The sequence below is a fragment of the Castellaniella hirudinis genome, from assembly GCF_042651965.1.
Taxonomy (GTDB): domain Bacteria; phylum Pseudomonadota; class Gammaproteobacteria; order Burkholderiales; family Burkholderiaceae_B; genus Castellaniella; species Castellaniella hirudinis.
Genome location: NZ_JBHSDY010000010.1, coordinates 560604 through 618274, shown reverse-complemented (window position 1 = coordinate 618274; position 57671 = coordinate 560604). Strand labels below are relative to the sequence as shown.

General features: G+C 67.3%; 47 protein-coding genes (2 of these 47 cut by a window edge). 17 read left to right on the top strand and 30 right to left on the bottom strand.

All coding sequences use genetic code 11. The features are described from left to right. The 17 genes from ACFO0J_RS16495 to metE all read right to left on the bottom strand — a co-directional run. Positions 1-24, bottom strand: the 5' portion of a protein-coding gene (locus ACFO0J_RS16495) for an ATPase, T2SS/T4P/T4SS family (protein ID WP_376814187.1). The gene continues 1749 nt to the left of window position 1, outside the view; only the first 24 of its 1773 coding nucleotides appear in the window; the start codon lies at positions 22-24; the stop codon falls past the left edge of the window. A gap of 134 nt (positions 25-158) precedes the next feature. Further along, positions 159-1574 (bottom strand): type II and III secretion system protein family protein, encoded by a 1416-nt coding sequence (locus ACFO0J_RS16490; protein WP_376814149.1) that lies wholly within the window; start codon positions 1572-1574, stop codon positions 159-161. After that, on the bottom strand, positions 1571-2563 hold the full coding sequence (gene cpaB, locus ACFO0J_RS16485; protein ID WP_376814148.1) for a Flp pilus assembly protein CpaB: 993 nt from the start codon (positions 2561-2563) through the stop codon (positions 1571-1573). The genes ACFO0J_RS16490 and cpaB overlap by 4 nt, the downstream gene beginning before the upstream one ends. After that, complete coding sequence (locus tag ACFO0J_RS16480) at positions 2560-3324, bottom strand: hypothetical protein (protein ID WP_376814147.1); 765 nt, start codon at positions 3322-3324, stop codon at positions 2560-2562. Before ACFO0J_RS16480 ends, cpaB begins: the two co-directional genes overlap by 4 nt. Then, entirely contained in the window at positions 3321-4040 is a 720-nt protein-coding gene (locus ACFO0J_RS16475) for a TadE family protein (protein WP_376814146.1), read from the bottom strand. The genes ACFO0J_RS16480 and ACFO0J_RS16475 overlap by 4 nt, the downstream gene beginning before the upstream one ends. A 1-nt stretch (position 4041) precedes the next feature. Beyond that, positions 4042-5349 (bottom strand): hypothetical protein, encoded by a 1308-nt coding sequence (locus ACFO0J_RS16470; protein WP_376814145.1) that lies wholly within the window; start codon positions 5347-5349, stop codon positions 4042-4044. Between the two features lies 1 nt (position 5350). Beyond that, positions 5351-5581 (bottom strand): hypothetical protein, encoded by a 231-nt coding sequence (locus tag ACFO0J_RS16465; RefSeq protein ID WP_376814186.1) that lies wholly within the window; start codon positions 5579-5581, stop codon positions 5351-5353. 345 nt (positions 5582-5926) lie between these two features. Further along, a complete protein-coding gene (locus ACFO0J_RS16460; protein ID WP_376814144.1) occupies positions 5927-6625 on the bottom strand; it encodes a fumarylacetoacetate hydrolase family protein in 699 nt (232 codons plus the stop codon). Between the two features lie 6 nt (positions 6626-6631). After that, positions 6632-7168, bottom strand: coding sequence for an inorganic diphosphatase (gene ppa / locus ACFO0J_RS16455; RefSeq protein WP_376814143.1), 537 nt, complete (start codon positions 7166-7168; stop codon positions 6632-6634). A 47-nt stretch (positions 7169-7215) separates the two neighbouring features. Then, the gene (locus ACFO0J_RS16450; protein ID WP_376814142.1) at positions 7216-8709 is read right to left on the bottom strand and encodes a heme biosynthesis HemY N-terminal domain-containing protein; all 1494 of its coding nucleotides are present in this window, start codon (positions 8707-8709) and stop codon (positions 7216-7218) included. A 10-nt stretch (positions 8710-8719) separates the two neighbouring features. Next, positions 8720-9973, bottom strand: coding sequence for a uroporphyrinogen-III C-methyltransferase (locus tag ACFO0J_RS16445; protein ID WP_376814141.1), 1254 nt, complete (start codon positions 9971-9973; stop codon positions 8720-8722). 18 nt (positions 9974-9991) lie between these two features. Further along, positions 9992-10735, bottom strand: a complete 744-nt coding sequence (locus ACFO0J_RS16440) for a uroporphyrinogen-III synthase (protein WP_376814140.1) — start codon at positions 10733-10735, stop codon at positions 9992-9994. Positions 10736-10767: 32 nt separating this feature from the next. Further along, positions 10768-11718: a hydroxymethylbilane synthase gene (gene hemC / locus ACFO0J_RS16435; protein WP_376814139.1), complete on the bottom strand. Its 951-nt coding sequence runs from the start codon at positions 11716-11718 to the stop codon at positions 10768-10770. Between the two features lie 196 nt (positions 11719-11914). Continuing rightward, a complete protein-coding gene (gene sucD, locus ACFO0J_RS16430; RefSeq protein WP_376814138.1) occupies positions 11915-12796 on the bottom strand; it encodes a succinate--CoA ligase subunit alpha in 882 nt (293 codons plus the stop codon). 19 nt (positions 12797-12815) lie between these two features. Next, positions 12816-13976, bottom strand: a complete 1161-nt coding sequence (gene sucC, locus ACFO0J_RS16425; RefSeq protein ID WP_376814137.1) for an ADP-forming succinate--CoA ligase subunit beta — start codon at positions 13974-13976, stop codon at positions 12816-12818. Between the two features lie 259 nt (positions 13977-14235). Further along, positions 14236-14820 carry a DUF2889 domain-containing protein gene (locus ACFO0J_RS16420; protein ID WP_376814136.1) on the bottom strand — a complete coding sequence of 195 codons (585 nt, stop codon included), beginning with the start codon at positions 14818-14820 and terminating at the stop codon, positions 14236-14238. A gap of 184 nt (positions 14821-15004) precedes the next feature. Then, entirely contained in the window at positions 15005-17302 is a 2298-nt protein-coding gene (metE, locus tag ACFO0J_RS16415) for a 5-methyltetrahydropteroyltriglutamate--homocysteine S-methyltransferase (RefSeq protein ID WP_376814135.1), read from the bottom strand. A gap of 102 nt (positions 17303-17404) precedes the next feature. On the opposite strand from metE, the gene ACFO0J_RS16410 reads away from it, so the two are divergent. Next, complete coding sequence (locus ACFO0J_RS16410) at positions 17405-18319, top strand: LysR family transcriptional regulator (protein ID WP_376814134.1); 915 nt, start codon at positions 17405-17407, stop codon at positions 18317-18319. Positions 18320-18346: 27 nt separating this feature from the next. Here the strand turns inward: ACFO0J_RS16410 and recX are convergent, their stop codons facing one another. Together recX and recA are read right to left on the bottom strand one after the other, a co-directional pair. Next, positions 18347-18898, bottom strand: coding sequence for a recombination regulator RecX (gene recX, locus ACFO0J_RS16405; protein WP_376814133.1), 552 nt, complete (start codon positions 18896-18898; stop codon positions 18347-18349). 22 nt (positions 18899-18920) lie between these two features. Beyond that, positions 18921-19982 (bottom strand): recombinase RecA, encoded by a 1062-nt coding sequence (gene recA, locus ACFO0J_RS16400; protein ID WP_376814132.1) that lies wholly within the window; start codon positions 19980-19982, stop codon positions 18921-18923. Positions 19983-20265: 283 nt separating this feature from the next. Here recA and ACFO0J_RS16395 point away from each other — a divergent pair, with 283 nt between their 5' ends. Genes ACFO0J_RS16395 through ACFO0J_RS16385 form a run of 3 tightly spaced genes read left to right on the top strand, consistent with a single transcriptional unit; the run spans position 20266 to position 24110 of the window. Next, positions 20266-20967 (top strand): response regulator, encoded by a 702-nt coding sequence (locus ACFO0J_RS16395; protein ID WP_376814131.1) that lies wholly within the window; start codon positions 20266-20268, stop codon positions 20965-20967. 12 nt (positions 20968-20979) lie between these two features. Further along, the gene (locus ACFO0J_RS16390) at positions 20980-22431 is read left to right on the top strand and encodes a sensor histidine kinase (protein WP_376814130.1); all 1452 of its coding nucleotides are present in this window, start codon (positions 20980-20982) and stop codon (positions 22429-22431) included. Between the two features lie 50 nt (positions 22432-22481). Beyond that, on the top strand, positions 22482-24110 hold the full coding sequence (locus ACFO0J_RS16385) for an MFS transporter (protein WP_376814185.1): 1629 nt from the start codon (positions 22482-22484) through the stop codon (positions 24108-24110). A gap of 50 nt (positions 24111-24160) precedes the next feature. Here ACFO0J_RS16385 and ACFO0J_RS16380 read toward each other — a convergent pair whose 3' ends face one another. Beyond that, a complete protein-coding gene (locus tag ACFO0J_RS16380; protein ID WP_376814129.1) occupies positions 24161-24760 on the bottom strand; it encodes a TetR/AcrR family transcriptional regulator in 600 nt (199 codons plus the stop codon). A gap of 145 nt (positions 24761-24905) precedes the next feature. Here ACFO0J_RS16380 and ACFO0J_RS16375 point away from each other — a divergent pair, with 145 nt between their 5' ends. Then, positions 24906-26138 carry an MFS transporter gene (locus ACFO0J_RS16375; protein ID WP_376814128.1) on the top strand — a complete coding sequence of 411 codons (1233 nt, stop codon included), beginning with the start codon at positions 24906-24908 and terminating at the stop codon, positions 26136-26138. A gap of 42 nt (positions 26139-26180) precedes the next feature. Here ACFO0J_RS16375 and asnB read toward each other — a convergent pair whose 3' ends face one another. Further along, on the bottom strand, positions 26181-28181 hold the full coding sequence (gene asnB, locus ACFO0J_RS16370; protein WP_376814127.1) for an asparagine synthase (glutamine-hydrolyzing): 2001 nt from the start codon (positions 28179-28181) through the stop codon (positions 26181-26183). Between the two features lie 142 nt (positions 28182-28323). On the opposite strand from asnB, the gene ACFO0J_RS16365 reads away from it, so the two are divergent. The 9 genes from ACFO0J_RS16365 (at position 28324) to ACFO0J_RS16325 (ending at position 39017) form a co-directional block, all read left to right on the top strand. Further along, complete coding sequence (locus ACFO0J_RS16365) at positions 28324-29640, top strand: hypothetical protein (RefSeq protein ID WP_376814126.1); 1317 nt, start codon at positions 28324-28326, stop codon at positions 29638-29640. Next, positions 29633-30376: a hypothetical protein gene (locus tag ACFO0J_RS16360; protein ID WP_376814125.1), complete on the top strand. Its 744-nt coding sequence runs from the start codon at positions 29633-29635 to the stop codon at positions 30374-30376. The genes ACFO0J_RS16365 and ACFO0J_RS16360 overlap by 8 nt, the downstream gene beginning before the upstream one ends. Then, positions 30376-33189, top strand: a complete 2814-nt coding sequence (locus ACFO0J_RS16355) for an ATP-binding protein (protein ID WP_376814124.1) — start codon at positions 30376-30378, stop codon at positions 33187-33189. The genes ACFO0J_RS16360 and ACFO0J_RS16355 overlap by 1 nt, the downstream gene beginning before the upstream one ends. Positions 33190-33328: 139 nt before the next feature. Beyond that, positions 33329-34207 (top strand): glucose-1-phosphate thymidylyltransferase RfbA, encoded by an 879-nt coding sequence (gene rfbA / locus ACFO0J_RS16350; protein ID WP_376814123.1) that lies wholly within the window; start codon positions 33329-33331, stop codon positions 34205-34207. Further along, complete coding sequence (gene rfbC / locus ACFO0J_RS16345; protein ID WP_376814122.1) at positions 34204-34752, top strand: dTDP-4-dehydrorhamnose 3,5-epimerase; 549 nt, start codon at positions 34204-34206, stop codon at positions 34750-34752. The genes rfbA and rfbC overlap by 4 nt, the downstream gene beginning before the upstream one ends. 60 nt (positions 34753-34812) lie before the next feature. After that, positions 34813-35715, top strand: coding sequence for a recombination-associated protein RdgC (locus ACFO0J_RS16340; protein WP_376814121.1), 903 nt, complete (start codon positions 34813-34815; stop codon positions 35713-35715). 207 nt (positions 35716-35922) lie between these two features. Continuing rightward, entirely contained in the window at positions 35923-36816 is an 894-nt protein-coding gene (locus ACFO0J_RS16335; RefSeq protein WP_376814120.1) for a ChaN family lipoprotein, read from the top strand. Between the two features lie 43 nt (positions 36817-36859). Beyond that, positions 36860-38062: a YncE family protein gene (locus ACFO0J_RS16330; RefSeq protein WP_376814119.1), complete on the top strand. Its 1203-nt coding sequence runs from the start codon at positions 36860-36862 to the stop codon at positions 38060-38062. A gap of 73 nt (positions 38063-38135) precedes the next feature. Then, positions 38136-39017: a LysR substrate-binding domain-containing protein gene (locus tag ACFO0J_RS16325; protein WP_376814118.1), complete on the top strand. Its 882-nt coding sequence runs from the start codon at positions 38136-38138 to the stop codon at positions 39015-39017. Here the strand turns inward: ACFO0J_RS16325 and ACFO0J_RS16320 are convergent. From ACFO0J_RS16320 to ACFO0J_RS16280, 9 genes are all read right to left on the bottom strand, one after another. Next, positions 38959-40221 carry an aspartate aminotransferase family protein gene (locus tag ACFO0J_RS16320; protein ID WP_376814117.1) on the bottom strand — a complete coding sequence of 421 codons (1263 nt, stop codon included), beginning with the start codon at positions 40219-40221 and terminating at the stop codon, positions 38959-38961. The genes ACFO0J_RS16325 and ACFO0J_RS16320 overlap by 59 nt on opposite strands. A gap of 36 nt (positions 40222-40257) precedes the next feature. After that, positions 40258-41544, bottom strand: coding sequence for a TRAP transporter large permease (locus ACFO0J_RS16315; protein WP_376814116.1), 1287 nt, complete (start codon positions 41542-41544; stop codon positions 40258-40260). Continuing rightward, on the bottom strand, positions 41541-42044 hold the full coding sequence (locus ACFO0J_RS16310) for a TRAP transporter small permease (protein ID WP_376814115.1): 504 nt from the start codon (positions 42042-42044) through the stop codon (positions 41541-41543). Before ACFO0J_RS16310 ends, ACFO0J_RS16315 begins: the two co-directional genes overlap by 4 nt. Positions 42045-42058: 14 nt before the next feature. Then, positions 42059-43054 (bottom strand): TRAP transporter substrate-binding protein, encoded by a 996-nt coding sequence (locus ACFO0J_RS16305; RefSeq protein ID WP_376814114.1) that lies wholly within the window; start codon positions 43052-43054, stop codon positions 42059-42061. Between the two features lie 220 nt (positions 43055-43274). After that, positions 43275-44567, bottom strand: a complete 1293-nt coding sequence (locus ACFO0J_RS16300; protein WP_376814113.1) for an aspartate carbamoyltransferase — start codon at positions 44565-44567, stop codon at positions 43275-43277. A gap of 154 nt (positions 44568-44721) precedes the next feature. Continuing rightward, positions 44722-45282 carry a hypothetical protein gene (locus ACFO0J_RS16295; RefSeq protein WP_376814112.1) on the bottom strand — a complete coding sequence of 187 codons (561 nt, stop codon included), beginning with the start codon at positions 45280-45282 and terminating at the stop codon, positions 44722-44724. Between the two features lie 88 nt (positions 45283-45370). Further along, positions 45371-47782 (bottom strand): penicillin-binding protein 1C, encoded by a 2412-nt coding sequence (pbpC, locus tag ACFO0J_RS16290; protein ID WP_376814111.1) that lies wholly within the window; start codon positions 47780-47782, stop codon positions 45371-45373. Further along, positions 47782-52167, bottom strand: coding sequence for an alpha-2-macroglobulin family protein (locus tag ACFO0J_RS16285; RefSeq protein WP_376814184.1), 4386 nt, complete (start codon positions 52165-52167; stop codon positions 47782-47784). The genes pbpC and ACFO0J_RS16285 overlap by 1 nt, the downstream gene beginning before the upstream one ends. Positions 52168-53861: 1694 nt before the next feature. After that, the gene (locus ACFO0J_RS16280) at positions 53862-54563 is read right to left on the bottom strand and encodes a GntR family transcriptional regulator (RefSeq protein WP_376814110.1); all 702 of its coding nucleotides are present in this window, start codon (positions 54561-54563) and stop codon (positions 53862-53864) included. A 364-nt stretch (positions 54564-54927) separates the two neighbouring features. Here ACFO0J_RS16280 and ACFO0J_RS16275 point away from each other — a divergent pair, with 364 nt between their 5' ends. The 3 genes in view from ACFO0J_RS16275 to ACFO0J_RS16265 are tightly spaced (each overlapping or abutting the next) and all read left to right on the top strand, a layout consistent with a single transcriptional unit that may run on beyond the window. Further along, positions 54928-55944, top strand: a complete 1017-nt coding sequence (locus ACFO0J_RS16275) for a TRAP transporter substrate-binding protein (RefSeq protein WP_376814109.1) — start codon at positions 54928-54930, stop codon at positions 55942-55944. Next, positions 55941-56495, top strand: a complete 555-nt coding sequence (locus ACFO0J_RS16270; protein WP_376814108.1) for a TRAP transporter small permease — start codon at positions 55941-55943, stop codon at positions 56493-56495. Before ACFO0J_RS16275 ends, ACFO0J_RS16270 begins: the two co-directional genes overlap by 4 nt. Continuing rightward, on the top strand, positions 56492-57671 hold the 5' portion of the coding sequence (locus tag ACFO0J_RS16265; protein WP_376814107.1) for a TRAP transporter large permease. 101 nt of this gene lie beyond the right edge of the window; the window shows 1180 of its 1281 coding nt (coding positions 1-1180); it begins with the start codon at positions 56492-56494; the stop codon falls past the right edge of the window. The genes ACFO0J_RS16270 and ACFO0J_RS16265 overlap by 4 nt, the downstream gene beginning before the upstream one ends.

Below are 57671 nucleotides of genomic sequence, written 5' to 3'. Positions count from 1 at the left end.
ATCCCGTCCGATCAGCAGCGGCAGGACGCAGCGTTCACGCCGGCGCCGGCCGTCCTCGAAACAGAGGTCGAGTTCGACGGCGTGGGCCGGATCGATGGGACGCGGCCTATGCAAGAGATCATGAGCGTGAACAGGACCGTCCGCCTGCCGCGATGCATTCATGGTCTGGCTCCCCCAACGGTATGCTGCGGTTCGACGGCGGCTCCTTGCCATTGGGAACCGGGGCCGACGGCGCGCGGGTTCCATGCCGTCCGAGGCGTCTGGACGGAAGCCGGCGGCAAGGCCCGGATGGGGGCCAGCAGCGAGGGCTCGGCCGGAAATGCCCGGTCCAGGATCGCATCCGCGCGCTGGACACGGCGGCGCAGATCGGGATGGTCCGCCGTCACCAGGTGCGGCGTCACCAGAATGGCCAATTCCGTTTCATTGCGCTGAAAGCGCGTGGAGCGGAACAACGCCCCCAGAATCGGCAGGTCGCCCAGGCCCGGCAGACGGTCCACGTTGCGGGCCGCGTCACGCGACAGAAATCCGGCCAGCACCAGGGTCTGGCCCGAGCGCACATTGAACTCGGTGGCTGTGCGCCGGGTCTTCAGGGACGGCCCGCTCGGCACCGACAAGGCGGGATCGATGGCGCTGACCTCGACCTCCAGGCGCGACCGCACGGCGCCGCTGCGTTCGATGGACGGCGTGATGCGCAGCGACACCCCATAGGGCTTGAAAGCCGTTTGGGTATTGCCGTTGCCGTCCACGGTGCTGTAGGGCACTTCGCCCCCCGCCAGGAATTCAGCGGTCGCGCCGCTGCGGGCCAGCAGTTGGGGCTGGGCCAGCACCACGGCCCGTCCGTCCTGGGCCAGCAGGTCGATGCGCGCCGACAGCAGCGCATTGATGCCGAAGTAGCCGGCCGCCTGCGGTGACGGGAAGACGAGAGGCAGCACGGTTTCCCCCGGCCGGTCGGCGTAGCGGCGTGATCCCCCGTCCCAGCCCAGGCCGGCATTCACGCCCCCGGCGCCTTCGCTGCCCCAGCGCAGGCCGACTTCGCGCAGCAGAGAGCGAGGCACTTCGACCACGCGCACGTCCAGCAGCACCATCTGGTCCCAGCCGACCGTGCCGGTGAAATCCAGCAATTGCGGATAGCGGCGTCCCAGTTCCGTCAAACGCTGGCGGTCACCGTCGGACAGTTCGTCGCCTTCGACCAGCAGTTTGTCGCCCAGGGACGTCACGCGCACGCCCGGGATGCGCTCCAGCAGGCCGCGCAATTCATCCTGCAACTGACGCGCGCCCTCAGGGGCGACCTCGACGGCATAGCGGTAGGCCTGCCCATCCGCCGTCCAGGCATGCAAGGTGCTGAAACCCGGCTTGCGGGCGAAGACGATGACTTCACGGTCGTCGGTGCTGACCGCATTCAGGATCTTGCCGTCGCCCACCGCGACGCGAGCCACGCCGGGAATGCCCAGCACCCGGACCTCGCCCGCCTGGAGGGCCAGGGGCGTTTCGGTGACGGGAGCCGAAACGGCCGCCGGAACAGGCATCGGCAGGGTCAGGATACAGAGCAGGCACAAGGCCGGACACACCTTCATGAAGCCTCTCCATCCGCACGCTGATCCGGCGGCTCTGCCGAACCGGAGTCATCACCCTCGTCATCGCCCGCCGACACGGCCTGTCCCGCCAGCGCACGCATCCAGGCGCTGGCCAAGGCCTGCCCCTCGGGCAGGTCGAACCAGCCGTTGCCGGGCCGTGCGGCCTGTCCTTCCGGGTTGGCCCAGGCCGGCAAGGCGCGGGCGCCCGAAGTGCCGTACAAGATGACGGCGCGCCGAGTCGGAGTGCGCGGCGGGTCGCCCACGCCCAGCAGGGACGCCAGATCGCCCCGGGCGGCCCGGCGGTCGGCGCGCGCATCGCCGGGATGACGCAGGATGGCGGTCAGCGTGCCGGCCTGACGGGCGGCGACCAGCTTCACCACGTCCTCGGGGGCGGCATCCAAGGTCACGGTGGAATAGGAGGATTCCTCGGCCCCGGCCTCGGTTGCTCGGGTCTCACGGCCCGTCGCCAGCACCAGCACGCCCTGCAGCAACGGCGCCGTCAGACGTTTGCGCTGATGATCAAAGGACACGTACAGATCGATCAGATCGCCGGGCTGCAGCAGGCCGGACAAGGCATTGACCTGATCCACGGGCAGCGTGATCGCCCGCCGCCCCGGGGCCAGGTGTTCGGAGAAAGCCGCCTGGGAACGCACGGTATGCGCGGGCACCAGCGCATCGCCGGCCCGCACGGCGGCCCCCAGGACCCGGCCTTCGAGCTCACCCAGCCGGGCCAGCGGCAAAGTATCGCCACCCACCCAGCGGGCAGGAAAGCTGCGCACCGCCAGATCGTCCGGCGTCAACCGGGTGCCGGCCGTAAGGTCCCGGGCCGCCACGATGCGTTCGACCATGTCCAGGCGGGCGCGGTCCTCGATCTGCCGCTCGCGTTCGCGGACGTGCAAGGCCAGAGCGCCCGCCGCCAGCAGACCAGCCCCCAGGGCCAACACCCCCAGCACGGCGGACCGTGGAATGCGAAGGAATGGAAAGTTCATGAGGACTCCTTGGGCCGATGCCAGAATGTCAGGGTGACGGCATCCGCCCGAGCGTAAAGATGGACCGTCAGGCGGGCGCCATCCGGCCGCGCCCACTCTCCGGCGACCGGGTCGGCCTGTCCTTTCACGGCCCCGGGAGCTGCTGCCCCCGCACCCGGAACCGCCACAGGACGCCAGTGCCGGACCCATAGGGCACGGCGCACGGCGGCAGCCACGCGCGGATACGAGCCGGGACAAAGATAGCTGGCCACCAAACCGGTAGCGCCCGCCAGGCGGCTGGACGCACGCAGCACGGGCCGCGCATCAACGGGCGCGAGTTCCGCCGGGTTGAAGCCGGCCTCGCGTCGATCCGCCGGCCCCAGGCTGGATAGCAGACCGATCGTGCCCGCACCGCCGTCATCGGCCGGCCGCAGTTGCGCCAACCAATGCTGTCCCTCGTAAACACCCGATAGGGACAGCACTGCGCCGGAAAACTGCACGCGATCGAAGCGGGACGCCCCTGCCCGTGCCAGTTGCCGCGCCGCGTCTGCCGGCGCCATCGGCGCCCGAAAGCGCCGCATCCGCAAGCGGGCCCCGGGCAGATCAACCCCCTGAGGCGCTGCCCAGGTCCAGGCCGCCAGCCCGGCAGCGCGCGCCGGATCCCACAGCGGCGGCGCTGCGACGGACGGACCGACGGACAGCAGCACGACGGCTGAAAGCATCGCGGACGGACGCGGGGACGAGAGCAGGCGCAGGAACGGGCGCAGGAAACATGACTTCATGGCTGCCTCCAGGGCTGCAGGTGCGGACGCGGTACGCTCCCCGTCCAAGGGCCGGTCCAGTCCCACTCGGGCAAGGCACGGCCCCAGGCAGCGTCCACGCCCTTCACGCGACCCAGGACCGCCTGACCCGCGGCCCGGGATGCCGAGGCCGCGGCACCCCAGGCGCGCGGACTGCCTGCCATGAGCGATTGGGCCTCGGCATCGTCCCCCGCCGCGCCATCGCCGCTCAGAATCGCGGTGTGGCGCTGCAGACTGAGCCCAAGCCGGTCGAAGTCATGCACGGCGCCGGTCGTGTCCGCCCCACCGGCGGTCTGGACCCGCGCAACGGCGCGCCAGACGGTCGGATCGCCCAGCCGCAGCTCGCGGCGCAGGTCCGCCGCCCCGGCCGCGGGATCGCCGGCTTGCAATCCAGTCATGGCGCCCAAGGATTCAATGTCCAGGCGCGCTTCGCCCGCCAGAAGATCCCGCCCCTGCCGGGTCCGCCAGCGATGCCTGGGCGCATCCAGATAGCCATCCCCGGCGCGGTCCAACGCCGCCGGAGTCAGCCCCTGGTGGGCATGGGCGAAGGCGGTGCGCCGGCTGGCATGGGCCAGTTGCAAGCCGGCATCCTGCAGGCGCCCCAGCCAGGCGATGCCCAGCCACAGACTGCCCAGGACAGTGAGCACGACCAGCGTTTCGACGAGGGCCTGGCCGCCCTGTGACGCATGAAGCGGCATCTCAGTCTCCCGAAACATCTGACACGCCCGCCGACAGACGCGCATGCCAGTAGGGGTGGAACAAGCTGGGGGTTTCATCCAGGCCGTCCGCACGCCGCCCGGACCGGGAAAACAGGCTTTCCGCCGCGCTGCGGGCGCGGATCGGACGGCCGGATGCATCCGGCAGTTCCAGGCGCACGACAAAGCCCGAGGCGGCGTCCGGCCCGGTCCCGGCCGCAATGTCCAGATAATCCCCCAGGCCGCGCGAGGCCCAGGCCTGACGATCACGCAAGGCATAGGAATTGGCCAGGGGATTGTCCCGGCCGCCCACCAGATCCCATTGCGTCGCCGCCCGCACCCAGCGCCAGAAATCCTGATCGGCAAAATCCTCCGGCGGCGCATCGACGTGGTCGGCATCCATCGCCTGACCGGCTTGCGCCGGCATCCAGGCCCAGCCCATGGCGTATTCGCGGTAGTAACAGCCAATCCAGCGGTTCGAGCGCACCGCATGAAAGGACTGGGTATCCCCCGCCTGCCAGCGGCCCGACTCGTCCAATGCCGTGCCGCCGCGCCGCCGCAATTCGTGGCGCAACTGCGGGCAGCGCGCGCTGACCGGCCAGGGATTGCGCGCGGTATGGTCGCGGGGGTCGAGAAAGGGATAGAGCCCGGCCAAACGCCGCGTCCAGTCGAACAAAGGGGCGTCCGGCGCATGACGGCGCAACAGACCGGGCCAGGCGTCATCCGTCACCATGGGCCGCAGATCGCGGTGCTCGGGATAATGCCCGGCCAGCACGGCCCGCATCGCTCCCAGGCGCGCCTGGGGCAGGTCCCTGGCCAGGACACGGGACAGGTCTGCCGAGAGCTCGTGCACGAAACGCTCGTGCGTGGCATAAGCCTGGCCCAAGGTCCCCTCGGCGCGTGCCCGGGCCTCCAGGCCGACGGCGCCGGCCGCCGCCAGATAGGCGCGGCCATGATCGGCGCCAAACAGCAGGCCGATCAGGTGGGCGGGCGGATTGCCCTGGGCCAGACGGCGCGATTCCATACCGGCGTAGTGCGCCCAACTGCCCAGCGTAACCAGGTGCGCCATGGCCACTTGATGCGCCATCCGGGCGCGATTCAGATAGGCCAGGAAATTCAGGGTCCGGGCCTGGACCAGGGCGCCGCTGTAAGCGGCGGCATCCAGGCCGTGGACCATCCGGGTCTTGGCCGCCAGCACCTGTCCGGTCGCGAAATAGCGCATCCAGGCCAGCCCCAGCACGGCAGCCAGCAGCATGCCCAGCACCAGGACCTGGCCCTGCTGCTTGCGTAGCGTAGGGTGCGGGGCGGCCATCTCACTGCCCCGCCGCCGCATTGCCGGTAAAGGATTTCAGCGATTTGGCGGCCGCCTGGGCGGCGGCGGATTCAGCCGCCGATTGGGCGACGCGGGATTGTTCCGAACCGTCCTCGCCGGCGATCTCGCGCGCCATGGCCGCCGTCTGGGCGCGGATCACCTGGCCGAACAACTGATAGACCGCGATGGCGGCGACGGCCACCAGAGCGACCACGATCACGTACTCGACCATGGCCTGACCACGCTGCCCGGCCCGGTCGCACGGACTGGATCGGGACGCCAGCAGCACCGGCACACGCGGGATACCCGACGGCGGCGGCGGCGTGCGCACAGCAAAGGACGGAGCGCCGGGCAGGACGCGGCGGATACGGCTGAACGGCTGGCGGACGCGGCGCGACAGGCGCAGAAAGGAGGTCATGGCGGGCTCCGGGAACGGGATGGAGCCCAGTGTGCCCTGCCCCTTCAAGCCCGCCTATTCGCACTTCCCGCCTTGGCTGAAAATGTCCAGCCTGCTGCGGCATGCAGCATTCGGGTCCCCTGAGCGCGACTGGATGCTGCGCCCAGGAGGCCCGAAAAATCAGCCGATGCGCACGCGCAAGGTGCCCAGCCCTTCAACGGCGCCTTCGAGCAGATCGCCGGCCACGACGGCGCCGACCCCGGCCGGGGTCCCGGTGTAGATCAGGTCGCCGGCCCGCAGTTCGAACAGGGTGGACAGGTAGGCGATGGCTTCCGGCACTGACCAGATCATGTCCGACAGATCGCCTGATTGGCGCGGCTGGCCGTTGACCGACAGGGTGATCGCACCCTTCGCCATTGCACCGGCGGACGCGGCCGGATGCAGCGGCCCGATGGGCGCGCTATGGTCGAAGGCCTTGCCGGTTTCCCAGGGGCGGCCGGCCTTTTTGGCAGCGCCTTGCAGATCGCGGCGCGTCATGTCCAGGCCGATGGCATAGCCCCAGATGCAGGCGGCCGCCTGCTCGGGCGTCAGGTCGCGGCCGCCCGAACCCAGCGCGGCGACGAGTTCGACCTCGTGGTGCAGATCCTGGGTCAGCGGCGGATACGGCAGCACGCCTTCGGCGCCCTCGGCAACGTTCAGGACGGCATCGGCGGGTTTGGCGAAGAAGAACGGCGGTTCGCGTCCCGAATCACCCATTTCCCGCGCGTGTTCCGCATAGTTGCGGCCGACGCAGTAGATGCGCCGCACGGGAAAGCGGGCCGTCGTGCCCTGGACGGCGACAGTCGCCGCCTCGGGGCGGGGAATCACGGTTTCCGTCATGACGTCTCAGCCTTTGGTCTGCTCGTAGCGTTCAACGGAAGAGCGGATCTCCTGCTTGGCGGCATCCAGGCCCGACCAGCCCTGGACCTTGACCCACTTGCCCTTTTCCAGATCCTTGTAGTGCTCGAAGAAATGCTGGATGCGCTGCAGTTCTTCGGCCGGCAGATCCGCCGTCGAGTCGATGTGGCGGTACGGCGGGTAGAGCTTGTCGACCGGGCGGGCCAGCAGCTTGGCGTCCTTGCCGGCTTCGTCTTCCATGTTCATCACGCCCAGGGCGCGGCAGCGGATAACCGAGCCGACCTGCACCGGGAACGGCGCGATCACCAGCACGTCCACCGGATCACCGTCTTCCGACAGGGTCTGGGGGATGTAGCCGTAGTTGCAGGGGTAGTGCATGGCGGTCAGCATGAAGCGGTCCACGAACACGGCGCCGCTGGCCTTGTCGACTTCGTACTTGACCGGATCCGCGTTCATCGGGATCTCGATCACAACGTTGAATTCCTCGGGCAGCTTATCGCCGGCCGGCACTCGATCTAGGCTCATGAAGGTCCTTGGTAGGTTCGGATTGGATGGTTCAGACAGAAAAATAGCTACTTGCGCGCGCTGCCGTCCGAGGTCTGGGACATGTCCACCCCGGGAATCGGCGCCGTGTCGAAGTATTCGTCCTCGGCAGAGAGGGGCTCGGGCACGGCAGCGGCCGCCGGCGCTCGAGGCGGCGGCGCGGAGATCGGCATTGCGTCGAGGCCGGTTTCGTCCTGGACGTAGACGCCGCTGGCGGCATACGAAGTCGCCAGCGGCTGTTCGTCCGGTGCCGGGTCAGCCGCAGCGGTCGTTTCTTCAAAACGCGGATCGCCGCGCGTGTCGGCTGCCGGCAGCAGGCGGGCGATGACGGGCATCTCGTCGTCCGCCGCCTGGCAGGCCAGGCGCCAGTTGCGCAAGGCCTGCTCGGGATGGCCCAGCGCGTCATGCAGATTGCCCAGCAGTGCATGGATATGGGTGTCGGCGCGCAGCGCCAGGCTGCGCTCCAGGTAATGCTCGCCCTGCCCCCAGAGCTGGGCCGCCAGGCAAAGCTGCCCCAGCGCCGCCAGCAGGCCGGGATGGTCGGGATTGGACTTCAGCCACAGTTCGGCATGCCCGAGACGCTGGCCAGCCTGGGTCGCATCGCAATGGGCGTAGAGCCGCAGCAGGCGATCATCCATCCGGCGGCCCAGCGCCGCCTCCAGGATGCGGGCCGATTCGGCCGGATGGCCCAGGCGTATCTGGACCTGGGCGCCGGCCAGGGCCACGTCGGAATCCAGCCGCTCGTCGGCGCTCAAGTCGCCCCAGACGGCGCTCCAGCCGGATTCCTCGACCTTGGACAGGCGCTGCACCGTCGATTCACGGATGAACTGGCGCGCCTGGGTTTCGTCGATGGCGCCCCGGCGCAGCAACAGGCGCGTGAGTTGATACACGCGGTCCGCGTGGCCCAATTGACGATGGGCGCGCAGCAGCAGGCGCGTGCCGTGCAAAAAACGCGACGAGGCATCCTGCAAAGGTTCGAGCAGAACCAGGGCCTCTTCGGCGCGATTCTGGTCCAGATACATTTCCGCCGTCACCGTGTCCACGGCCTGGCGCAGGCGGGAATCCTGGCCGGCGCCCTCCTGGGCCAGCTTCAGCACCTGATCACGCCGCGCAGTTTCGCCCAGCAGATGCAGGGCGCGCGCCGCGCTCAGCCCGGCCAGCACCTTGCGGTCGGCCGATCGGGTGCGCGTCAGCAGATTGGACAGGTCTTTTTCGGCCTGGACGTAACGGCCTTCCAGTACATTGATCCAGCCGCGTTCAAGCAGTTCGACGTCGCGCTTCTGGGCACGACGCCCACGCCAGGCGCGCAGCCGGCCGGGGCTGGTGCTCAGCCAGTTCAGCGCGCGCAGCAGCCAGTGCAGCGCCAGAAAGGCCACCAGCGCAAGCACGACGGCCAGCGACAGGGACAGTTCGATACGCCACGGCTGGGCGACGATGAGGACGTTGCCGCCGTGTTCGCGCAGCACCAGGGCCAGGGCCACGGCGGCCGCGAACAGAATCAGGGTCCAGATCCAGGATCGCATCGCGCGCTCCTCAGACCGCGCCGGCGCCGACGGGCGCTCCGGCAGGCGACGGCTCTGCCGGAACGGCTTCGCCCGGGCTGGCATCGTCGGGCGCGCTGCCGTCCTGCTCGTCTTCCTCGACGGCGTCCCGGGCGGCGGCGATCGCGGCCAGGCTGTTGTCCACCGTCGGCAGCTTGATCTCGATCGCAGTGTCGCGCAGCTCGCGGGCGATCTTGAGGGCCTCGCGCGCGGATTCATCGCGCATGTCGTAGCGCTGGTCGATCGCCGTGGAAAGCTGATCGAGTTCGGCCTGCCAGATGCGCGACTGATGCATCATCAGGGCCAGTTGGGCGGTGACCGCCCGCTGCTTCAACACTTCGCGAAAGCGCAGCGCCTGATCGGGCGACATCAGCAAGGCAGCGGCATCGTCCACCCGGCGCACGTCGAACAGGCTGCGCAAGTCCTGCGACACCAGGCCGGCCGCGTCACGCGTCCAGTGCCAGGCATTGGCAGCCATGGCGCGCCAGCCCTCGGGGGCCGGTTCGTCAGGCGTCCGGGGTGCGGCGGAGGCCTCAGGCGTCGGCGCCGAAGCGGCCAGATCCGCCGGATGTGCAGCCGCGTCGGGCACCAGCAGGGGCGCAGTCCCGACCAGATTGGACAGGCGGTCGATCCGGGCCGTCAGGGCCGGCAGGTCAATGGTCGCCACGGCGCGCAGGCGGTCCAGGTCGCCATTGATCGACTGCTGCAAGGCCGCAAGGCCCGGGCGGTTGGCGCGAGCCAACTGGGCCTGTGCGGCTTCGAGGGAGATGATGGCGTTGGCGACATTGCCGCCCAGGGCAAGCTGCTGTTGGGCGATGGTGACCAGATGATCGATGTCATTGAGCAGCAGCAGATCCGAGCCGCTGTCCGTCATCATCCGCAGCGCCTGGTCGAGCTCCTGGACCTGCGCAGAGGTGGTCTCCAGGGCGCTGTTCAGTTCCTGCAGCCGGGCGGTCTGCGCCTGGACCAGGGACAAGGCCTGATCCGCCTGGGCGCGGGTTTCCTGGACCAGTTGGACGCTTTGCTGGTGTTGCTGCTGCAGATCGGCGCGCACGGCGCGGTATTCCTGATTCTGGTAATACAGCGCCCCGCCCAGGACCAGGGCCAGCACGATCAACAGGACCACCGCCAGGATGGAGCCTCCCGACCGTGACCGCCCCGCCCCGGCCTGGGCCGTGGCCAGCGCCGAGGCGGGCGTCGCCGGGGCGGAAGTCTGTTCGGGCGAGCTGTGGTCGGTATCGGTCATGGTGGCGTACGGGTCCTTCTAGGCTGATCTCGCAGATGCCAATATAGCCTGAAACAAGGCGGCCTCATCGGGTGCACTCAGGCGCACCGCGAGCGCGCCCGCAGGGCGGTCGGCATAGAGGCATTGTAAACGCCGCGCGATCCGCTCGTGCAGTGTGACGACCCGCAAGGCGGTCGGCCAGTCCAGGCCCTGCCGGCGCAGGCTGTCATCCACGGCTTCGACTGCTTCAGGGCTGGTCAGCAGCAGCGTGCACGCGTCCGGTCCCGCCAAGACCTCGCACGTCGCACGGTCCCAGATCACGGGACTGCGCTGGTACAGCGCATGGCACGTCACGTGCCAGCCGCGCGCCTGAAGCTGCTGCGCAAGCCAGTCGCGCCCCCGCTGCGCCCGGAGGATATGGGCGCGGCCCGGCGTCAGGCGCGCCGCCTCGATGGCGGCCAGCAAGGACTCTGAATCGGGAGGCGCATCCTGGTCCGGCGCCAGAATCAAATCCGGCGGCACGTGGTCGCGCAAGGCCCGGGCGGTCGCGGCGCCCACCGCCGCCGCCCGGACGCCGTCCGGCCAGGGCGTGACGGCCCCCCCGTCAAAACAGGCATCCACGGCCTGGCGGCTGACAAAGATACACAGATCCCCCGCGACCAGGCGAGGGACAGCCGCGTCCAATCGCCGGATCGCCAAGGCCGGCGCCTCGATCACGGTCAGGCCGGCCGCCCGCAGGGCGGAGGCCAGCGAGGTATTGCGCCCTTCAGGACGCGTCAGCACGGCGCACGGGCGGCCCATCCGACGGGGGACGATCAGGAGGCGGCGGGTTCGGACAGGCGGGCCAGGATCGCGTCCGCCCCCTGGCCGAGCAGGTCCTGGGCGACCGCAGCGCCCAGCGTGCCGGCGTCCTCCGGCGCGCCTTGGGTCTCGGCGCGCAGGATGCGGCTGCCGTCGGGTTCGGCCACCAATGCCCGCAGGTGCAAACGGCCGTCCCGCAGGACGGCGTGCGCCGCCAGAGGCACCTGGCAGGATCCTCCCAGCGCGCGTGACACGGCGCGCTCGGCCAGCGCACAGGCGGTGGTCTCGCCGCAGGCCAGCGGCGCCAGCCAATCGCGCAGGTCGGTGCGGTCGGCCAGGATTTCGATGCCCAGGGCGCCCTGCCCGGCGGCGGGCAGACTCAGTTCCACCGGCAAGGCGGCGCGAATGCGTTCGGCCAGGCCCAGGCGCTGCAGACCGGCCGCGGCCAGCACGATGGCGGCGTAATCGCCCCGGTCGAGCTTGCCCAGCCGGGTGTCCAGATTGCCGCGCAGCGGTTTGACCTCCAGATGGGGGTAGCGGGCGCGCAACTGGGCCTCGCGGCGCAGGCTGGAAGTCCCGATGACGGCGCCCGGCGGCAACTCATCCAGGGAATTCGCGGTGTTGGACACCAGCGCGTCACAGGGGTCGGCCCGTTCCAGGATGGTGGACAGGGCAAACGGCACCGTGAGATCGACCGGCACGTCCTTGAGGGAATGCACGGCCAGATCCGCGCGGCCATCCAGCAGCGCGGTTTCGAGTTCTTTCACAAACAGGCCCTTGCCACCGACCTTGGACAGGGTGCGGTCCAGGATCTGGTCGCCGCGCGTGGTCATTTCCAGCAGCTCGACGCTGCAGTCGGGATACAGGGCCTGGAGGCGGGACTGGACATGATGGGCCTGCCACAGCGCCAGGCGGCTGGCCCGGGTGGCGATCACAAGGGTGCGGGGGGCCGTGACGGCGGTCATGCGGTGTACCTCGAAAGCAGCAGACGAAGCAGCAGGCCGATGGCAGCCAGTATGGCCAGGCCCTGCAGCAGGGTAGGACGTTTGATGTTCATGGGGCGCGGTCCATGCTGCGGCACATCACGCAGCACAAGAAAAAGGCCTGCCACAGGGCAGGCCTGAGCGATCGGCGCCGAACGCATTCAGCGCCGATCAATTATTACAGCACGGTTTTGAGCAGCTTGCCCATTTCCGAGGGATTGCGCGTGGTGCGGATCCCGCAGGCTTCCATGATTTCGAGCTTGGCGTCGGCCGTGTCGGCGCCGCCCGAGATCAGGGCGCCGGCGTGGCCCATGCGCTTGCCCGGAGGCGCCGTGACGCCCGCGATGAAGCCGACCACGGGCTTCTTCATGTTGTCCTTGGCCCACTGCGCGGCGTTGACTTCGTCGGGACCGCCGATTTCGCCGATCATGATGACGGCGTCCGTATCCGGGTCGTCATTGAACATCTGCAGCACGTCGATGTGCTTCAGGCCGTTGATCGGGTCGCCGCCGATGCCGACCGCGCTGGACTGGCCCAGACCCAGTTCCGTGACTTGCGCCACGGCTTCGTAGGTCAGGGTGCCGGAGCGGCTGACGATGCCGATGCGGCCCTTGCGGTGGATGTGGCCCGGCATGATGCCGATCTTGATTTCATCGGGCGTGATCAGGCCCGGGCAGTTGGGGCCCAGCAGCAGGGTCTTGCGGTTTTCGGCGCGCATGCGGTTGCGGACTTCGAGCATGTCACGCACGGGGATGCCTTCGGTGATGCAGATGGCCAGGTCCAGGTCGGCCTCGACGGCTTCCCAGATGGCGGCGGCGGCGCCTGCGGGCGGCACGTAGATGACCGACACGGTCGCGCCGGTGGCTTGCTTGGCGTCCTTGACGGAGGCGTAGATGGGGATGCCCTCGAAGTCCTCGCCCGCCTTTTTCGGGTGCACACCGGCCACGAAGGCGGCTTGACCGTTGGCGTACTCGCGGCACATGCGGGTGTGGAACTGACCGGTCTTGCCGGTAATCCCCTGGGTGATGACCTTGGTGTCCTTGTTGATCAGAATCGACATGTTCTATTCCCTTCGATGCTTATTTCGCGGCGGCGACAACGGCGGTCGCGGCTTCGGCCATGGTGTCGGCGCTGATGATGGGCAGGCCCGAGGCCGCCAGCATCTTCTTGCCTTGTTCTTCGTTGGTGCCCTTCATGCGCACGACCAGCGGCACGCTGAGGTTCACGGCCTTGCAGGCGGCGATGACGCCTTCAGCGATCACGTCGCAGCGCATGATGCCGCCGAAGATGTTGACCAGGATGGCCTTCACGCCCTCGTTCTTGAGCATGATCTTGAAGGCTTCGGTGACCTTTTCCGCCGTGGCGCCGCCGCCGACGTCCAGGAAGTTGGCCGGCTCGCCGCCGAACAGCTTGATGGTGTCCATCGTGGCCATGGCCAGACCGGCGCCGTTGACCAGGCAGCCGATGTTGCCGTCGAGCTGGATGTAGGCCAGATCGAATTTGCTGGCTTCGATTTCAGCGGGGTCTTCTTCGTCCAGGTCGCGGTAGGCGACGATGTCGGGGTGACGGAACAGCGCGTTGGAATCGAAGTTGAACTTCGCGTCCAGGGCGATGATATTGCCCTTGCTGTCGCGGTTCAGGGGGTTGATTTCGACCAGCGAGGCATCGGTTTCCATGTAGCAGGTGTACAGCTTGCTGCACACGTCGATGAACTGCGCCACGGAATCGGCCGGCATGGCGACGCCCTTGGCCAGCTTTTCGCCGTCAGCCTGGGTGAAGCCCTGCAGCGGGTCGATCATCACGGTGATGATCTTTTCCGGGGTGGAGTGAGCGACTTCCTCGATGTCCATGCCGCCTTCGCTGGAAGCGATGAAGGCCACTTTCTGCGTGGCGCGGTCGGTCACGACGGACAGGTAGTATTCCTTTTGAATATCGGCGCCGTCTTCGATGTACAGGCGGCGCACTTTCTGGCCGTCGGCACCGGTCTGGTGCGTGACCAATTGCATGCCCAGGATCTGGCCGGCCAGCGTGCGGACGTCATCCAGCGTCTTGGCGACCTTCACGCCGCCGCCCTTGCCGCGGCCGCCGGCGTGGATCTGCGCCTTGACGACCCAGACAGGACCACCCAATTTTTCGGCTGCCGCCACGGCCTCTTCGACCGAGAACGCGGGAATGCCGCGCGGGACAGTCACGCCAAACTTCTTCAGCAATTCCTTGCCTTGATATTCGTGAATTTTCATGAGTTACCTGTCAGTGAAGAAAAAAGAAAGCCGTCGATCCGCCGCTTCGGCGAACCGGTCCAAGACCGCCGTCCGGCCAGCGCCCTGGAGCACGCCAGGGAACCTCTGAATAAGTCGAGCGGAAAGCGGGCGCTGCGGATCGGGATGGGATGCAAGGCGCGAACCGCAGCGATAGCCGTAGCTATCGCGAGGATGAGCAACGCCGCAGACCGCCCGAGACCGCAGATGCACGCGGCGCGAGGACTTGTTCAGAGGGTCCCTAGCGTTCATCGGACTTCGCCTCGGTTTCATCGGAGAGTCCCTCGGCGGGGACGTACCAGGGGGAATAATGCATGCGCACCACGGGACCGTCCACGCGCAAGGCATGGCAGCCGTCCAATTGGAACGGCCGCTCGCCGGTGTCCGCTTTGCGGCGGCGGTCGGCCATGGTCTGGACCGCCACGGTGGGCAGCACATTGGTCAGTTCCGTAACGTGGGTGCAGCCGGCCGTGCGGCCGAAACGCTCGCGCACGCGTTGGCGGAACTGTTTGAGCAGATTCAGGCCGACCAACTGGCTGTATTCCGGCGCGATGGCGCTGCAGAATTCGCCGTAGGGTGCGGCCTCGTAGGCGGCCTCGGAGGCCGTGATGGTGAATTGATCATCGATGGTGATGCGCAGGCGCATGTGGTGCACCGGCGCGCCCGCGGGATGGACGCCGCCCCCGCGGATCGGGAAATCGTAGGTCTTGGTGTCGATGAGTTCGGCTTCGATGTCCCATTGCCCGTCATCCCTGGCATAGGAATCGACGCGAATGGAGCGCGTGTGGACGGGACGGCGTGGGCACGCCGGATCGGACAAGGGCATGAGGGACGAAAAGGCCGGAATTCGTGAAACCTTTCGATTATATACCCTGTATAAGTCCCGGGTTATATCGAGGCCGCAGGCCCCGGCCCGGCCGGATCAGCAGGTGCGCCGGCCGGGCGCGCAGCCGGCCGGCTCGGCCGACACGGCCCGGCCCCAGGAACGAGGCCGGCCGATGCCGTCATGCTCAGGCCGCTTCGCGCAGCGTCCGGGCGGCCTGCACCATGGCCTGCAGCGCTGCGCGGGTTTCCGGCCAGCCGCGCGTCTTCAGGCCGCAGTCCGGATTGACCCAGAGCCGTTCGGCGGGCAGGCGCCGGGCGGCGCGCCGCATCAGGTCCACCATCCAGTCCTCGCGCGGGACGTTGGGCGAATGGATGTCGTAGACCCCGGGACCGATGTCGTTCGGGTAGGCGAAATTCTCGAACGCTCCCAGCAGCTCCATGTTCGAGCGCGAGGTCTCGATCGTGATCACGTCTGCGTCCATCGCCGCGATCGCCTCGATGATGTCGTTGAACTCCGAATAACACATATGGGTGTGGATCTGCGTGTCGTCGCGCACCCCGCTGGTGGACAGGCGGAAGCTGTCCACCGCCCAGTCCAGGTAGGCGGCCCAGTCGCTGCGCCGCAGCGGCAGGCCTTCGCGAATGGCCGGTTCGTCGATCTGGATCACGGTCACGCCGGCCTGCTCCAGGTCCTGGACCTCGTCGCGCAGAGCCAGGGCGATCTGGCGGCAGGTCTGCTCGCGCGGCTGGTCGTCGCGCACGAAAGACCATTGCAGGATCGTCACCGGACCGGTCAGCATGCCCTTGACCGGCTTGTCCGTCAGGGACTGCGCGTAGGCCGACCAGGCCACGGTCATGGGGGCCAGGCGCGCCACGTCGCCATAGATCAGGGGCGGCTTGACGCAGCGCGAACCGTAGCTCTGCACCCAGCCGTAGGCGGTGAAGGCGAAACCGGCCAGCAGCTCACCAAAATATTCCACCATGTCGTTGCGCTCGGGTTCGCCGTGCACCAGCACGTCCAGGCCGATTTCCTCCTGGAAACGCACCACGCGTTCGATTTCGGCGCGGATCGCCTTTTCGTAGGCGGCGTCGCCCAGCGTCCCGGCCCGCCAGTCACGGCGCAGTGCGCGGATTTCCGCGGTCTGCGGGAAAGAGCCGATCGTCGTCGTAGGGTAGCGCGGCAGCCCCAGGTGCGCTTGCTGAGCGGCAATGCGTCGGCCAAACGGCGCACGGTCACGGCGCACCGCCGCCGAGGCCGCCAGACGCTCGGCCACGTCCTTGCGGTGAATGCGGCTGGACGCGGCGCGGTCGCGCACGGCCTGGCGGGCCGCCGCCAGCGCCTGTTGATCACGCGCATCGGCGTCGCCGTCCACCAGAGTCCGCAGCAAACGCAGTTCGTCGAGTTTCTGCACGGAAAAGGACAGCCAACTGCGCAACTCACCATCCAACGCGGTTTCCAGGCTGAGGTCGATGGGGGTGTGCAGCAGCGAGCACGAGGGCGCCAGCCACAGGCGTTCGCCCAGCGCTTGCGCCGCCGCCCGGACCTGTTCATGGATGCGGTCCAGGTCGGCGCGCCAGACGTTGCGCCCGTCGATCACGCCCAGCGACAGCACTTGATCATTGCGCACCGCGGCCAGCACGGCCGCTTGCTGGCCCGGCGCGCGCACCAGGTCCACGTGCAGCCCCTGCACAGGCAGGGCCTGGATGACGTCCAGGTTGTGCTCGACGCTGCCGAAATACGTGGCCAGCAGCACGTTGGACCCCTGCGCCGCCAGGCGGGCGTAGACGCCGGCCAGCGCTTCGCGCCAGGCCTGCGGCAGGTCCAGCACCAGGATGGGCTCATCGATCTGCACCCACTCCACGCCCTGGGCGGCCAGGCGTTGCAGCACTTGTTCATAGACGGCCAGCAGGCCGGGCAGCAGATCGAGCTTGGCGGCGTCGGCGGCGCCGGCCGTGTAGGCGTCCCCCTTGCCCAGCCACAGCCAGGTCAGCGGCCCCGGAATCACCGGGCGGACGCGGTGGCCCAGCGCCTGGGCCTCGGCCACTTGTTCGAACAGCGAATCGCGCGCAATGCGGTAGGTCTGGCCGGGATGCAGTTCAGGCGTGATGTAGTGATAGTTGGTGTCGAACCATTTGGTCATTTCGCAGGCCGCCGCCGGCGTGCCCGATGGGGCGCGGCCGCGGGCCATGCGGAACAGGGTGTCCAGTTCGACCGGGGCATCGTCCGCCTGGCCGAAGCGCGCCGGCACCGCGCCCAGCAGCGTGGTCCACTCCAGAATCTGGTCGTACCAGGCGAAATCACCGACGGGCACCCATTGCGCGCCGGCGTCGGCCTGGATCGCCCAGTGACGGGCCCGCAGGTCACGGCCCGTCGCCAGCAGGCTGTCCAGATCGGCCTTGCCGGCCCAGTAGGCTTCCTGGGCGCGCTTCAATTCCCGGGCAGCGCCGATTCGAGGGAAGCCAAGATTATGAATGATCGTCATGATGAATCCTGATAACATTAAAATTATTCAATGAACGACATTCTGCCTTTGGTGGCGAAAAATAAAAAATCAAATCCTGCACGGATAACATGAGAGAAATTCATGATTGAGGTCCGACACCTGGAAACCCTGCTGGCCATCCGCGAGGGCGGCAGCTTGCAAGAGGCCGCCGAAAGGCTGCACCTGACCCAGTCCGCCCTGTCGCACCAGTTGCGCGACCTGGAAGTGCGGCTGAAGACGCCGCTGCTGAACCGGCGCACCCGCCCTGCCCGCCTGACCACGGCGGGCCTGCGGCTGGTGGCGCTGGCCGAGGACGTGCTGCCGCGCGTACGCGCGGTCGAGCTGGAATTGCGCCGCCTGGCGGCCGGCCGCGCCGGCCGCCTGCACGTCGCCATCGACTGCCACTCCTGCTTTCAGTGGCTGATGCCCACCCTGGACACCTTCCGCAAGGATTGGCCGGAAGTCTCCCTGGACCTGACGGCGGCGTTTTCCTTCGCCCCCCTGCCCGCCCTGGCGCGCGGCGACCTGGACGTGGTCATCACCTCCGACCCCGAACCGCTGGAATCGGTGGACTACACGCCGCTCTTTGCCTACGAACTGGTGCTGGCGGTCGCCAGCCAGGGGCCGCTGGGCGCGGCCGACCGGATCCGGCCGGAAGACCTGGCCGACCAGATCCTGATCACCTACCCGGTCGACCGGGCCCGCCTGGACGTCTATACGACGTTTCTGGACCCGGCCGGCGTGGAACCCGCCGCCGTACGCACGGCGGAACTGACGCCCATGATCGTGCAACTGGTCGCCAGCGGCCGGGGCGTGGCCGCGCTGCCCAGTTGGGCGCTGGATGAATACAAGAATCTGCCGGGGCTGAAGATCTGCCGCCTGGGGTCGGGGATCTGGCGCACCTTGCAGGCCGGCATCCGCACCGAGGACGCGGAGACGGCCTACGTGCAGGCGTTCCTGGAACAAGCGCGGCGCACGTGTTTCGAGACTTTGCCGGGGATACGGGCGGCGGGCTAGCGCACGGCACGGTGCCGTGCAGCGAATTCAGTCCTGCTCGTCTTCCGCAGCGGAGTCTGCCGGATCGAAGTTTTCCCGGCTGCTCAGCAGGCGCCGGATGCAATCCACCGAGAACCCCCGCCCCGCCATGAAACGGTACTGCCGCGCGTATTCGCGGGGGTCGGCGGGCGCCTGACCGAATTTGCGTTGCCAGACGGCGCGCGCGCGCCCGGCTTCGGACGCGCGCAACCCATCTTTCAGATCCGCCAACTGCTCGTCGGCCAGCCCCTGCTGGCGCAGGGCGCCCAGGATGCGCTGCGTGCCCTGGCGGGCGGCGACGCGGTGGGCATAGGCCTGGGCGTAACGCTGGTCGGACTGCCAGTGTTCGCGCGCCAGATCGTCGAGTACGGCCTCGACGGCAGCGGGATCATCGCACCAGGCGGACAACTTGCGGCGCAATTCCTGGCGGGAATGTTCCCGCCGGGACAGATAGGCCACGGCCCGGGCTTTCAAACTGAGGCCGGCGCCGCTGGAGCCGGACTTGGCCCCGCGCCCGGACGAATCATCACCGCCCGGCGACGATTCATCGTCGCCGAACACGGTGCTGAACCCGTCGTCGCGCCTATTCCCCATCGGCAGCGGCGGGGGCGGCAGATGCCGTGGGCGTGGCCCGCAGGGCGATGCCCAGTTGTTCACGTACGCGGTTTTCGATCTCGAAGGCCATGTCCGCGTGTTCCTTGAGGTATTCGCGGACGTTGTCCTTGCCCTGGCCGATGCGTTCGCCGTTGTAGCTGTACCAGGCGCCGGACTTGTCGACCAGACCGGCCTGGACGCCCAGGTCGATGATCTCGCCCTCGCGGGAGATGCCGGCGCCGTACATGATGTCGAACTCGACCTGCTTGAACGGCGGGGCGACCTTGTTCTTGACGATCTTGACACGGGTCTCGTTGCCGACGACCTCGTCGCCCTTTTTGATCGAGCCGATGCGGCGGATGTCCAGGCGCACGGAGGAATAGAACTTCAGCGCGTTGCCGCCCGTGGTGGTTTCGGGGTTGCCGAACATGACGCCGATCTTCATGCGGATCTGGTTGATGAAGATCACCATGCAGTTGGCGCGCTTGATCGTGGCGGTCAGTTTGCGCAGGGCCTGGCTCATGAGGCGGGCCTGCAGACCGGGCAGCGAGTCGCCCATATCGCCTTCGATTTCGGCCTTGGGCACCAGCGCGGCGACCGAGTCGATCACGATCAGGTCGACCGAACCCGAGCGCACCAGGGCGTCGGTGATTTCCAGGGCCTGTTCGCCGGTGTCGGGCTGGGAGATCAGCAGGTCTTCGAGGTTCACGCCCAGGCGCGCGGCGTACTGGACGTCCAGCGCGTGCTCGGCGTCGACGAAGGCGCAGGTGCCGCCGATCTTTTGCATTTCGGCGATGACCTGCAGGGTGAGCGTGGTCTTGCCGGAGGATTCCGGACCGTAGACCTCGACCACCCGGCCGCGCGGCAGGCCCCCGACGCCCAGGGCGATGTCCAGCCCCAGGGAACCGGTGGACACGACCTGGATGTCGTGTTCGACCTGATTGTCGCCGTAGCGCATGATGGAGCCCTTGCCGAACTGCTTTTCGATCTGCGACAGCGCGGCGGCCAGCGCCTTGGCGCGTTCGGGGTTGGCCTTGGAGCGTTCATCCATGAGGGAATTCCTATTGAGAGACAAGCTGTGCAAGTCATTGCCGGCCGGTCCGGTCCGGGTGAGCACAGCGGGATTCGGGAAATTATTGCACTAAATTATACTGTATGAAAATACAGATGTGGCAATCCTGTCGCAGCCGAGCCGATCGGTCCTGCCGCCGGTCCGGCCACCCGCGCCATACTCCGCCCATCGTTTACCCTAAATGACCGCGTGGGTCCCGCGTGCCACAATGACGCCAGTCCGGGCCGTCAACGCCCCTCTCCCCCTGGATGTCATTCCCGCCATGCGTATCCTGATTGCCGAGGACGACAGCATTCTCGCGGACGGGCTGTCCCGATCGCTGCGCTACGAAGGCTATGCCGTGGACGTCGTCAACGACGGCTCCAGCGCCGATTCCGCCCTGCAATTGCAGACCTTCGATCTCCTGATCCTGGATCTGGGCCTGCCGCGCCTGGACGGCCTGTCCGTGCTGCGCAAGCTGCGCCAGCGCAGCACCCCCCTCCCTGTTCTGATCCTGACGGCCGCCGATTCCATCGAACAGCGCGTCGAAGGCCTGGACCTGGGGGCCGACGACTATATGTCCAAGCCCTTCGCCCTCAGCGAACTGGAAGCCCGCGTGCGCGCCCTGATCCGCCGACACGGCGGGGCACGCGCATCCGTCCTGCGTCACGGACGCCTGGCCTTCGACCTGAACGGGCGCATCGCCACCATCGACGACACGGCCGTCGAACTGTCCGCCCGCGAAACCAGCCTGCTGGAAATCTTCCTGTCGCGCAGCGGCCGCATGATCAGCAAACACCAGTTGGTGGACCTGCTGTGCGAATGGGGCGAAGAAGTCACCACCAACGCCATCGAGGTCTACATCCACCGGCTGCGTAAAAAGATCGAGCCGGCCGATGTCCACATCCTGACCGTGCGCGGCCTGGGGTACTGCCTGGAACCCGACAGCCGCGCCGTACCGGCAGACACGGCGGCCGTCGGCTGACGCGGCCCTGCCATGTTCGCCGATCCGGTACCACACCGGCCCCACCGCCGGCACGCAACGCTGCTGGGCCGCATCCTGCTGTGGATGATCGTGCCGCTGTTCGTCCTGTGGTCGATCGGCATCGTCATCACCTATTTCATTTCCCTGAACATCGCCAACTCGCCCTATGACCGGACGCTGTCGAGCCATCTGCGCCTGCTGCGCCACGAGGTCGAGCAGCAACGCCTGGTCAACGGGGTGACGCTGTCCGAATCGGCCCGCACGGTGCTGGCCGGCGGTGCGGACGAGTCCGCCACCAGTTGGCAGATCCTGGACGCCAACGGCCACCTGCTGGCGGGCGACCCCGCCATCCCCACCCCGGAAAACTGGGGCTACGACATTGACCAGATCCGCTTTCGCAATGCGTCCCAGAATCATCAGTCCATCCGCATGGCCTACGTCTGGGGCGGGCGCGACCAGGACGGCACCGGTTTTCTGACCGTCGTGTCCGAACCGGCCGAGGCGCGCGCGACGCTGCAGCAGGAAATCCTGACCGGCATGCTGACGCCCCAGCTCATCATCCTGCCGCTGGCCGCCATGCTGGCCGGACTGGGGCTGACCCAGGGCCTGGAGCCGCTCAGCCTGCTCCAGGAGCACATGCGGCGGCGCAAACCCAGTGACCTGTCGCCCATCCGCGATGATCTGGCGCCGGCCGAAATCGTGCCGCTGATCGCGTCCATGAACAACGTGCTGCAACGCCTGTCGGACTCCATCGATTCCCAGCGGCGCTTCGTCGCCAACGCCGCCCACCAGTTGAAAACCCCGTTGGCCGGCATCCGCACCCAATGCGAACTGGCGCTGCGCGAACAGGAACCGGAACGTATGCGCGACAGCCTGCAGCAACTGATCACCGGGTCCCGGCGCGCCACCCGGCTGGTGAACCAGTTGCTGCTGCTGGCGCGGGCGGAATCCATCGACCCCACCCAGGCGCGCACCACCGAATTGCTGGACCTGCTGCCCCTGGCCGAGACCTGCACGCTGGCATGGGTCGAGACCGCCCTGCAACGACGCATCGACCTGGGATTCGAATCGCCCGGCGAACCCCTGCCGATTTTCGGCAACGCGGTGATGATCCGCGAACTGCTGAACAACCTGATCGACAACGCGCTGCTCTACACACCCCAGGGCGGCCAGGTCACGGTGCGCGCCCTGCCCGAGGGCGACCGGGTCTGCCTCGAAGTCCAGGACTCCGGCCCAGGCATCCCGCCTGAAGAGCGGACCCGGGTCTTCGACCGGTTCTACCGGATCCTCGGCCACGATGCCGAGGGCAGCGGCCTGGGCCTGGCGATCGTGCGCGAGGTCGCCGAACACCACCACGCCACCATTGCCTTCCTGCCGCCCGGCAACCACCGCGATCCACTCAGCGCCGGCACCCGGCTGCGTGTTTCCTTTCCTCGCGACGATGCGCCCAGGACCCGATCATGAACCGAGCCCGACCCATGCCGCACGATCCCATGGACGAAGCCAACCGTCCCATGACCCACGAGGAACGCCGCGTCATCCTGGCGTCTTCGATGGGCACGGTCTTCGAATGGTATGACTTCTACGTCTATGGTTCGCTGGCGGCCGTCATCGCCCAGCATTTCTTTTCCGGCTTGAATCCCACGGCGGGCTTCATTTTCGCCCTGCTGACCTTCGCGGCCGGCTTCGCCGTGCGGCCTTTCGGCGCCCTGGTGTTCGGCCGGCTGGGCGACATGGTCGGACGCAAGTACGCCTTCGTGGTCTCGATCCTGATCATGGGCCTGTCCACCTTTCTGGTGGGCGTGCTGCCCTCGTCGGCGTCGATCGGCACCGCCGCCCCCACGATCCTGCTGTTGCTGCGCCTGCTGCAGGGCCTGGCGCTGGGAGGCGAATACGGCGGCGCCGCCGTCTACGTGGCCGAACACGCCCCGCAGGGACGGCGCGGCTTTTTCACCAGCTGGATCCAGACCACCGCCACGACCGGCATGTTCCTGTCGCTGGTCGTGGTCCTGGGCACCCGCGCCACGCTGGGCCAGGAGGCCTTCGACGCCTGGGGCTGGCGCGTGCCGTTCCTGATTTCCGTGCTGCTGCTGGTGATCTCGGTCTGGATCCGCCTGCGCCTGCACGAATCACCCGCCTTCACGCGCATGAAAAGCGAAGGCCTGGTCTCGCGCGCCCCCATCAAGGAAGCCTTCGGGCGCTGGCGCAATCTGCGCCTGATCCTGCTGGCCCTGATCGGCCTGACGGCCGGCCAGGCCGTGGTCTGGTACACCGGCCAGTTCTACGCCCTGTACTTCCTGACCGAGACCCTGGGCGTGGACGCCAACATTGCCAACATCCTGGTGGCCCTGGCCCTGCTGCTGGCCTGTCCGTTCTTTCTGGTGTTCGGCGCCCTGTCGGACCGGATCGGCCGCAAGCCCATCATCATGGCCGGCTGCCTGATCGCCGCCCTGACCTACTTCCCCGTCTTCAAGGGCCTGACCCACTACGCCAACCCGGCGCTGGAGCGCGCCCAGAACCAGGCCCCGGTGTACGTCGTATCCGACCCGCAGGACTGCTCGCTGCAGTTCAATCCGGTGGGCATTGCGTCCTTTACCAGCGCCTGCGATCTGCTCAAGACCTTCATGGCGAGCCACTCGGTCCATTACATCAACCAGCCGGCTCCCGAGGGCACCGTCGCCTACGCCCTGGTGGGCGACCAGCGCATCGACGCCTTCGACGGCACATCGCTGCCACGCGCCGACTTCGCCCGCCGCAACGAACAGCTGCAAAACGAGTTGCGCCAGGCGGTGCGCACCCACGGCTACCCCGCCTATGCCGACCCGTCGCAGATCAACTTCACCATGGTGTTGCTGCTGCTGTTCTTCCTGGTGCTGCAGGTCACCATGGTCTACGGGCCGATCGCCGCCATGCTGGTGGAAATGTTTCCCACGCGCATCCGCTACACCTCCATGAGCGTGCCCTATCACATCGGCAACGGCTGGTTCGGCGGCTTTCTGCCCCCGGTGGCCTTCGCCACGGTGGCCACCACCGGCAATATGTACGACGGCCTGTGGTATCCGATCGCGGTGTGCGTGATGACGCTGGTCGTGGGCCTGCTGTTCGTCAAGGAAACCCGGCACAACGATTTGAATGCGCCGTAGGGGCGCGCCGGAGATGCCGGGCGGTGGTCGGGCATGCGCCCTGGCCGTGGTCAGCGATGTCCGCCCTGACTGATCTGTAAGCCGCGCAGCAGCAGATCCAGCGCGGCCATGCCGCGCAGCAGCCGAGCCGGGCCGTCCTCGCCGTCCGCGATCCAGCATGCCGCTTCAGCCAGGCACCCATAGATCAGCGAGGCCAAGGCCTGCGCATCAGCGGCTTCCACGATGCCTTGACGCATGAGCTCGTCGATCAACTTCCGCATGGATTCGACGCAATACCGTTGTGAATCCGGCGACGCGCCGCCCAGCACCGCCCTGGCATCGCGCAGCACGATGCGCTGCATTTCGGGCTCCAGCGCCATCTCCAGATAGGCACGGCAGCGGCGGCAGAAGCCTTCCCAGGCGTCCTCGGCAGTATCAGAGATGGCTTGCAGGCGCAGATCTTTTTCGGCGTCAATCTGCGCCACCACCGCCGCCAGCAATCCCTTCTTGTCGCCGAAATGGTGATAGAGCGCACCACGGGTCAGGCCCACGCGCGCGGTGAGGTCGTCCATCGAAGTGTCGGCATAACCACGCTCGCTGAAGACCTTGCGGGCCGTTGCCAAGAGCGTGGCGCGGGTTTTCTCCGTCTCGGCACGCGTGCGGCGAACCATGCATTTCCCCTTTTACGTACTATCCGTATGTTTATTTACATACACTCCGTATGAATGTATGATTTTATTCATACGAAATGAATGTATTTTCACCGCACCGTGACGCTCTGACAAGCGGGCTCTCGGCAGCATAAGGATTGGAACCATGCCCCCTGCATCGTCCACTGGCGTAGAAACCGCCGCCCGGCATCCCTGGACAGCCGTCGCTGCTATCGGTCTCGCCACGTTTTCCGTCGTAACGACGGAAATGCTCCCGGTCGGTCTGCTGACACCCATCGCCGACGCCTTGGACATCTCCACCGGAACCGCCGGCCTGACGATCTCGCTGTCCGCATTGCTGGCCGCACTGTTCGCACCGCTGGTGGTGCTTGCCGCGGGCGGCATAGACCGGCGCAAGATATTGTGCGGCCTGCTGGCCCTGTTGACGTCCGCCAACCTGGCATCGGCACTGGCACCCAGCCTGGCCTGGATGTTGGCGGCGCGTGTCCTGGTCGGCCTGTGCATGGGCGGCATCTGGGCCATCGCCGGCGGTCTGGCGGCCCGACTGGTGCCGGCGCACGCAATCGGGCTGGCGACATCCATCATCTTCGGCGGTGTGGCAGCCGCATCCGTGCTGGGTGTGCCGTTCGGGGCGCTCATGGGCGACCTGGCTGGATGGCGCTGGGCCTTTGGCAGCATGGCGCTGCTCAGCGCCCTGGTCCTGGCGCTGCACCTGGCCGTCCTGCCTGCGCTACCGGTGACCGGCTCGGTCCGCTTGCATCAGTTCGGAGAGCAGTTCGCCAATCGCCAGGTGCGGTTCGGGCTGCTGCTGACCCTGCTGCTGGTAGCCGGGCACTTCATGGCCTTCACCTTCGTGCGCCCGCTGCTGCTGTCGGTGTCCGGGTTCAAAGCGCAATGGATAGGCGCGCTGCTGTTCGCTTACGGCATTGCGGGTATCGCAGGCAATTTCTTGGCTGGCATTGTCGCCGCACGCCGCACGATGCTGGCCTTAACGGCAATCACGCTGGGCCTGCTGCTGACACCGACGCTGTTCCTGACGATCGGCGACTCCCGGATGGGCGGCGGTGCGGCGCTGCTGGTCTGGGGACTGGCTTACGGCGGGGTATCCGTCGGCCTGATGAGCTGGATGATGAAAGCCGCACCCCGCGCCATCGAAATCGCCACCGCACTGTACGTAGGCGCCTTCAATATCGGCATCGCATCAGGGGCCTGGGCGGGAGGCCTGGCCATGGACGGATTCGGCCCGGCGGGCACACTCTGGCCGGCGGGGGGCTTGGCCGCCGCCGCATGGCTGCTGACCTTGGGCGCCGGCCGCAGTGACCAGAAGACAAGCGCCGCTGCCAAACAGACGGCACCGAAGTGCAGTGGATGCGGTTGAACCGCACGTGCTCATCGCAACCAGCGACGCGCCCATCGCCCGCTAGGCCGCTTCCCGGTCGTAGCCAGAGGGCTCGATCTGCCCCGTGCGGGATTGCTCCAGCCATGCCTGGAACATCAACACGCCCCACAGGTGATACTGCGCATTGCGCCGCCCGGACAGGTGTTCCGCCCAGGTCCGCCGGATCGGCGCCGGATTGAAGAAGCCTTCTTGCCGCAAGCGCGATTCGTCCAGCAGGCTTTCCGCCCAATCGCGCAGCGGGCCGCGCAGCCAGTCGCCGACGGGCACGCTGAAGCCTTTCTTGGGGCGCTCGATCAGGGCGCGCGGCACGTGTTTGTACAGCACCTGCCGCAGGATCCATTTGGCCGTGCCGTCGCGCAGCTTCATGGACTGCGGAATCCGCCAGGCGAACTCCACCACCCGGTGATCCAGGAACGGCACGCGGCCTTCCAGGGACACGCCCATGGCGGCCCGGTCGACCTTGACCAGGATGTCGTCGGGCAGATAGGTGACGGCGTCCAGGGCCATCAGGCGCTGGATGCCGTCCAGACCGTCCAGCGCCAGGGGCCGGCCATTCAGACAGGTCCGGGGTTCGCGCCCGCCGATCACCAGGCCGGCCGGGTCCCAGCGGGAAATCGATTGCAGGTACAGGTCGTCGATACGTTCCGCCGCCAGCTTGCGGGCGCCCTGGTGCAGCTTTTCGCCGGGCGCGGCGCGCAGCGACCCGGGCAGCAGCGGACGCAGCGGCCCGAGCATCGCGTCCCAGGTCTCGGGCGACAGGGTGCGGATGCCGCCGGCCGCCAGCGCCCGCAGGCCGCGCGGCAGGCGCGCGATCCGCTCCCAGTGCCGGCTGTTGCGCACGTAGCGGCCGTAGCCGGCAAACAGCTCGTCACCCGCGTCGCCCGACAGCGAGACCGTGACATGCTGACGCGCCAGTTGCGACACCAGAAAGGTCGGAATCTGCGAAGCGTCGGCAAAGGGTTCGCTGTACAGGTCCGGCAGCCGGGGGATGACGTCCCGCGCCTGTTCGGCGGTGACGTACAGCTCGGTATGCTCGGTGCCCAGGTGGCGGGCGACCGCCAGGGCGTGTTCGGCCTCGTTGTAGCCCGGCTCGTGGAAGCCGATGGAAAACGTCTTGACCGGGCGTGCGGACTGGGCCTGCATCAGCGCCACCACGGTGGATGAATCGATGCCTCCGGACAGGAAGGCGCCCAGCGGCACGTCAGCCAGCATCTGCCGGCGCACGGCGGATTTCAGCAGGTCTTCCAACGCATCCGTGGCCTCCTGGTCGGAGCCGGTGAACGGCGCGCGATTGCCGGACACGGCAACATCGGCCAGCGACCAGTAGGCCTCGACCGACGGTTCGCGCCGATCCAGCGACACCGTCAGCAGGCAGCCTGCCGGCAGCTTGGAAATCCCGCGATAGATGGAGTGCGGCGCCGGGATGTAGTTGTGCCGCATCAGCAGGCACAGAGCATCGCGGTCGACATCCGCCGCGCAGCACGGATGCGTCCGCAGCGCCTTGAGTTCGGAGCCGAACAGGAAGCAGGCCACGTCCCCGGCGCCCTGCCAGCCGTAGTACAAGGGCTTTTCACCCAGGCGGTCCCGCCCCAGGGTCAACACACGCGTCTGCGTGTCCCAGACGGCGAAGGCGAACATGCCGATGCAGCGTTCCACCGTGGCCCGGACGCCCCAGGCCGCGAAGCCCGCCAGCAGCGTCTCGGTGTCCGAGTGGCCGCGCCAGATCGGCGCCCGGCCGGACTGTTCCAGTTCCCGGCGCAGGTCCAGGTGGTTGTAGATTTCGCCATTGAAGACGATCACGTGGCGCCCCGAGGGGCCGGTCATGGGCTGATGCCCCGCCGCTGACAAGTCCAGGATGGACAGGCGCCGATGGGCCAGCCCGACGCCCGAGCCATCGGCCCAGACACCGGCATCGTCCGGCCCGCGCGACACGATCGTGTCGGCCATGCGCGTCAGGACGGCGGCGGCTTTGCCTACCTCACGCCAGTGGTCTCCTGCCAGAAAACCCACTAAACCGCACATCCTGTGTTCCTTGTTTGTCAGTGTCGCCCTCGGCCGGCCCGGAGCGCGTGGTACATTTTACGGCCGCCGCCCCCTAGTGTCCTGTTTGGTTAAGGGCTCTCACCCACCTTGTCCCTGGCAAATCATTTCGCCGGGCTCCGCCATGGATTCACACCCCCTCCACGAAGAACACGACACCGGCTCGTTCGAAAGCCATTTCCGCGACCCTGCGTTCGCGGCCGAGGCGCCGCTCGCCTGGCTGCTGGGACAACGGCTGGAGATCCTGGACGCCTTGCGCGGGCTGCTGTCGGGCGGCCAGGCGACGGCCCGGCTGCGCCTGTGGGTGTTCCTGGAACTGGCCGCCCTGCCCCAGGGCCGGCTGCAGCGCGAAGACCTGAATCAACTGTTTTTCAGCCTGAAACCCGAGGCGCTGGACGCGACGCTCAAGCGGCTGCGCGACCTGGATCTGTTGATCTGGGACGCCACCGCCCAGGACTACCACCTGTCCGCTCTCGCTCAACAACTGCAAGGCATGCTGGCGCCGCTGGCGCGCAGCGCGGGCGAAGACGACGAGATGGCGGCCATGCTGGCCCAGGTGGCCGGCGCCCAGGCGCTGGGCCTGTCCGACGCCGGCCAGATCCAGCATCTGCACGCCCAACTGGCGCGACGCTACGACGAGTTCGCCGATGTGATCGCCAGCGGCTCGGAAGCCCGCCTGCGGGACGCCCAGCCGCGCTTCGAACGCGCCCTGCAATTGGTCGAGCGGGCCGGCGAGGCCCTGACGGCGCTGATCCGCGGCGACCATGACGATCCGCGCCTGGAACACGAGGCGCGCGCCCTGGGTCGCGGACAGGCACGCCTGTTGTCCATGGCCAGCCAGTTCACCCGCGCGCTGCAGCAGGCCGACCGCCGCCGCATCACGCTGGGCAGCACCGGCATCACCAGTTCGGACGTTCGCCAGTGGCTGCAGACGCGCGGCGATCTGCACGAACTGCTGGGCGAGGCCCTGTCGGCCAGTCTCCATCCCGTCTTCGTCAGCGGCCACGAACTGGTCGACGTGGCCGAGGCGGAATTCGACCGCGACCGTCCCGACCCGGAACGCGCCCAAGGCCTGCCGCCCGCCGCGCAGGCCGAGCCCGGCACGCTGGAAGCCTTGCGCATGCCGGAAGAACTGGAGGCCCTGATCGGACAACTGGCCCGCTGGGCCGAGGCCGCGCCGTCCGGTGAACCGCCTGCCGCCCGCCCCGTCACGGACGCGGTGCTGGGCGGCCGCTACGCCCAGGCGGCCTACCGGATGCAACTGCTGCCGCTGCTGGGCGATGCGCAGGCGCGCGCCCTGCGGGGTCTGACGGGCGACCTGGCGCGATCGCCCTGGCACGCCGCGCTGCAGCCGGCACTGCAGCCCGCGCAAGACCCCTACGTCGCCCTCATCAGCGCCGGCACCCTGGAACCCGACTCCCCGGATGAACCCCATGCATGAACCTCTGGACGACGCCGCGCTGCTGATCGCCGAACTGCTGGCCAGCCGCTGGCTGCCCCGGCGGCACCCGCGCGTGCGCCGCGCCCTGATCGACGCCGAGCTGTGGCAAACCGTGCAGGACCGCCTGGCCCTGTCGGGCCTGCGCCTGGTCGACAACATCCACGCCGACCATGTCTGTGTGGCCCTGCTGCGCGGCGCCGAAACCGCGGTCTTCGGCGAGACCGGCCTGAACGCCAACAACAATGTCCGCCTGCCGCGTGACGCGGTCTCGCTGCTGGTGCTGCTGTGGTCCTTGATCGTGCTGCCCAAGCGTGAACGCCAGGCGGCCCGCGCCGCGACGGCGGAAGCCGAAGGCCAGGCGGAAATGTTCACCACCGAGCGCCCGATCCCCAGCGCGGCCAGCGTCAGCCCGGTGGTGTCGTACAAGGCGCTGCTGGCCGATTTCGGCCTGCAACTGGGCCGCAAGACCCGCATGGACGGCAATCTGAAGCGCCTGGAGACCCGGGGTTTCATCGTGCGCAAAGGCGACGACATCGGCGAAGGGCCGCTGCTGGACCTGCTGCTGGACTACGACGCGCTGGCGCCGCGCATCCTGGAAGGCGCGCTGGGCGACGTGCTGACACGTGCGCGGCAAAAGGCGGCAACGGATCCGGCCACGCCGGACCGTGACCCTGACGAATCCGAAGCGGCCACTACGCCGGCCGACACGGCTCCGAACGCAGAGGACGAGGACTGATGTTTCACCTGCAATCCCTGGAACTGCTGCAGTGGGACTACTGCCAGCGCCTGACGCTGCCGCTGGACGGCGCCATCATCACCGTGGCCGGTCCCAATGGGTCCGGCAAGACGACCCTGCTCGACGCCATGCGCACCCTGCTGGGCCTGGACTGCTCGGGCGGGCGCAACTACAAGACCTACGCGCGCCATGCCAACGCCGACACGACCTGGCTGCGCGCCGTGGTGGACAACCGGCCGCACGGCCGCCAGACCTCCAGCCGGCCATTCGCCCGCAACCTGCTGTACGCGGACCAGGTGACGCTGGCCTGCCGCATCGACCGCAACGGCGGCGACTGGCAGCGCCGCTATCTGATGGCCGACGGCGACGTGTCCATCGAAACCCTGACGCAGTCGCCGGACAAGGACTGGCTGGGCATCGAGCACTGGCGCAAACGCCTGGAAGGCGCCGGACTGTCACGGGCCATCGCCCGCGTGCTGGCGCTGGAACAAGGCCAGACCGACCGGCTGTGCGAATACTCGCCCAAGGAACTGCTGCGCCTGGTCTTCGACGTGTTCGGCGACCAGGAAGTGCTGGACCGCTACGAAGAAGCCCGCCGCCACTTGCGCGAACAGGAAGCCGAGGTCGAAGTCGCCGACCGCGAACTGGCCCATGGCCGCGCGCAATTGGCCGAACTGGAAGCCCGCGTCACCCAGTACCGCCAATACCAGATGCGGCTGCGCGAACGCGAAGAACTGGCCACCGAAGTCGTACCGGTGCTGGAATGGCATGAAGACCGGCGCGAGGTGACCCAGCGCCTGAACGAACTGCGCCGCCAGCGCCTGCAGCACGCGGCTCACCTGCGGCAGCGCACGCAGGACCGCGCCCGGCTGCTGGAACTGCTGGAAGCCCGCCAGGCCGCGGAAGCCCGCGTCAGCGTGCTGGAAAAAGACAAGGATCAGGCCCAGGCCGCGCAGCGCCAGGCCCGCGATGCGGAACGCCCCGTCGAAGACCTGGTCAAGCAGGCCGATGAATTGCAGAAACTGGCCGCCATCGAGGGCGATGCGGCCCAGTTGGCCGAACGGGTCCGCGAACTGGAAGCCCGGAAATCCGAACTGGAACGCCGCTGGCACGCCGCCAGCGAACGGCGCACCCAGATCCGCACGGCCCTGGATAGCCTGCAAGGACAGCATCAGGCGCCCATGCCGCCCGAAGTCCAGCGCTTTCAGCGCACCCTGCGCCAGCAGGACATCGCCCATCACCTCATGGCCGATGTCATCGAAATCACCGACGAGTCCTGGCGGGCCGCCGCCGAAGGCGTGCTGCGCGCCGCCCGCTGGGTAGTGGTGCTGCACGATCCCCGGGACGAGGGCCGGGCCATGGCCATGGCCGAAAAGGAACGCTACCGGCACTATCTGGTGGCCGAGGCCGAGCACGCCCCCGCCAAGCCCCCGGCCGACAGCCTGCTGGCCGTGCTGCGCTTTGCCGATACCGCGCCCAACTGGCTGCTGCACCAACTGGCCCAGATCCGCCGCGTCGCCGACACCCAGGCCGGCGCCCGGGCGGGCGGCGAATGGATCACGCCCCAGGCTTATTGGCGCGACCGCCGGGGCGGACGCAGCGTCTGGGTCGATCCGGCGGAACACCAGTTCGGCGCCGCCGCGCTGACCGCGCGCGCCGACGCCCTGCAACGCCAACTGGCGCAACTGGATGAGCAACTGACCGACCTGGCGCAACAGGACCGGACCCTGCGCCGGGAACTCGAGGCCGCGCGCCAGGCGGGCGCGGGCCACCGCGCCGCCGAGACCCTGATCCAGCGCAGCGAAGAATTCGAGCGGGCGCGCCGGCAATGGCCCACCCTGAAACAGGCCCGCATCGAAGCCGGCGAACGCTGGCAATCTCTGGAAGAGGCCCACAAGAACGCCCTCATCGAACAGACGCGCGCCGGCAATCGCTACGACAGCCTGCAGCAGCGCCTGTCCGAGGGCGAGCGCGAGACCGAGCGCACCGTGCGCGAATGGCAGGCGCGGCGCGAGGAACAACGCACCCGGGCGGCGGCATCGCACACACTGAAACGGCGCTTTCCCGCACATTGGATCACGCCCGAGAAACGGCACGCCTTGCTGGAGCACTACCAGAACGCGACCCAGGCCAGACTGCGCGCCGAAACCCTGGACCGTGAACTGGAAGAAGGCCAGTGGGAAACCGACGGCACCGTCGAAGAAAAACAATTCCTGATGCAGAACACGGTCGGCGACCAGGCGGCCCGCCTGGAGACCTGCAAGGCGCGCAACGCGGCGGCGGCCACGGCCGTGGGCAACGCCCGCGAACGCTACATCGACGTGCTGCGCGCCACGGTGCGCCGCTACCGCAAGAACATCACCGACCTGGGCGCCCTGGCCGGCGTCGAAGTCATCGCCGACCTGCCCCACCTGGACAACGACGACAACGTGCTGCGCCAGGCCGAACTGAAGGTCAGCTTCAATTTCGACGGCAAGGGCCGCATCGGCCTGAACGACGGCGAGGCCTCGGGCGGCCAGCAGGTCATCAAGTCCCTGATCCTGCTGGTGGGCCTGCTCAAGGACGACGACATGTCCGGCGGCTTCGTCTTCATCGACGAGCCCTTCGCCCACCTGGACGTGCGCAACATCCAGCTGGTCGGCCATTTCCTGAAATCCACCCGCGCCCAGTACGTGCTGACGACGCCGATCACACACAACGTGGAAGTGTTCGAGCCGGCCGACATCACCCTGGTCACGTCCAAGAAGCCGCGCGATGCGCGCTGGGCGCCGCCCATCGGCGTGCTGCAGCGGCGGGCGGAAGCGGCGGTCTGAGGATCGAGCAGGGGCGCTGTCCATTCGGCGCCTCTGCAATCCGGGCGGCGCATCCGAAATCCGCCGCCTGATCCCCGCATCGCCCGGCCCTGTTCCTCGCTACACTGGCGGCTGGTCCAGTCCCCCCTCCAGGCGCTCCATGAAAGGCATCATCCTCGCCGGCGGCTCCGGCACCCGGCTGCATCCAATCACGCGCGGCGTGTCCAAGCAACTGCTGCCCATCTACGACAAGCCGATGATCTACTATCCGCTGTCGGTGCTGATGCTGGCCGGCATCCGCGAGGTGCTGGTGATCTCCACGCCGGACGACCTGCCGGGCTTCCAGCGTCTGCTGGGCGACGGATCGGATTTCGGCATCGCCCTGTCCTACGCGGCGCAACCCTCGCCCGACGGACTGGCGCAGGCGTTCCTGATCGGCGCAGACTTCATCGGCCGCGACCGGGTCTGTCTGGTGCTGGGGGACAATATCTTCTACGGCTATGGCTTCAGCGGCATGCTGCGCGAGGCCGCCCAGCGCGCCTCGGGAGCCACCATCTTCGGCTACCGGGTCGCAGACCCGCAGCGCTTCGGCGTGGTGGAATTCGACACGGCCGGCCGCGCCGTGTCGATCGAGGAAAAGCCCGCACACCCCAAATCCCCCTACGCCGTCACCGGCTTGTATTTCTACGACAACGACGTGGTGGACATCGCGCGCCGGGTGCGGCCTTCCGCGCGCGGCGAACTGGAAATCACCGACGTCAACAACGCCTACCTGCAGCGCGGCGACCTGCACGTCCAGCACCTGGGCCGGGGCTTTGCCTGGCTGGACACCGGCACGCACGAAAGCCTGCTGGACGCGGGCACCTACGTACAGACCATCGAACGCCGCCAGGGACAGAAAGTCGCCTGCCTGGAGGAAATCGCCTTCAACAACGGCTGGCTGGACCGCGCCGAACTGATCGCGCGCGGCGAGCGGCTGGCCAAGACGGACTACGGCCAATACCTGCTGGCCCTGGCGCACGAGGCAGGCGGGCGATGAAGGTCACGGACACCGCCCTGCCCGGCGTGCGCATCATCGAGCCGCGCGTCTTTGGCGACGCGCGCGGCTATTTTCTGGAATCGTTCAGCGCCCGCCGCTACCGCGAGGCCGTCGGCATCGATCTGGATTTCGTCCAGGACAATGTCTCGCGCTCCACCCGCGGCGTGCTGCGCGGCCTGCATTTCCAGCGCACCCGCCCGCAGGGCAAGCTGATCCAGGTGACCGAAGGCGCCGTCTTCGACGTGGCCGTGGACATCGATCCCCGATCCGCCACGTTCGGCCGGCACGTGGCGGTGGAACTGTCGGCCGACAATCACCGCCAGATCTGGATTCCGCCCGGCTACGCGCACGGCTTCTGCGTCATCAGCGACACCGCGACCTTCCAGTACAAGTGCACGGACTACTACGATCCGGCCGACGAGGCGGGCATCGCCTGGGACTGCCCGGACCTGGCCATCCCCTGGCCGATTGCAGAACCTGTTCTGTCAGACAAGGATCGTCGGCACCCGGGACTGAAGGCATGGACGCAGGCATCAGGTGGTTGAGCACTATCGTACAATCAAGTCCCGTTTTCACCGCCGCCCGCCGGCCAGCCGTCCAAGATCATGTGGTTCAAGAATCTCAAACTCTACCGTCTCGCCCCCAACGCCAACCTGACGCCCGCAGACCTCGAAGCAGCGCTGGAACCCCTTGCCTTCCAACCCGGCAGCAGCCAGGACAGCCAGGTGTCGGGATGGCTGCCTCCGCGCGAGGATAGCGGCCTGGCCTACGCCCAGCACGGCCAGATCCTGCTGCGCCTGCAGACGGAAAAGAAACTGCTGCCGGCCACGGTCGTGAACCAGGCCAGCCGCGCGCGCGCGTTGCAGATGGAAGAGCAGCAGGGCTACAAGCCCGGCCGCAAACAGATGAAGGAAATCAAGGAGCAGATGACGATGGAGCTGCTGCCGCGCGCCTTCGTCATCGCCCACGACACCCGCGTCTGGATCGACACCGTGAACCGCTGGGTGGCCATCGACGCCGCCGCCACCGCGCGCAGCGACGAGGTCCTGGGCCTGCTGGCCAAGACCCTGACGCCCTTCCCCATCGTGCCGCTGCACGTGGAAATGTCGCCGGGCGCCGCCATGACGCTGTGGCTGTCCGAGGACGAGGCCCCGGCCGGCTTCACCATCGACCAGGATACGGAGCTGCGCTCCACCGGCGAGTCGCGCGCCACCGTGCGCTACGTGCGCCAGACGGTCGAGCTCGACGAAGTCCGCCGCCACGTGCAGGCGGGCAAGCAGTGCACGCGCCTGGCCATGACCTGGAACGATCGCGTGTCCTTCGTGCTGACCGAGAACCTGGACATCAAGCGCGTCGCCCCGCTGGACGTGCTGAAAGAACATCAGGACGCCCAGGCCGCCAACGAAGCCGAGCAGTTCGAGGCCGACTTCGCCCTGATGGCGGGCGAACTGGCGCGCATGCTGGACGATCTGGTGGCGGCGTTGGGTGGAGAACGCGCGGCGGCGTAAAGCCGTCACAAACCCCAGGTTTGGTCTGTGCCCGATCCTGGGGCAGCCTGGGCCGTCGCCGGCATCCGCCTGGCCCGGCCGCCCAGGCGGACGATAGCGATGCCATGCCCTCGTTCCGGGATCGCAGCGCCTGCAAACAAAAAAACAATCCTTCCATTATAATTTGAAATCAAATTGATTGTTATTCTCATTAGCCACTCCATCTAGATGACAAGCGCCGTCCACCGCTCATTCCCGCAATTCGCCACCGCGCAGCGTCTCGCCGGCGGGTTGCTGGTCCTGCTGCTGAGCGCGTGCCAGCACCTGCCGGAAGCCGGCCGCCGGGCCGAAACCCCGCCGCCGGCCGCCCTGCAAGGCCGCATCCTGTCGGGGGCCGAGGGCGAAACCCTGACTGCGGACGCGCTGCTGGACGAGCTCGCCCAGGCCGACATCGTCATCGTCGGCGAACGTCACGACGTGTATCCCCACCACCAGATCGAAGCATGGCTGGTGCGCGCCCTGCCCCTGCGCCGCCCCGCGGGCAGCTACGCGCTGGAAATGGCCACCGTTGCGCAGCAGGCCCGCCTCGACGCGGCGCAGCGCGCATTCCCGGGCGCGCGGCCCACCGGAGAAGCGCTGCAGGCACAGCTCGACTGGAGCCGCGGCTGGCCGTGGCGCCAGTACGGCGGCCTGGTCACCACGCTGATGGAGCAACCGGCGCCGGTGCTGGCCGCCAACCTCGACCGCCCGGAAGTCGAACGGATCCTGCGCAACGGCGCGCGGCCGACCGGCACGCTCAGCGGCGACCCCGCAATCGCCCGCACGCTGGCCGACACCATCGTCGACAGCCACGGCATGCAGGCCGACGACGACAGGCTCGACGGCATGATCGCGGTGCAGATGCAGCGCGATCGGCGCATGGCCGAAACCCTGCTGCGCGCCCCGAAACCCGTCGTCCTGTTCACCGGCAACATCCATGCCTTGAAGACCATCGGGGTGCCCATCCACCTGCGCGACCTGCGGGCGGACCTGGTCTTTCCCCGGGTCAAGGTCCTGCTGCTGGCCGAGGAATCGGCCGGTTTCGACGGCCGCCATGCCGACTACCTGTGGACAGGTCACTGACCTGTCCTTGATTTCCACTTTTCGACCCTCAGCGAGAACTCCCATGCGCAACACGCTCCGTTCGCCGTCCCCGCAACGCACCGCCGCCATCCTGACCGCCGCCCTGGCGCTCTGCCTCTCCAGCGCCGCGTTCAGCGCATCGCCGCCGTCATCCACCAAGGACCGGCTCTGGATGAGCGCCAATTACCTGGAGCATCCCGAGGAAGGACTGTATGAACTGCAATACAACGCCCCCACCGGCCTGGTGTTCGCCTCGGTCATGGACCGCGTGCGCCGGGACGACAACCTGGGCTATCTGTATGCCTTCGACGGCAAGACGCTGGACGTCAAGGGCCGCTACGCCATGCCGTACCGCGCGTTCTCGCTGACGCAGGACGCGCAGGGCCAATGGCTGTACGTCGGCCACACCCAGGCCGCGTCGCTGCGCATCAGCAAGGTCGATCCGAAGACCGGCACGGTGGCGCTGACCAGCGAACGGCTGCACGTCGACCCCAGCGAACCGCAGCACGAACATTTGCGCCACGTCGTCCATAGCGCGCAGACCGGTGAACTGTTCACCGCCTACATCGGCAGCGTCAAGGAAAACGACAAATACCGCTCGTTCTACAAACTGCTGATCCTGGACGGCGAAACCCTGAAGATAAAGGGCGAGGTCGAAAACGCCTTCCCCTCGGTCGGCTATGCGCTGCACCTGGACCGCGGCACCGGGCACCTCTTCACCGCCGGGTCCGACTACATCAATGAAATCGACCCCGTCACGCGCAAGGTCGTCCACACCATCCAACTGGACGACAAGGTCAAGCCGCGCGTGAACAATCTGGTGGGGCTGGCCGTCGATGCCAAGGGCGGCCGCATCTTCGCCTCGCAATTCATTCACCAGTCCCGGCCCGAGGTCAAGGACGAGCAGGACGGCCTGTACGTGTTCGACCAGAAAAGCGGCAAGCAACTGGCCTTCGTCCCGACCGGAAAGGGCGGAGTCACGCTGTCATACAGTCCGAAGCACGACGAGATCTACGTCAGCAATTTCCGCAGCGGCACCATCAGCGTCGTGGACGGCAAGACCTACGAGATCACCAAACAGATCCCCGCCCACGTGTTCCCCAACATGATGGCGCTGGCCGCCGACGAAAGCGCGCTGTACGTCGGCCTGAAGCAGGGATTCAGCAAGCAGTGGAACCCCGAGGAGTTCGTCGAGGGCGCCAAGGAGCAGATCCTGCGCGTCACGCTGGACAAGGACGCGCAGTAGGGATTTTGGTGCGGCCGCCTGCCGGGAATCGAACGCCTATAATCGAGATTGTTTCATCCCGGTCTCAGCCGCCATGCGACACCTCAACTCGGAAACGCTGGCCGCCTTCGTCGCTGTGGTCGATTGCGGCGGGTTCACGGCTGCAGCGGACCGGATCGGCAAGACGCAGGCAGCCGTCAGCCTGATCATTAACCGGCTCGAACACCGCCTCGGGTGCAAACTGCTCGAGCGCACGCGCCACGGCGTCGCACTGTCCAGCCAGGGCGAGGTGCTCATCGGTTTCGCCCGCCGCATGCTCGCCCTCGAAAGCGAGATGCTGTGCGCCATGAACTGCGGCACCGATTCGACGGTGATCCGCATCGGCATGCCGGACGATTACCTCGACGTGCTCGGCGGCGCGTTGCTGCGCGAGTTCGCGACGCGCCATCCTGATGTGCAGGTGAACATCCTCTGCGATTTCTCCAACCGGCTCGAACCCCTCCTCGCACAGGGCAGCATCGACCTGGCCGTGATCACGCGCCAGCCGGGCCTCGATGTGGGCCAGTTCCTGACGCGCGAGCGCCAACTCTGGTGCACCGTCTCCGGCCGCTATCCGGAAACGGACTCCGTGCTGCCCCTGGCCCTGTTCGCCGACCAGTGCAGGGCCAGGCCGCGGATCCTCGCCGCGCTCGACGAGGCGCGACGCGCGTGGCGGATCGTGTGTTCATCCTCGCACCTGCCCGGCGTGCGAGCCGCAGTCGAACTCAGCGGCGCCCTGACCGTGCTGCCGGAATCGGTGATACTTGACGGATGGCGCACGCTGGGGCGAACTCACGGCCTGCCCGATCTGCCGGACCTCGAACTGGCGCTATGCATGTCAAACGATGCATCCTTGCTGGTGCGCCGCGTGGCTCAGTTCATACAGGGCTACTTCCAAACTGCGGCGCGCGCGTCGCGAGCGTCCGCACTGCCTTGACGAACCCGGCCTCCAGTTCGTCCAGCGCGGTCTCGTCATGGGCAAACGTCAGGTACAGGCGTCCGAATGCAAACGGCATGGTCATGATGCCGGCCCGGCGCAGCGCCAGGTGCAGGCTGAGCGTCCATTCCTTCGATGCGCGCGCGAACGCCGCCAGATAGGTCGACGGCGGCTCGTCGCTGGCCCAGGGGGTGAAAACGGACCCGAAGCCGGTCGTGGAAAACGGCAGGCCGGCATCGTGGAAAATCCGCGCCAGCCGTTCGCGAAAGGCGTTCCCGGCCGCCAGCAAGGCGGGATAATCCTGGGCCCGCAGTTGCCCCAACGTCGCCAGCACGGCGGCACACGCGGGCGGATTGCCGCTATAGGTTCCGGCACGGTTGGCCCGGCGGTTCTCGAAGACGTCCATGATCTCGGGCTTGCCTACGACGGCGGCCACGACAGTGCCGCTGCCGATCGCCTTGCCCACGGTCGCGAGGTCGGCGTCCACCCCGTAGAGATGCCCGCACAGCCCGGCATGCAGCCGGAATCCCATCAGAACCTCATCCAGGATGACCACCGCGCCATGCCGATGCGCACAGTCGGCGACAGCCCGCAGGTATCCCTGGGCGGGTTCCAGGCAGCCTGCATTGGCCAAAACAGGCTCGATCAACACCGCCGCGATATCCGGGCACTCGGCGAACAGCCGTTCGATATCCTGGAAGTCGTTGTAGCGCAGCAGCAGCATGCCGTCTTTTTCCGGCCGTGCGCCCGCATCCATGCCGGCTTCGCTGGAACTGACATTGCCGAATGCAAGCTGGTCGTACCAGCCGTCGTACCCGGCGGCGAACTTGGCGATGCGCGTGCGGCCTGTCGCGGCCCGGGCGGCGCGGCATGCGAGATGCACCGCTTCGCTGCCGCTGTTGACGAAAACCACCCGGGAGAGCGGTCCCGTGCATTCCGCCAGCGCCACCGCAGCGAGTTCCTCTGCTTCATGCGCGAAAGAAGGCATCGGCATTTTCGAGAATGCGCCATTGACGGCCTCGACCACCGCTTGCGGCGCATGGCCGAGCATCGTGGCGCCGAAACTCATGGCGGTGTCCAGGTAGCGGGTGCCTCGCGTATCCCACAGGTAGGGTCCCTGCGAACGCCCGACCAGAAAACGCTGTCCGTCCAGATCGGGCAAGGCGCGCCCGGCACTGGAGATACCTCCGATGAGATGATTCATGTTCGAATTCCAGGAAAAATAGATGGTCGGCAGTGGTCAATAGCCCATGATTCCGGGCAACCAGGAGGACAGGCCCGGAAAGGCCGCCAGCAAGCCGATGACAATGAAAGTCGCGATCCAGAACGGGACCAGCCGCCTTGAAACCGCGCCGATCCCGACCTGCCCGACATTGCACACCACGAAAATATTGGTGCCCACGGGTGGCGTGAAAAGCCCCAGTCCCAGCGTGACCGTGAAAATCATGCCGATCTGATAGGGATCGAATCCGGCCGCTTTGGCGATCGGCACGAGAATCGGCGCAAGGATGATGATGGCAGGCCCGAGATCCATCCAGAGTCCGACGAAGGCCAGCGCCAGAATGATCATCAGGATCGTCATGGACGGCCCCGCCTGGACGGCCGCGATCCATTCCGCCACGGAATGCGGCACCTGCTCGAACGTCAGTATCCAGCCAAACGGCGTGGCGACCGCCATGATGATCATGACCGCGCCGGTCGTCACCACGGCCTCTATCATGGCCGGCACGAGATCCCGCCAGGACAGCTCCCGATAGATCAAGGCGCCCGCGACCCAGGCGTACAACACGGACAATGCGGCGGCCTCGGTGGTCGTGGCGTAGCCCAGCACGATACTCGCCAGCACGAGAACCGGCATGAGCAAGGCGGGCAAAGCGTAGACCAGATCGATTCTCAACTGGCGGGCCTGCAGCGGCCGCTCGAGCCGGGGGAATTTCTCCCGGACACCCACGATGTACGCCGTCACCATGAAGCTCGCGGCCAGCAGCACCCCGGGGACGACGCCCGCGACGAACAGGCCGCCGATCGAGGTATTGGTCAGTACGCCATAAAGAATCAGGACGACACTGGGCGGGACGATGATGCCCAGCGTGCCCGAGGCGGCGGTCACTGCGGCCGCGAAGGCGCGCCCGTAGCCGCGCGCTTCCATGGCCGGGATCATGATCTTGGCGATTGCGCCGGTGTCCGCGGTCGCCGATCCCGTGATGCCGCCATAGACGAAGGCCGTCGCGACATTCACCAGCCCCAGGCCTCCGCGCATGCGTCCGAACAGGGATTCAGCGATCCCCATGATGTGCCGGGTCAGGCCGCCCCGGTTCATCAGCTCGCCCGCGAGCAGGAACAGCGGAATCGCCGCCAGGCTGATCGAGTCAGCGCCCCGCAGGGTCTGCTGCGCGAGCCAGGCCGCCGGCATCTGCAGGTCGCCGGCGCTCAACGCCAGGATAATGCCGGCGGCCATCGCCCAGACGATGGGGCTGCCCGAGACCAGGAAAAGGGCAAAGCCCAGAAAGACGAGGGCGACCGTCATGGCGAGTCCTTCGAGGACGATTTCAGCAAGCCGGCCAGGCGCCATACAGCCAGCGCAACGAGCATCAAGGCGGTGGAAAACAGGGCCGAACTGAGGATGCCCGCGGGCCAGCGCAGCACGGGCGTGGGCACGTGACCGGATTGCTGGAGGACAGACCATCCGCTGTTCGCCAGCCAAAGGCCGACGCCCAACAGGACCAACAGGTTGACCCACTCGAGCACATATCGGCCGACAGGCGGCAGCAGCAGGATCAGGCCCTCGAAACGCACATTCTCACGCCTGACCTCTGCGATGACTGTCCCGATGAAGGTCAGCCAGACGAAGGCCAAGCCGGCAATCTCGAAAGACCCTTCCACATTTCGCAGATGCAGGTAGCGCCCCAGCATGCCCGCCAGAGTCGCCCCCAGGGTCAGCAGCAGCAATACGATCCCGAAGCCTTCGAGCAGCCGTATGGGCAACGGCCGCCTCAATGCCCGGCGCTTGTCGTCGATAGTACCCATGATGTCGGCGCCGTCTACGGCTGCGCAGCCGTGCGGACCGAATCCACGAAGCTCTCGCCCCACTCTTTCGCAAACTGCTGGTAAACCGGACCGACCTTGTCGCGGAAAGCAGCCGCATCCACGTCATTGAACTGCACGCCCTTTTCCTTCATCGCTCGAGTGATGTTTTCATAGACCTCGTCGAGCTTGCCGCGGTACCAATTCACGCTATTGGCCGCAGCCGCGTGCAGCACCTGGCGCTGCGGGTCGCTCAGCTTGTCGTAGCGAGCCTTGTTCATGAACCAGAAGTTGGCCGACCAGACATAATTGGACATGGAGACGTACTGTGCCGCCTCGTACCACTTCTGATCGTAAAAGTCCCGCAGTTCAGGCTCCACGCCGTCCACTACGCCGGACTGCAGCGAGGTATAGACCTCCCCATAGGGGATGGCCTGGGGCAGAGCCCCAAGCGACTTGATGGTCGCAAGAATCACCGGATTTGGTGGCGTGCGAACCTTCAGGCCGGCCAGGTCCTCCGGTTTGTGAATCGGGCGCTTCTGGTTGGCGAACTGCCGGAATCCAGAATCCAAAGCGCCCAGCAGGACATAGTTCCTGTCCTGCCCGAGCTTCATGAGCGCCTGCCCCGCCGGACCGTCCAGGAAGGCATGGACATTGTTCGCGTCACTGAACAGGAAAGGCAGACTGACGACATTGAGACGCGGGTCTATGGCGTCGAGCGCGCCGCCGAGCCCCATGTCGATCGCGCCCGCGCCCACGGCATCGGCGATCGGCGCTTCATCGCCGAGTTGGCCGTCAGGGTAGAGGGTGACCGTCAGTTCGCCGCCGGATTTTTCCTTGACTTCATCCGCGAAACGGACGAGCGCCTGGTTGATCAGGCTGTCGGTGCTGGACACGTGGGCGACCCGCAACTTCTGCTGGGCGAGGACCGCGCCACTCGCGGCCAACCCGCCCAAGCCGACCAGCAAGGCGGCGGCAAGGACGGCGGGCCGTGCGAAAAGACTCTGGCTCATGAATGTCTCCTGGGTATATGTCGATTGCAGGCAATCGGCGCTTTTGATTAGTTTTGACTATCTTAGCCAGGAGAACATGAGCCAGGATTAATCTTTGTAATACCCCTATAAAATCCAGATCGCATCAAAGCGTCTGCGGCTTGAACCCGCCTCGCGACTTGCAAGTCGCTCCGATCAACCAGGCATGTGACAGCCCGCAGAGGACTGTCACATGTCCAGGTCAATCCAGCCCGTGGAACACGCTGTCGTCCGGCCCGATATGGGACGGCGGCGCCCAGGTCACGTCGCGCAGCGAATGCTGCACCAAGCCTTCGACCCCCATCAGCACGGCGAAGATCGCCATCCGCACCGGAATGCCGTTGTCGGTCTGGCGGAAAATCGCCAGACGCGGGTCGGTGTTCAGGTCGGTGCTGAGGTCATTGGCGCCCTCGCGGCTGTCGCGCGGCAGCGGGTGCATGACGATCGTGTCCGGGCCGCAGCAGGCATCCACGATGGCGCGGTTGATCTGGAAATCGGCCGTATAGCCTTCCAGGTTCTCGCCTGCGAAGCGTTCCTTTTGCACCCGGGTGGCGTAGACCACGTCGGCGCCCTTCAAGCCGGTCGCCAGATCGTGGGTCTGTTCGATGACGTGGCCGTTGCGGCTGGCCTGCTCCAGCAAGTATTCCGGCATTTCCAGGCCCGGCGGGGAAACCAGGGTGAACTTCATGCCGCGGTACAGGGCCAGCAGCTTGATCAGCGAATGTACCGTCCGGCCGTATTTCAGGTCACCGGCCATGACGATGTGGGCACCGTCCAGCAGTTTGCCCAGACGCGAGAATTCCGTCAGGATGGTGTAGAGATCCAGCAGCGCCTGGCTGGGGTGCTCGCCCGCGCCGTCCCCGCCATTGACCACGGGGATATTGGTCGCCGCGGCGAATTCGGCCACCGAACCCTTCTCGGGGTGGCGGATCACCATGGCGTCCACGTAGCCGCCCATCACGCGGCTGGTGTCGTAGATGGACTCGCCCTTGGCCATGGACGAAAAGGTAAAGCCGGTGGTGTCGCACACCGAGCCGCCCAGGCGGCAGAAGGCCGCGCCGAAACTGACCCGCGTGCGCGTGCTGGCCTCGAAGAACAGATTGCCCAGCACCGCGCCTTCCAGCACGCGGGAGACCTTGCGCCGCCGGGCGATGGGCTGCATCAGGTCGGCGACGCGGAACAGTTCCTCGACGGATTCGCGCGTGAACTGGTCCACGGACAGCAATTGATGCTTGCCGCCGGCCGCAATCCGGTCGCGCAAAGGGCCCGATTGTGCGCTCTGCGCGTATTTTTCCATCAACGCGCTGTTTTCCACGATCTCGGTGACGAAACGCGCGACGACTTCCGGCATGGCGCGGGCTTCCTGGGAGCCCTCCGGCAGCAGCCAGGTATCCAGGGCGCGGCGCTTGACCCCGATGCGGGCCGCGAACACGTCACGGGTCAGATTCAGGCGGCGCATCGCGTCGCGCAGGAAAACTTGCTGGGAAATCGCCATGACCGGCTCCTATATACGCAATGCGCATATTTTTACCGATCCAGCGAAACTGGCGCAAGTGAAATTTTCAGCATCGTGCAGCCGACGCTGAAAAAACAACGAGCGGGACGGCCAGCGGGAGTAGCCGCCCTGCGCCCGAAAGCCTGCTGGAGACTTAAAAGCCCCCGGCAGGCGACGTGGCATCCACCCCGGCGACCGAACGCGCGGCCAGTTCGGCGTTGTGTGCCGAACCCACGCCGAAGGCAAGCTTCTGCTGCGTGATCGGCGAGGCGTAGCCGGGCGCGGCCAGCATGGTGTGACCCACGACCAGCGCCAGGCGCAGGCCGGGGTTGGCCGTCGTGGCCGCACGCATCTTTTTCAGGCCTTCGTCGTTCAGGATCAGCACCAGGATGCCGTCGCCCTTCTGGTCGGTGGCCGACTGGATGCCCATCAGATCGCTGCGGCTGATCACCGCCGTCGGCTGCACGTACAACACGCCGGACGGCTTCAAGGTCACCGGCGTCCAATCCGGGCGGGACCGGGTATCGGCCAGGAACACCCGCAAATCCAGGGCCTGCCGGTTTTCGGTGATGGCATGCTGGGTGCCGACCGCCCGTGTCTGCGTGGGCGCCGCGGCGGCCGGCGGCTCCGTCTTGCCCTGCGCAGTACTCCTTGTCCCGGGCGCGGTCTGGCAACCCGCCAGCGCCAGCAGCATCGCCCCCGTCAAGGCCGTCATCCATGGTTTCACTACCAAGCCCGGATTACGCATCCTCCGCCTCCTATCACTCTTATCGATGGTGTCATGATGGCATATTTCGCCGTGATCAATGTTTACCCTGAGCGTCAGAATCGTTCCGGACGCGCCGATCCGCGGGGGTTTCCGGCTGCGCATTCTCGTGCCTGGGCACACCGGATTCCACCGAAGGCGCACGCCCGGCGCCTTCTGCCTCGATGGCAAAGCGCCCGCCCCGGACGATGATCCGGGCGCGGTCCAGCACCCCGCCTTGCGCATCCCGCAGCTCGAAGACGTGCGCGCCCGGCCGGGGCGCCCAGTCCGCTATCAGCCCCGGATCACGGCCCTCGCCATAGGGCGCGCCGTCCAGGAACCAGCGCGCCTCGGTCACCGGCCGCGCACGGGCATCCACCGCCCGCAAACGCAGGCGCTGGCGATCCCAGGGAATGTCGGGGTCCAGGGCCAGGATCGTACCGTCCACGGGCTCGGCGATGCGCGGACGGCCGGGATCGTCCTGCGCGTCCGGCGGCGCAAACCGGGCCTGGGCCGTATCCCCCAGGAAATATTCGGTGCGTGCGGGTTCCAGCGCCTCGCCAAAGACCACCGCCTGGGCGGCGACGCCGGGCGGCCGGGCCGGCTCGCCGGGCGCATGATTCCGGTAGAGCCAGTCGAACACATCGTGCCAGACGGGACCGGCGCCGCTGACGCCCGAGACGTGCCGCATGCTGGCCCCGGCGCTATTGCCCACCCACACGCCCACCGTGTAGTCGGCGGACCAGCCCACGCACCAGTTGTCGCGCATGTCGCGGCTGGTGCCGGTCTTCACCGCGGTCCAGAAGCGCATGGTCAGCGGACTGTCCAGGCCGAAGGTCCGGGCGCGCGCGGCGCGGTCGGCCAGCATGTCGCCGACGATCCAGGCGGCCTCGGATGAATACAGCCGGACGCCCGTCTGGGCTGCGGCGCCCGGGCGGGCGCGCAGGTTCACGGGCGCGTAATCGCCCCCGCGCGCCAGCGCCCGATAAGCATTGGCCAGGGACAACAAGGTCACGTCGGCTGACCCCAGCGCCAGGCTGTAGCCGTAGTAATCCCCGCCCCGGTCCAGGGGCAGGCCCAACGCGACCAGACGCTCGGCCAGCGCATCGGGCCCGACCAGCATCAGGGTGCGCACGGCCGGCACGTTCAGCGAAGACGCCAGCGCCGTGCGCGCGCTGACCCAGCCGCCGAAACGATGATCGTAATTGTCCGGCACGTACAGCCCGCCGCCCCCGTCCAGCCCCACCGGGCTGTCGTCCAGCAGCGAAGCGGCCGTCAGGCGCTGCTGGTCCAGCGCCAAACCGTACAAAAAGGGCTTCAGGGTCGAGCCGGCCTGGCGGATCGCGCGCGCGTGATCCACGTCGGCGGCCTCGGACAAGGCGCCGGACGAGCCCACGTAGGCCAGCACGGCGCCGCTGCGGTTGTCCAGCACCACCACGGCGGCATCGCTCACCCCCGTGCCGTGCAATTCACCCAGGCGCCGGCGCACCGACTGCACGGCGGCGGCCTGCAGCCCGCGATCCAGGGTGGAACGGATCTCGCCGTGTGCATCGGCCAGACCGGCATCCCACAAGAGCCGCGCCCAATGCGGCGCCAGCGCCGGTGTGTCGAATCGCGCTTCGCGGGCGCGCGACAAGGCCGCCTGCGTAAAACCCCGCAAGCCTTGGCACTCGTCCGGACGGCCCAATTCGCGCAGCAAGGCGCAGCCGCGCTGGACCAGCGTCGGCAGCGGGGCGTTCGGCCCGCGCAGCAGCACGGCAGCCAGGGCGGCTTCACGGAAGGTCAGGCCCGAGGCATGTTTCTGGAACAGCACGCGCGACAAGGCATCGACCCCGACCAGTTCGCCGCGCCAGGCCGCCAGATTCAGATAGGCTTCCAGGATCTGGGGCTTGGTCCAATGGGATTCCAGCACCCGCGCCGCCTGCATCTGATCGAGCTTCTGCAGAATGCCGCGCCCGCCCGGCCCGCGCCGCAGCGCGGGGTCCAGCAGCGCCGCCAATTGCATGCTCAGGGTAGAAGCTCCCCGCCGCACGCCATCGCCCCAGGCCGACGACCAGGCCGCCGAGGCGCTTGCCAGCCAGTCCACGCCGCTGTGTTCATAGAAGCGCCGGTCTTCGGACACCACCACGGCCCGCTGCAAGGCGACCGACACCTCGCTCAGGGGCAACCAGTCGCCGCGCCGGCCGGAAAAGTCGGTGCGCAGGCGCTGCAGTTCGCGCCCGTCCGAGGCCAGCAGCCGCGCGTCCGAGGGTCGCCAGGTCTCCCGGACTGCCACATAGTCGGGCGGAAAGACCGAGGCCTGGAGCTGAACCGCCCCGGCCTGAGTCTGGGCCCGGGCCTCCGGGGCCTGCGCCTGAGCGGACACGGCCGGGACCAGCAGCCCCAGGCCCAAGGCCAGCGCAACAGCCTGCAGCCGCCGGACCGTCACGCGGCACCGGCCCATCGAACCCACCCGCCCCGCCAACTTCATCAGGGCTGCGGCCCCACGTGCAAGGGCGTATTGGGCGTCTCGCCAAACACATCCGGCTGGTACAGGGCCTCGGCGCGCGTCGGCGGCAACTGGTAATCCCCCGGCACGTTCAGCCGCACGGTGTATTCCAGCGTGCGTTCGCCCGGCTCCATGACCTCGTAGTAGGCCCGGAACACACCCGCGTCACGCTCGACGAAGCTGGGCTGGTTCCAGTCGTTCTGGTCCTCGCCCGCCGTCGACAGGCTGGAATCCCGTCCCAGCCCGCTGCCCAGGATGGACGCCCCCGCCGGCACCGGGTCGCTGACCACGGACCAGACCAGGGACTCCTGAGTCCGGACACGCAGGCGCACGCGGTAGACGTCGCCCGCCGACCAGCGATCGGCCTGGGCCTTGAACACCGGCACCACCGTGCGCTCGACCCGCAAGCCGGCATCCACGGCCTGCGTCACCGGCACGGCGGCGCGCGCCGTGATCGTGGCCCAGCCGCTGCCCTGCCCCTGCTGGGCAATGTCCAACGTGCCGGTACGCGCCTGCGGCCAGGGCAGCGCCAGAGACTGGCGGCGGATGCCGTCCGCCTGGGGCATGTCGGCCCAGGGCAGCACGGTCGGCTCGCCCGGCGGCAAGGCGACGCGCACGGCGCCTTCGCCCGCGTGGGTTTCCACCTTGCGGGCGAACTGATCCACCGCCAGGGTGCCCAGGACATTGGCTGCGGTGGTGGACCAAGCGCCCTCGCGCTGCATGGACAGCAGCCCGGTCATCAGGCGCGGCAGGTCCGCACGCCAACCGGGCCGGTCCAGCACCGTCATCAACAGGCGGGCCTGGGCCGTGGCGGGATTGCTCATCAGCCACCAGCCCGAATCCACCGTCTCGTCGGCCAGCACCAGCGTGGTTCCATGACGCGTCAGCCGCGCGCGCAACACGGCTTCGGCCTGGGTCGACAGGGCCTCGCGGTCCGCCAGTTCCGGCACGTGCCGCAAGATCGACAGCCAGGTCACCACGGCGGCCGTGGGCCAGTCGCTGACTTCCAGCGCGAAGCTGTCCAGCATGCCGGGCTGCCAGGCGCCGGCCAGCGCCAGCGCGTCGACGGCGATCAGCTTGCGCCAGAAATCGTCCCGCACCGGTGCCCAGCCGTCTTCCGTCAGACGGCCGAACACATAGTCCTGCAAGGCGGCCAGCATGCGTTCACGCTCGACACCGGGCAGGCCATAGGCGTTCCCCGGCGCCTGCGCCCGCGTGGCGATTTCCAGCAGGTGCGCCGTCAGCACCACGCTGCCGCGTCCGCCCGGGAAATACGACAGCAGGCCGGACTCGGTCTGGTAGTCGGGCAGCCGCTTCATCAGCGCCTGCCACGCAGCCGGATCGCGCCGCCCCAGCGCCTTGGCGCTGAGCTGCTCGACGCAGGTATAGGGGTAGGCGCTCAGCCAGTCGCTCACGCCCGGCAGGGAACCCGCCAGACTGGACTGCAGGCTGACACGGACGCCGCCGCGCGGCACGCCGGCCGTATCGAGCAAGGCCCGCGCCGAGGCGTTCACCGGCACCTGCTGCGGCACCCCATCCAGGATCTGCAGCAGCGTGGCCTGGCGCACCGTCACCGGCACGGCGGGCAGCAGCGTCTGTCCGACCACGATCCGGTCGGACGCCGCCTCGCCTTCGGTGGTGCGCGCCTCGAAACGCCATTTCAGCGCCTCGGTTTCCGATTGGCCGGACAGCAGCGGCGCCGTCACCGGCCAGGTCACGGTCTGCGCCGCACCCGGTTCGAGCCACACCGCCTGCTCGGACAGGGCCTGCTCGGCGCCGTCCGCCGCAGCCACCCCCGCCGACAAGGCCAGGACCATGGACCGTTCCGTGCGGTTGCGCACCGTCGCGCGGACCTCGTAGCGGTCGCCCTCGCGCGCCACCTGAGGCAGCCCCGACACCACCTGCAGGTCCTGGGTGCTGACGATGTCCGTGAAGCCGGTGCCGAACATCCCCTGCCCCTGATCGACCACGGCCACCAGGCGGAAGCGCGTCAGGGAATCGTTCAGCGGCACATCGACCGTGGCCTGGCCCTGCGCGTCCAGCGTCAGATCGCCGCGCCACAGCAAACGCGTATCAAACAATTCCCGCGTGGCGTTGAAGCCGCCGCCTCCGCCCGCCGCGACCGCCTTGCGGCCGTAATGGCGGCGGCCGACGACCTCGCCCTGGCCGGTGGCGGTTTCCACGCCGTAATCACGCTCGACACGCATGGCCCGCAGCAGATCCCAACTGTCGTTGTCACGCAGTTCGAGCAGCGCCTCGTCCACGGCCGCGAAAGCCACGCCGGCGCCGGCGGCCGGCTTGCCGTCGGGCAGGGTTGCCTGGATGCGGACCTGGGCGTGCTGGCGCACTTGATAGCTGCTGTGATCAGCCTCGACCTTGACCTGCAGGCGGTCGGCTTCGCTCTGCACCCGGATGCCGGCCAGGCCGAAACGGAACGCCGGCTTGGCCAGATCCACCAGACCCGTGGGTTCAGGCACCGTGTCGGACCGGGCCGCGCGCGCATCCATCCAGTCCAGCGGATGACGCCAGCCCCACTCGAAGAACGAAGTCCAGGGCACCTGCCGCACCCGGCCGCGCACGGCCAGCACCGAGACATAGACGTTCGGCCCCCAGCCGGCCTGCACAGGCAGGCGCACGACGGGCTCGTCGCCGTCCAGATCGACCACGTGCGTTTCCAGCACGCCTTCGCGCTCCACCGCCACCAGTGCGCGCGCCTGGCGGAACGGCATGCGCACCGTGAATTCGGCCGTTTCACCGGGCTTGTAGTCGGCCTTGGCGGGGATCACGTCGATCCGGTCGTCGTTGCCCTCGCCAAACCAGGCCTCGTCCCCCCACACCCAGATCGAGGTCGACGCGCGCGACACGCGCGACTGCGCATCGCGGGCCTGGGCGAACAACTCGATCTGGCCGTCCCGGTCCAGGCTGACCGGACATTCCAACTGCCCCTTGGCGTCGGTATTCCCCTGGCACAAGGTGCCCAGCGGGGCGACCTGTTCATGGGAATCGTAAGCGTAGAAGCCGCCCACCAGGCGCTTGCGGGTGCTGTACGTCGTGCGCACGCGGCCGTCCAGCTGGACCGGCACACCGGCTTGCGGCCGGCCGGCCGCATCCAGCGCCAGCAAGGTGACGCTGGACTTTTCCCCGCGCGACATCCACCGGCCCGTGCGCAGGCCGACCACCACGGCCGAAGGCCAGACCCGCGCCGTCTGGGCCAAGGTCTGGATCTCGCCGGAAGGGTCGGAGAAAGACGCCTCGAACAGCCAGGACTGAGGTTCGGACGGGCGCGGCAGATCGGCCAGATCCACCCGCGCCCCGCCCTGCCCGTCCAGGCGCAATGCGCGCCGGTCCAGGATCAGCCGCCGCAGGCCGGCAGGCGCGGCGCCGGCAGATTCCGGATCCCCGGATTGCGCGCCGTCCTCGCCGAAGCCCTGCACGCCAAAACTGAAATCGTCATATTCAGGGAAGCTGGGCGTCAGGGGCCGCGCCACGGCCGACAGCGTGGCGGGCAGATCGCGCGCCGGGCCGCCCGAAATCCAGGACAACTGCAGATCGGCATGGACCGACTGCGGCGCCACCAGCGGCCCGCCGGCCTGCGCCTCATCCCCCGTGACCTTCAGCGAGCCCGTCAGCAGCGGCAGCTTGAAGGACTCGACCCGGAAATCACCGGCATGCAGCCAGGGCGTCCAGTCGTTATCCGAGCCTGCCGAAGGCTGCAGTTCGATCGAATAACTGCCCAGGTGCGCCTTGCGCGGGATCGTGTAGTCCAGCAAGGCATACTGGCCCCCGCCGGGCTGGGTCTTCCAGTCCAGCGCCAGCGTTTCAGCATCGCCCGAGCCGTCATGCGACAGCCGCACCTGCGCGGGCAGGCGATCGGCGGGCAGGTTTTCCACCCCATTGCGGCTCAGGCGGCGCAGGAACAGCTTCATGGAAACCGTTTCGCCCACGCGCAGCAGCGTGCGGTCCAGCACTGCATGAGCCACCAGATCGGGATCCCGGGACCGGCTGGTCGGCACATTGAAGCGCCAGGGCTCGATCCCCCGGTCCCAGTTCGACCAGGCAAAGGAGAAATCCGCCTGACCGTGAGCCTGAGCATGGTCGGCAGGGATGCGGGCCGTGACGAACACGCCCGACTGCTCCGTGCCCTCGCAATAGTCGTCCGTCGCCACAGGCGTGTCCACGTGCCAGACGCCTTGCGCATCGGTTTCGCCGTCCAGCAGGCGCCGGCCATCGCAACTCAGCACGGCCACCCGGGCGCCCGCGACCGGCTGGCCGCGATCCAGCGTCGTCACCCAGACCAGGGTGTCGTCACGTCCGGTTTTCAGGTGCACCGCCAGATTCGTCACCAGCACGGCGGAACGCACGTGCATGACTTCCTCGTCCGCGGCTGCGCCTGCGCGCTTCAGCAGCGCAGCCCCCAGCCGGGGCGAAGCGACCTCCAGCACGTGCAGGCCGGGCTCGGCCAGGGGGATGCCGACCATCTCGATGTCCTGGCCATCCGCATCCTTGATCCCGGGCAGCGTCAGCTTCCGGACCGTATCCTTGGGGCCGAACAGGGAACGCGAACGCACGTCGATGGTGCGCTCGCCTTCCCGGGCCTCGCGCGGCGTGCGCAGCGCCAGCCGGTCGGCGAACTGGCCGGCCGTCAAGGAGCCGTCCTGGAGGCTCTTCACCCGGGCATACCATTGCAGGGCCTGGACGTCATCCGTGATCACCTGATCGCTCGCCTGCCCGGCAGACAGGAGGAGGTCCTGGGTCTGCAAGGGGGATTCCACCCGGCGCAGCGCCAGCGGCGCCAGGGCGGGCCGATCCTGGCCCGGCGCGCCTTCGGCGAAACGTTCCACGATGCCGAACTCGCCGGAGGCGAATTTGGCCAGCGGCGGCATGGCGTCCATCGGGATTTTCAGCGGAAAGCGGTCCGCATTGGCCAGCGGTGCTCCCATGTCGTCGTGCAGCGCATCGGGCAACGTCAGCGTCAAAGTCGAGCGCTCTTCGAAGGGGGGATCGAATTGCAGCGTCTCGACCGCGTCGCCCGACGCATCTTCGGCATCGGGGCCGAACTGCCGCGCCACGCGCGGCCCCTGCGGGGAGGTCAACGCAACGCGAGTCGCCAGATCCCGGGGCACGGGCCTGGAGAAGGCGACAAGGACGGGAAACAGCGGCGAGCACGGCGCCTGTGCATTCGTGCGCGTGCAGCTCATGACCGCATTGAACGCGGTGCGGACCTGGAAATCCTCGGCCAACCCGACCCTGGACGGCACACCCGGCTGGCCGGCCTGCCCGACGGAGCGCACGCCGGCCGCCAGCACCAGCCGCACCCGCGCCTTCGGCGGCAGCAGACGCTTGCATTGCAGCAAACGGGCGTCATCCCAGGCGTCTGCCGCGTCAGAGCCGGTCACGGTCTTCAGGATCTGCGCACGATCCACGCCCGTCACCAGGCGCGTCGGCACGGCCTCGCCCAGCCCCTCAATCTCGCAATACGCATGTTCCAGCAAAGACTTCGTGTCCGGCGCGGCATTGAAACGCAACACGAAGACCTGGTCTTCTGAAATGGTGCGGTCCCAGGGCATCACCAGCCGGGCGCGCGGCCCGCCGGTGGCAAAGCGCCGCACGTCGCCCGCCAGCGGCTGGCCCTGCAGGTCGCGGAACGCCGGATTGGGCTGCGCCTGACACGACACCGCCCCCGCCAAGGGCTTGTCAAAGACATAGACCCAATGCTGCGGATCGGTCCAGCGACCCGCGCCCTTGATGGCATCGTCGCCGCAAGAAATCAGATACGGATCGGCCGCAACGTCATTGCCCAACGCCACGGCCGGCGCATCAAAATCCGCCTGCACCCGGGCAATCCGGGCCATCATGCCCTCGGGGGAAAACCGGGTGACCGTCAGGGCCGAGGCTGAGGCGGAAACGCACAGGGTCAGCGCCGCCAGCGCGATGCGCGTAAGAAGATGCCGCATGGGGTGCCCTCCCGGGCGTCTGTTTTTATGTCCGGGGACCAGATTACCATCCGCACGCAGACACGGCTATCGCGCTGAAACGCGCGCGCATCGGACCCGGGGACGCCCTACAGATCGAAGATCGATTCGAGGTCAACCTCTTCGATCGTTTCCTCCAGCCGCAGGCTGGCTTCGATATGCTCCAGATGCTTGAGCACCAGCGTCTGGGCCTGCGCGACATCTCCCGCCTCGACGGCATCGATGATGTTCGAATGCTCGTCGGCGCGGCAACTGGTGGTCATGGGCGCGTCGTACAGAAAAATGGTCAGGCACGTCAGCACCGACAGTTGGCGCATGCTTCGAGCCATCACATCGCTGCCCGCCAGTTCAGCCAGGAGCTGGTGGAATTCACCCGTCAGACGGATGACGCTGGGCTTGTCTGCACGCCGACGCGCATCGATCTCCAACTGCTGGTGCTCGCGCAGGCGCCGGATTTTTTCCGGATTCAGGGTCTGAATGAGCCGCTGGATGATGGCGGGTTCCAGCACACGACGCATCTCGAACACATTGCGCGCCTGCTCGATGGAGGGCTGTGCAATGAACGCACCCTTTTGCGCAATCTGCTCGACGACCAGTTCGTGGGCCAGCCTGGCCAGGGCTTCCCTGACCCGCGTACGGCTGCACCCGAAGATCGCGGCCAGCCTGCCCTCGACCAGTTTGGTGCCGGGCCGGAGCCGATGTTCGAGCACTGCGACGTAGATCTTTTGATAGATTTCATCCGCAGTATGCGCCTCGGGCGGCGTGGCGGGCGTGAGCCGGCGTTTCGACATGATGGGGTCAGAGTGATCTGGGCAGTGGGTTTCGCAGATTATAGCATTCAAGATACCATTTTCCCTATAAATGTATACAGAGCAGCACACAAAATTTCCATAAAAGGGTTTTCACCACCAAGATAACGTAAGTTTCAATCTATTACAAAATAGAAATCAGTATTTATCTTTAAATCTAATCATCTGATTAATAAGAAATAAATCGGTATACATAAATTATTAAAATTGGCCATATAGGTGTTAACGATGATGAATACCTCTCGGAACACATGTCTAGAATGATCCGACCAATCACCGGGGCCCCTCATCCGGCATCAGCCACACAGTGTCGGAACGCCCTCCTCTGGGCCACAAGGAGAACATCATGTTGTTCCGAATCCCCCGCCGTACCCTCGCATTCATGCTGCCGGCTTTGGGTCTTGCCGCCGCACTGACCGTGCTTGCGCCGCAAGCGCACGCCGCGCAGACCCTGCGCATTGCCAGCAACTTCCCCTCTGATCACACCGCCAGCCAGGCGATGACGCTGTTCAAGACCGAAGTCGAACAAGCGACCAAAGGCGAACTGAAGATCGCCCTCTTTCCCGACATGCAACTGGGCGGGGCCATGGAAAACGTCGACCAGGTCCGTTCCGGCACGATCTTCGCGTCGGTCAGCTCGATCGCCTACTACACGCGCATCGTGCCCGAGTTCGAAGCCGTCAGCCTGCCCTTCCTGTTCGACTCCCGCACCGCCGCCTTCCGCGTCATGGATGGCGAAGCCGGCAAGCTGCTCGACCAGAAAATGGCGGAAAAGGGCTTTATCGTCCTGGGCACCGGCGAACTGGGTTTCCGGCACGCCACCAACAACGTCCGCCCCCTGGCATCGGCCAAGGACTTCGCCGGCCTGAAATTCCGCCTGCAACCGAATGAAGTGCACCTGGCAACCTTCAAGGCCCTGGGCGCCAATCCGGTCTCGATGGACGTCAAGGAGGTCTACTCCGCCCTGCAGCAGGGCGTACTCGACGGCCAGGAAAATCCCTACAACATCATTGCGACCCGCCGTTTCAGCGAAGTCCAGAAATACCTCTCGGACACCGCGCACTTCTTCGACTACATCAATGTCGTCGCCAACAAGCGCCAGTTCGAGCGCCTGCCCGCAGATCAGCAACAAGCCGTCCGCGACGCCATGGCCAAGGCCATGCAATGGCAGCGCGCCGAAGCGGAAAAGCTGGATACGCACTGGCGTGAACAGTTGATCAAGGGCGGCATGCAGTTCACCGAGATCACCCCCGAAACGCGTGAAGAACTGCGCAAGGCCACGGCCTCGGTGGTTGACCTGCTGCGCACGCGGGTCGATCCCAAGTTCGTCGACCTGGTCGTCGCCGAAGGCACCGCCAAATGAACACGGGCACGCCACATGCTCCGCCGCCTGCGGGCGGCGCCCCGGCAGATCCCGGCAGTCTGAAGCAGCGCCTCCTGGCGATCACCGGGGCCATTGACCGGATCTCGGCGGTGATGATCATGACCACCATGGCCGCCATGGCCGCCATGGTGTCGCTGCAGGTTTTCTGGCGCTACGTGCTGAGCTCCTCGATCGATTCGGCCGATGAACTGTCACGCCTCTTCTTCATCTGGGCGATGTTCCTCGCCATCCCCCAGGGCGTGAAATACTCGGTCCACGTCGGCATCGACCTGTTCCTCTACGCCTTCAGCCCGGCCATGCGAGAACGGCTGTTCCGCCTGGTGTCGGCGGCGGGCATGATTCTGATGGCCGCCACGTTCTACGCCGCCTGGATTGCCACGGCGGACAAGTGGCAGGAACTGATGCCGACCCTGCCGATCACTGCAGCCGTCTACTACATCAGCGTGCTGTGGTGCGTCGGGCACTCGACGCTGCACCTTCTGATCCATACCTGCTACGGCTCGAAAGCCTGGGGAGACCTGGCGCTATGACCATCACTGCCATCATCGTCTTCTGCATCTTCGCGCTCTTGGACATGCCGCTGGCATTCGCCCTGGGGTTCGCTTCGCTCGCCGTCCTGTATCAGGCCGACTTCGAACTGGTCGTGCTGGCACAACGCATGCTGCATGCGATGGACAGCTTCCCCCTGATGGCGATCCCGCTGTTCATGCTGGCCGGCGAACTCATGGTCAAGGCCGACATGATGGACCGGCTGGTCGCCTTCGCCAACAGCCTCGTGGGCCGGGTGCACGGCGGTCTGGCCAACGTCACCATCATTGCCGGAACGATCCTGGCTTCGGTCACCGGTGCGGCGGTCGCCAGCGCCAGCGCACTGGGCAGCGCCCTGGTGCCGGCCCTGCGCAAGCACTATCCGGACGGCTACAACTGCGCGGTGATCGCCTCGGCGGCCAACCTGGGGCCGGTGATTCCGCCCTCGAACGCCATGATCGTCTACGCCCTGATGGCCGGATCCACCGTTTCGGTGGGCGGCCTGTTCATGGCCGGCATCGTGCCGGGCCTGATCCTGGCAGCGGGGTTCATGGGGCTGGCAAGCTGGATCTCCTGGCGCCGCAAGTATCCGCTGACCGGCGAGGCCTTCAACGCCAAAAACGCATGGCTGCAGTTCAGGCGCGCCTACATCATCATCCTGATGCCGATCATCGTGGTCGGCGGCATCATCGGCGGCATCTTCACCGCCACCGAAGGCGCCGCCATCGCCGTGGTGTATTCGCTGCTGATCGGCTTCCTGGTGACGCGCAAACTGAAGTGCTCGGACATCCCCGGCATCCTGTTCCGCGCCGCCGTCTCCGCCTCGATGGTGGGGGCGCTGATCGCCTTCGCCTCGACGGTGACCTTCGTGCTGACCATCGACATGGTGCCCCAGCAGCTCGCGGACTGGGTCCTGTCCCTGACCTCCGACCCGATGGTGTTCATCTGGATCACGATGGCCTTGCTGGTGATCGTCGGGATGTTCATGGAGTCCAATGCCGCGTACATCATGCTGGTGCCGCTGTTCGCGCCCATCGCCGTCAACTTCGGCATCGACCCGATCTGGTTCGGCTTCCTGTTCATGTACAACCTGGTGGTCGGCATGATGACCCCGCCGGTCGGCGTGCTGTTCTTCGTCATGAGCGGCATCACGCGCACCCCCATGGGGGCCATCGTCA

Excerpts from the sequence above, each read along its gene's own strand:
- ACFO0J_RS16295 (WP_376814112.1), bottom strand. The coding sequence starts at position 45,282 with ATGACGGCCTTGACGGGGGCGATGCTGCTGGCGCTGGCGGGTTGCCAG.
- ACFO0J_RS16410 (WP_376814134.1), top strand. The coding sequence starts at position 17,405 with ATGATTGAGGTCCGACACCTGGAAACCCTGCTGGCCATCCGCGAGGGC.
- ACFO0J_RS16395 (WP_376814131.1), top strand. The coding sequence starts at position 20,266 with ATGCGTATCCTGATTGCCGAGGACGACAGCATTCTCGCGGACGGGCTG.
- ACFO0J_RS16460 (WP_376814144.1), bottom strand. The coding sequence starts at position 6,625 with ATGACGGAAACCGTGATTCCCCGCCCCGAGGCGGCGACTGTCGCCGTC.
- ACFO0J_RS16270 (WP_376814108.1), top strand. The coding sequence starts at position 55,941 with ATGAACACGGGCACGCCACATGCTCCGCCGCCTGCGGGCGGCGCCCCG.
- ACFO0J_RS16360 (WP_376814125.1), top strand. The coding sequence starts at position 29,633 with ATGCATGAACCTCTGGACGACGCCGCGCTGCTGATCGCCGAACTGCTG.
- ACFO0J_RS16470 (WP_376814145.1), bottom strand. The coding sequence starts at position 5,349 with ATGGCCGCCCCGCACCCTACGCTACGCAAGCAGCAGGGCCAGGTCCTG.
- ACFO0J_RS16300 (WP_376814113.1), bottom strand. The coding sequence starts at position 44,567 with ATGGCGATTTCCCAGCAAGTTTTCCTGCGCGACGCGATGCGCCGCCTG.
- rfbA (WP_376814123.1), top strand. The coding sequence starts at position 33,329 with ATGAAAGGCATCATCCTCGCCGGCGGCTCCGGCACCCGGCTGCATCCA.
- ACFO0J_RS16390 (WP_376814130.1), top strand. The coding sequence starts at position 20,980 with ATGTTCGCCGATCCGGTACCACACCGGCCCCACCGCCGGCACGCAACG.
- ACFO0J_RS16480 (WP_376814147.1), bottom strand. The coding sequence starts at position 3,324 with ATGAAGTCATGTTTCCTGCGCCCGTTCCTGCGCCTGCTCTCGTCCCCG.
- pbpC (WP_376814111.1), bottom strand. The coding sequence starts at position 47,782 with ATGAAGTTGGCGGGGCGGGTGGGTTCGATGGGCCGGTGCCGCGTGACG.
- sucC (WP_376814137.1), bottom strand. The coding sequence starts at position 13,976 with ATGAAAATTCACGAATATCAAGGCAAGGAATTGCTGAAGAAGTTTGGC.
- metE (WP_376814135.1), bottom strand. The coding sequence starts at position 17,302 with ATGACGATCATTCATAATCTTGGCTTCCCTCGAATCGGCGCTGCCCGG.
- ACFO0J_RS16340 (WP_376814121.1), top strand. The coding sequence starts at position 34,813 with ATGTGGTTCAAGAATCTCAAACTCTACCGTCTCGCCCCCAACGCCAAC.
- ACFO0J_RS16445 (WP_376814141.1), bottom strand. The coding sequence starts at position 9,973 with ATGACCGATACCGACCACAGCTCGCCCGAACAGACTTCCGCCCCGGCG.
- ACFO0J_RS16315 (WP_376814116.1), bottom strand. The coding sequence starts at position 41,544 with ATGACGGTCGCCCTCGTCTTTCTGGGCTTTGCCCTTTTCCTGGTCTCG.
- ACFO0J_RS16380 (WP_376814129.1), bottom strand. The coding sequence starts at position 24,760 with ATGGTTCGCCGCACGCGTGCCGAGACGGAGAAAACCCGCGCCACGCTC.
- ACFO0J_RS16280 (WP_376814110.1), bottom strand. The coding sequence starts at position 54,563 with ATGTCGAAACGCCGGCTCACGCCCGCCACGCCGCCCGAGGCGCATACT.
- ACFO0J_RS16330 (WP_376814119.1), top strand. The coding sequence starts at position 36,860 with ATGCGCAACACGCTCCGTTCGCCGTCCCCGCAACGCACCGCCGCCATC.
- ACFO0J_RS16475 (WP_376814146.1), bottom strand. The coding sequence starts at position 4,040 with ATGCCGCTTCATGCGTCACAGGGCGGCCAGGCCCTCGTCGAAACGCTG.
- ACFO0J_RS16490 (WP_376814149.1), bottom strand. The coding sequence starts at position 1,574 with ATGAAGGTGTGTCCGGCCTTGTGCCTGCTCTGTATCCTGACCCTGCCG.
- ACFO0J_RS16450 (WP_376814142.1), bottom strand. The coding sequence starts at position 8,709 with ATGCGATCCTGGATCTGGACCCTGATTCTGTTCGCGGCCGCCGTGGCC.
- recA (WP_376814132.1), bottom strand. The coding sequence starts at position 19,982 with ATGGATGAACGCTCCAAGGCCAACCCCGAACGCGCCAAGGCGCTGGCC.
- ACFO0J_RS16365 (WP_376814126.1), top strand. The coding sequence starts at position 28,324 with ATGGATTCACACCCCCTCCACGAAGAACACGACACCGGCTCGTTCGAA.
- ACFO0J_RS16375 (WP_376814128.1), top strand. The coding sequence starts at position 24,906 with ATGCCCCCTGCATCGTCCACTGGCGTAGAAACCGCCGCCCGGCATCCC.
- ppa (WP_376814143.1), bottom strand. The coding sequence starts at position 7,168 with ATGAGCCTAGATCGAGTGCCGGCCGGCGATAAGCTGCCCGAGGAATTC.
- ACFO0J_RS16465 (WP_376814186.1), bottom strand. The coding sequence starts at position 5,581 with ATGGTCGAGTACGTGATCGTGGTCGCTCTGGTGGCCGTCGCCGCCATC.
- ACFO0J_RS16420 (WP_376814136.1), bottom strand. The coding sequence starts at position 14,820 with ATGCCCTTGTCCGATCCGGCGTGCCCACGCCGTCCCGTCCACACGCGC.
- ACFO0J_RS16325 (WP_376814118.1), top strand. The coding sequence starts at position 38,136 with ATGCGACACCTCAACTCGGAAACGCTGGCCGCCTTCGTCGCTGTGGTC.
- rfbC (WP_376814122.1), top strand. The coding sequence starts at position 34,204 with ATGAAGGTCACGGACACCGCCCTGCCCGGCGTGCGCATCATCGAGCCG.
- ACFO0J_RS16385 (WP_376814185.1), top strand. The coding sequence starts at position 22,482 with ATGACCCACGAGGAACGCCGCGTCATCCTGGCGTCTTCGATGGGCACG.
- hemC (WP_376814139.1), bottom strand. The coding sequence starts at position 11,718 with ATGACCGCCGTCACGGCCCCCCGCACCCTTGTGATCGCCACCCGGGCC.
- sucD (WP_376814138.1), bottom strand. The coding sequence starts at position 12,796 with ATGTCGATTCTGATCAACAAGGACACCAAGGTCATCACCCAGGGGATT.
- ACFO0J_RS16305 (WP_376814114.1), bottom strand. The coding sequence starts at position 43,054 with ATGAGCCAGAGTCTTTTCGCACGGCCCGCCGTCCTTGCCGCCGCCTTG.
- cpaB (WP_376814148.1), bottom strand. The coding sequence starts at position 2,563 with ATGAACTTTCCATTCCTTCGCATTCCACGGTCCGCCGTGCTGGGGGTG.
- asnB (WP_376814127.1), bottom strand. The coding sequence starts at position 28,181 with ATGTGCGGTTTAGTGGGTTTTCTGGCAGGAGACCACTGGCGTGAGGTA.
- ACFO0J_RS16285 (WP_376814184.1), bottom strand. The coding sequence starts at position 52,167 with ATGCACGTGCGTTCCGCCGTGCTGGTGACGAATCTGGCGGTGCACCTG.
- ACFO0J_RS16355 (WP_376814124.1), top strand. The coding sequence starts at position 30,376 with ATGTTTCACCTGCAATCCCTGGAACTGCTGCAGTGGGACTACTGCCAG.
- ACFO0J_RS16320 (WP_376814117.1), bottom strand. The coding sequence starts at position 40,221 with ATGAATCATCTCATCGGAGGTATCTCCAGTGCCGGGCGCGCCTTGCCC.
- ACFO0J_RS16275 (WP_376814109.1), top strand. The coding sequence starts at position 54,928 with ATGTTGTTCCGAATCCCCCGCCGTACCCTCGCATTCATGCTGCCGGCT.
- ACFO0J_RS16310 (WP_376814115.1), bottom strand. The coding sequence starts at position 42,044 with ATGGGTACTATCGACGACAAGCGCCGGGCATTGAGGCGGCCGTTGCCC.
- ACFO0J_RS16335 (WP_376814120.1), top strand. The coding sequence starts at position 35,923 with ATGACAAGCGCCGTCCACCGCTCATTCCCGCAATTCGCCACCGCGCAG.